Genomic DNA, 40430 nt, shown 5'->3' with positions numbered 1-40430 from the left:
ACCAGTATGAGAAAGTTGCATCTACGAGATGCCTCTCTTTTCGGTAAAAAGGTGTTCTAGACAAACCCCATTTTCCTTGAAAAGACAGGCATTCTCGGTTTAAACCGCCGACAGCCCTCCGATCAGCATCGGTGGATCGAGGCTAAGAGGGTTCCAGCGACAGGCGGTGGATGGTCGCAGGAAGTCGCGCCCCGGCCTGCAGGCCGTCCCAGACCTATCGGCAGAACTTAAGGGGCGACGGGCGAGGGACGCCGCAAGGTTCGCTGCGCGCTCGAGTTCAGGCACTAGCTAGGTAGGGGAGTTGCGCCCTCCTCCAGTCCCATAGACATCGTCCGGTGCAGGATGTCCATTTGCTTCCGGGCGATCTCCACGGCTTCGGTCCCCTTGCCGGCGCGCTGGGCCGTCACCAAGGCCACGTGGCCGCCGTTGGATTTGTGCAGCAGCTCGATGGGCTAGGGGGTGAAGTAGGCATAGAGCTCGGCGTGCGCCTCATGCTAAACCCCGACGGCGGTCCCCGACCTGACGCGGTGCCCCCAGTTGGCGGTACGGTGACCGTCTACCCTCCTATTGTTTGCCGGAAGCCTTCACACCCCTTCTTGCGCCATCGGGTAGATGGCGTACAAGAATGCCGCGGAGGTGATCCCAGTGCGACGGTCCGACCGTCATCTTCCTATTTCGCGGCGGGGGCTGGCTACGCTAATGGTCTTCTGGTATCCCCATGGGGGTTGGCGGTATCCCATGGGAGCACCGGGGGCAGCCATCCGGCACACATCAAACTCCGGTGGCGACCTGGCTTCACCGCCGGTCCGGCAAGGTTTCGTCCGTTGTCGACACTCTGTTGCTACAGGTAGTCTCCGGCTCGTTCGCGGGCGATCTCCAGCAGGGTGGAGTGGAACGCGACTTCAGCCGGGGCGTAGACCTTGTCTTGTCGCTGGGCCAGCAATACGCGCCGTAAGGGTGCGCTGGGGCCGAGGCTGATGACCCTGACGTCGGGATGTTGGAGGGCGACGGCGGTTTTCGGCACCATGGCCACGCCCATACCGACGCTCACCATGGCTTGGGCTTCCTGGTAGTCGTTGGCCAGGAAGCCAATCGTTGGTTCGAAGCCGGCCTCGTGGGCGGAGCGCTGCAGTACTTCCACCACAGGGTGGGCCTCAGCCCGCACTATCCACGATTCCTTGCGGAGCTCTTCCATCCGGATCTCATCGCGGCCGGCAAGCGGGTGCGCGCGGGATACCAAGAGGACGGTGCTTTCCTGGAAGACTTCCGTAATGCGGATTGAATCGTCCTGAAAGCGGTTCCAAGGGTAGTCCCACAACAGGCACAGGCCGGTAACTCCAGACTGCAGGTCTGAGACGAGGTCATCGAAGCGTGCGCTTCGCACGGAGAGGCCAATGGCGGGGTACCTCTTTTTGAAGGCCCGGATAACAACCGGCAGGAATGAGCCAGCGAGAGTCGGAAATGTTCCGATGGTCAGGGAACCGCGTTTGAGTCCGGCGATTTGGTCCAGGTCGGACTGTGCTGCCCGCATTTGCCCGATGATCTTCCGGGCATGGCCGGAGAGCACCTGTCCTGCCTCGGTGGGCACCACCCCGCGGGAGCGGCGGTTGAGGAGAGGCTGGCCAACTTCCTGCTCGAGCTTCCGCAATTGCTGGGAGACCGCTGAGGGCGTGTACATCATCAGCTCGGCAGCGGCGGTAATCGATCCCTGCTCGACGACTTCCACCAGCAACGCCAAGCGGCGAATATCGAATAAATCCTGGCTGTCATCCTTAAGCAATGGTTCACCCTTCTGTGCAACATGTTCATTCGGTGCAGTCAGCGCTTCCATCCCGGGAGGCCGCGGGTCTCTCCGGGCGTTCGAAGCCGGAATTTTGAAAGCACACCCCATCAGGATAGCTGAATTAAGCGTCTCTACATCCTGCATCACAAATCCGACATTGTCTTCATTTGTGATCTGCCTCAATCTCGAATCAAGCCCTCGAACATCCTGGGCAGTAGAGAAGCAAGGAAAAGACCATGAAGATCGAAGCGGAATGGATGCGCGGAGGCACCAGCAAATGCTGGGTCTTTGAAAGCGGACAGTTCGGTGAGGCTGAAACAAGTCCTGACGCGCTGCTTCCCCGGCTGTTCGGCAGTCCCGACCACAGGCAGATCGACGGTGTTGGCGGGGCGACTTCAACCACCAGCAAAGCGATGATCCTTCAACGTCCCGTAGACGACGATGTTGACGTTGAGTTCACCTTCGCCCAGGTGGGGATTGAAGAGGCCGCAGTGGATTGGGGCAGCAATTGCGGCAACTGCTCGGCTGTGGTTGGCCTGTACGCCATCGAAAAGGGCTGGGTGGTGCCCACCGGTGACGTCACCCGGATCATTACCCGCAACACCAACACCGGCCAGATCATCATCCAACGGGTGTCCACGCCGTCCGGTGCCCTGCCAATCGTCCCGCAGGCACAGATGCCCGGTGTCCCGTTTCCCGGATACCGGGTCGGGCTCGGCTTCCAGGACCCTGCCGGCAAAACCACCGGCACGTTGCTTCCCACCGGGTCAGCCTCAGACTGGATCACCGCCGGCGGAACCCGCTGGACCGTCTCGATGGTCGATGCCGGAGCGCCGGTAGTGATTCTCCGTGCCGTGGACCTTGGCCTTGACCCGGAGCGCTACGACAGCTGGCTCGGCGGGGTGGAGCTGCAACTGCAAACCCTGGAACACATCCGTCGTCAGGCCGCAGTGCGCATGGGGCTGGCAGCGACCACGAGCGAAGCGGCCCGTGCCGTCCCTAAGGTCGCCATCGTGGCTCCGCCGGCCCAGTCCGATCCGGACAGCGACGTCAGCGTCATGATGCTCTCGATGGGCAAGCCGCACCCGGCATTGGCCATCACCGGCAGCATCGCACTGACCCTCGGCGCCCGCACTCCGGGCACCATACTCAACGACATCACCGGGGACACCCTTCAACCCACCCTTCGGCTGCGCACGCCGGCCGGGGTCATCGAAACCTGGAGCGAGGAACGGGACGGATCGCTGCTCGTCGGCGTCGACCGAACAGCCCGCACCCTCGCGACCACCGTCATCCACGTCCCCGAGGCCCTCGGCAGCGCCGTCGACGCCTCCCTTGCCAGCGCCACTCAATGAGGAGACAGCATCATGACTAAGACCGTAGAACAAGAAGCACCCCTGGAAAGCGACACAAAAGCGCCCAGCCCCCAGCGTCCCAACCGTCGCCGCCGTATCCTGCTGATAACGGTAGCCGCCGCCACTATCCTGGGCCTGGTCGCCCTCCTGTTCGGGGGTGTCCTCTTGAACCCCGCGGACGCCTCGGCATCGGAGCCGACCATGACCGCCACGCAGATCATCCCGCTCGTCATCCTCGTCGTGATGTTCGTCGTCGCCACGAAATGGCCGCTGAACATCGGTGTCATGGGGCTGGTGGCATCCTTCGGCGTCGGCTACTTCATACTCGGAATGAGCGACAAGGAAATCCTCGCGGACTTCCCCGCCAGCATCGTCCTGACGATCATCGGCGTCACCTACTTCTTCAGCATGGCCCAGCGGAACGGGACCATCGACATCATCGTCCAGACCTGCGTGCGCCTGGTCCGGGGCAAGACGGCGCTCCTTCCGTGGGTGTTCTTCCTCATGGCTGCCGCGCTGACCGCTCTGGGCACCTTCTCCCCGGCCGCCGTCGCACTGCTGGCACCGGCAGCCCTCGGACTTGCCTACGAGTCACGCATCCACCCGGTCCTTATGGGCGCCTTCGTCATCAACGGGGCCCACGCTGGCGGCTTCTCCCCGCTGTCCGTTGCGGGCGTGCTGGTGCACGACATCGCACTGAAAAACGGATTCCCCATCTCCCAGGGCGCGCTTTTCGCGGCCAGCTTCGCCCTCAACCTCATCCTTTCAGCCCTGACCATCGTGCTGTTCGCCCTGTTGGGCAAGCTGCGCGATAACCAGGCCAACGAATACGCCGGCCTCGACGCAACCCGCGCCGGGCGTCCGAATGGTCAGCAGATCTTTACGCTGGCGCTGATCGCTGCGATTCTCGTGTGCACCCTTGGCTTCCACATGCCTATCGGATTTGTCGCCCTCTCGGCCGGCCTGCTTCTGGCATTCGTCAACATCAAGGAACACAAAACGTTCATCGGCGGCATTTCCTGGTCCACGGTCCTGCTGGTGGCAGGCATGATCACCTACGTCTCCCTGCTCCAGCACGTCGGCGTGATCGATACCCTCGCAGAGATGGCCCTCGCGCTCGGAGCACCGCTCCTGATCGCCCTCGTCCTCTGCTACGTCGTCGGCGTCGGATCAGCCTTCGCCTCCTCCACCGCACTGCTTACCGCATTCATCCCCCTGGCCGGCCCGCTGCTGGCGACCAGTTCACTCAGCGCCTCCGGAACCGTCGCAGCCCTCGCCATCGCCGCCACCGTCGTGGACGTCTCCCCCTTCTCCACAGACGGCGCACTCGTCGTCGCCAACGCCCGCGAGAACGACCGCCAGCGCGTATACAAGCAGCTGATGTCGTACGCCGGCGGAGTCGTCCTCGTAGCCCCCGCACTGGCCTGGGCCCTGCTCGTACCAACCGGCATCATGTGAGGCGACCAACGACCGCCGGATCCATGTCCGGCATACGAACGGGACAACCCTGCACTCCACCGCAACAGGAACCCCGATAGCCGGGCGCAGGTATGCCCCGTACGTGCAAAAGCAGGGCGGCTTTCACAGCCGCCCTGCCTTTGTCTTTGCGTCAATTCGGGACCCACAGCCTCTCAGGCTCCGCCCTGAGTCAGCCCCATAAACATCGTCCGGTGAAGCACGTCTACGTGCTTGCGAGAGACTTCCGAGGGGAAGGCCCATCTTTTCGACGCGCAGGGGTCTGGGAGTCGACATTGATAAATGTGGCGGTCCACCGCGCCGTTGCTCACATCCCGAGGGGCGCCCGCCGCATCGATTAGCATGGCTCCAATTGGCTAGCAATGGAAGGAATTCGTGTCATGCAGTATGTCGTCCTGCAGGTGATTCTGAAAGAGAAACTTTGGGGAACTGGTTCAGGCAACCTGACCTCCCTCGAGAAAGCCATCAACGATCAGGCCGCCAAGGGCTATCGGCTCCACACCATAACCACCGCCAGCAGCGGGAGCAAGGGATTGATCGGCGGCGGCGACCGCATTCAAGCGACGCTGGTGTTCGAGAGTCTCGGATGATCGCACGTCGCGAAACGAGCGGGAGACATTAGCGGCCTAGCAGCCGGTGCTTTTGGACTGAGTCCGATGCCGTTAGCCACTTCATGGGTTCGGTGCACGCGGAGGGCGCCTCCGGCTTTGGCCGGGCGCGCCCTTCGCCACGTATGTCCGGCAGCACAATTCACGACGCAATTCGATACGCCGGGCAATGGGACGAATTAAGGGTCCAGCCATTACTGAAAATCGGATTTATACCTGTAGTCGGGGAGGTAATAGCAGTCAGACATGGAGTGTATTTCCAGAGTGTTTGATGACCTCGCGTCAAAGGACAGGAAGATATTCGCGCCGTCTGCATGTGCCAATTCGAGTCGATCAACACCGTTGGTGAAGTGGTTATCGCCAGGCTTCCATCCCTCGGCTGTCATGTGCTTGAGGATGTCATCCAGAAGTTGCGTCTGGTCCACCTCGCCGCTGAGCTCAATCCACCTCATATCACTGGACTTCCACTCCCCGTCATGGCTGTTGTCCTTGGGGCGCGCACAGCTGGATAGCTCATCAGGGCTATCCGAGGTCTGGACGGATGCTTCTGGAAACATTGCCTGGATTTCATCCACGGCGGAGCTGATCATCGGCTTGACCTCCCTCAGCGTTTCGCTTTGGTCGGTACGTTGTACTGGCACGCAGGAGACCAAGACTGGTGCCAAAACCAATGCGCAGAGTGCTGCAGCCAGGCCGCTTTTCATGTGTCCCTTTCGGTGGCTTATACGGGCTTGATTGCTTCGATCGTATGGATGGCTCCGTTGCGATCCTTGCATTCCATGGGGGCTTTATTCTTGAGATCGCTCTTGCTCGGCATCGGGCACTTGAGGCGGTTCCCGTCATCATCAGTAAAGATGATGTTTTTATTCATAAGCGATCCGGTCGTCTCAGTGATCTCCACGCCGTAGGCCAGTTCCACTTCCTCGTCTGCCTGTTCCACGAATGGAAGCAGCAGAATGGTGAGCAGGCCAAGCACAACCGGAACTGACAGACCAATCATCCACTGCTGAAGGGTAGAGAAGTGGCTCTTGGCCAGTGGTGTTCTAGGGCTGTCTGACATGTCTAGAACCTTATCGTCAGTAAAGGTGAACTCTGCCAATAATGTGTCCACGGCGCCGCCGGTGCATTGCCTCTAATACATCCCAGTCCAGTCGGTCAGTCCGTGGGTATTTTCACCACTTTGCGGACCGGGAGTCTGCTAGCTGAATGAACAACCTGGTGCGTATCGACGCAGCTATTGAGTCAGCCCCATAAACATCGTCCGGTGCAGAACGTCCACGTGCTTCCGCGAGACCTCCACCGCTTCCTGGACATCGCCGGCACGCAGCGCCGCCACCAGTGCAACGTGGTCGCAGTTCGATTTGTGCAGCAGCTCGATCGGGTACGGGATGAAGTACTCATAGAGCTCGGCCAGGGCCTCGTGGTAAAGCTCGACGGCGGTGCCCATCCCTGATGCGATCCCCACCAGTTGGTGGAACTGCTCGTCCGCCTGGTGGTAGTCGGACCAGTCCGCGGACTCTGCCATCTCGCGGGTCAGCCGGTCGAGCTCATCCAGCTGTTCAGCCGTGGCGTTGAGCGTCGCGTAGTGCGTCACCGCGCATTCGAACAGCAGCCTGCGGTCCACCAGCCGGTTCACAGCCTGCGACTCTGCCGGTGACGCCGAAAGCTCGGCCAGCACGCTCTGCGGAGGCTCATCCGCCACGAAGGTTCCGCCGGCCCGGCCCCGGCGGCGGACCACCACGCCCTGCTCCGCCAGGCTCGCCAGTGCGCGTCGCGCAGTGATCGGGCTGACCGACAGGCCCAGGGCCACGTCCTCCTGGTCGGGAAGTCGCTCGCCCGGTTTCAGTAGCCCCAGGGAAATGGCCATGCCGATCCGCAGCCGTACGGCATCAATGGCGCTGCGGCGGTCGATGCCGGCCAGCCTGCCGGCGCCGATCGGCGAGGTGTCGGCGGTGTCCTCCAACTGACGGGTCATATCCGCTACTTTACGGCCCATCTGCCCCTCTTCCCATAATTAGATCATTCTGATCTAATATAGTGCAGATCACATCCCCAACATGGAGATAACCATGCAACGCACGCTTCCCCTCATCGCGGCCCAGGCCCGGCCGCGGCTCATCGGTGAACCCGTCTCGGCCTTCGCGGACGAGGTCACCGCCGCCCTCGCCGCCCAGCCACACAGCAGGCTGGTGGTCTTCCCCGAGCTGCACCTGTTCGGCGATTCGGAACCTGACCAGCAGCGCACCGAAATGCTGCAGGCTTCCGCGGAACCGCTGGACGGTCCCCGGGTCAAGGAGCTCCGGCAGCTTGCCGCGGATTTGGGCATCTGGCTGGTGCCGGGCAGCGTGTGCGAGCGCGGACCGGAAGGGCAGCTGTTCAACACCCAACTGGTCCTGTCCCCGGAGGGGGAGCTTGCCGGCTACTACCGGAAGGTCTTCCCCTGGCGCCCGTTCGAGCCCTACGACCCCGGCGACCGGTTCACCACCGTGGACCTGGCCGGCGTCGGCAGGGTGGGCCTGAACATCTGCTACGACGCGTGGTTCCCGGAAGTTTCCCGCCAGCTCACCTGGATGGGCGCCGAGGTGATCCTCAACGTCGTGAAAACCACGACGCCGGACCGCCGGCAGGAGCTGGTGCTGGCCAAGGCCAACGCCATCGTGAACCAGGTCTTCGTGGTCAGCGTCAACTGCGCGGGTCCCACAGGCAAAGGCCTGAGCATCATCGTCGACCCCGAGGGCAACACACTCGCAGAGGCCCCCGACGACGCACCGGTGCTGCTCACGGCGGAACTGGACCTTGCCGCCGTCGAGCATGTCAGAACCCACGGCACCGAAAACCTCAACCGTCCCTGGTCCCAGTTCCGCGACGGCGAAGACGCCGTCGAACTACCCGTTTACCAGGGCCGGATCAGCCCGGCCACCTGGGCTCCCCAGTCCTTCAACGCCTAAGGAACCACCCGTGACCACATCACCCACGCTCACCCGCACGCTCAAACTGCCCAGCCTGGTCCTGTTCGGTCTGGCGTACCTGACCCCGCTGATCGTCCTGGGGATCTTCGGCATCATCGCCGAAACCACCGGCGGCGCATCCCCGGCCGCCTACCTGGTGGCCATGGTCGCCATGCTGTTCACGGCGCACAGCTACGGCCGGATGGCCATCGCGTACCCCGTGGCCGGTTCCGCCTACACCTACGTCCGCCGGTCCATCGATCCCCGGGTGGGGTTCCTGGTGGGCTGGGCCATCCTGCTGGACTATCTCTTCCTGCCCATGGTCATCTGGCTCATCGGCGGCTCCTACCTGACGGCGCAGTTCCCCGGAATCCCCATCGCAGTCTGGATCGTGGGCTTCATCCTCATCACCACACTGCTGAACATCCTGGGCATCAAGGTGGCGGACAAGGCCAACTACGTGCTGATGGCGTTCCAGCTGCTGGTCATCGTGTTCTTTGTGGCGCTGTCCATCGGCAACGTGGTGTCCACCTCCGGCGCCGGCGGCCTGGCCAGCACCCAGCCGTTCTTCAACGACACCTCCAGTATCGCCACCATTTCCGCCGGCGCGGCCATCGCCGCATACTCGTTCCTCGGGTTCGACGCCGTCACCACCCTCACCGAGGAGACCATCGAACCGCGCAAAAACATGCCCCGCGCCATCATGCTCATCGCCCTGATCGGCGGCGGCATCTTCGTGGCCGTGTCCTACGTGACCCAGCTGGTCCACCCCGGCGGGGTGTTCGAGGACTCGGCCTCCGCGGCCAGCTCCATCGCCCTGCAGATCGGCGGACAGCTGTTCGGCGCGGTCTTCCTCGCCGGCCTGGTGGTGGCACAGTTCGCCTCCGGCCTCGCCGCGCAGGCCAGCGCCTCCCGCCTGCTGTACGCGATGGGCCGGGATTCGGTCCTGCCCAAGGTGGTCTTTGGCCGGCTCAGCGCGAAGTTCCATACCCCGGTGGTGAACCTGATCGTCACCGGCATCATCGGCTTGATCGCGATCTTCCTGGACGTGGCCACCTCCACCTCGTTCATCAACTTCGGCGCCTTCACCGCCTTCACCCTGGTCAACGCCTCGGTGGTTTTCCACTACGTGCGCCAGCGCCGTGCCGGGCACCAGCTGAACCCTGTGTCCTACGTGGTAGTTCCGGTGGTCGGAGCCATCATCTGCGCCTACCTGCTCTCCCAGCTGGACAGCAACGCCATTACGCTGGGAGTGTCCTGGCTGGTGCTGGGCGTGGTGGTCCTGGCCCTGATCACCAGGGGATTCAAGGCGGCCCCGCCGGAAATGACGGCAACTGAAAAGGCGACGGTTGAGGCGGCCGCCTGAGCCGGACGCTTGAGTTTGGGCCGCCGCCTGAGCCGGGCCGGCTGACTGAAGGAAAGGAACAACCGTGAGGATAGCGCTCGGGCAGCTGGAGTCGGGCACCGACATCCAGGCCAACCTCGCCGCGATCGACCGGTTCGCCGCCGAGGCCGCGCTCGACGGTGCCAGGCTGGTCGCCTTCCCGGAATACGCCACCTACGAGAAGAAGAAGGTGGACGCCTCGTTCCCGCAGGTGGCTGAGCCGCTGGACGGTCCCGTCTGTCAGCAGCTTGCCAGCATCGCCCGCCGCCACGGCATCGCGTTGGTGGCGGGCGTGGTGGAGACCTCGGACGAGCCAGGCAAGGCGTACAACACACTGGTGGCTTTCGGGCCCGACGGCGACCAGCTGGCCTTCTATCGGAAGATCCACCTATTCGATGCCCAGGGTTTCGGGGAATCGACGTTCATAAAACCGGGGCCGTCCACCGCCCCGGTGGTGTTTGAGTCCGGGGGAGCGCGCTTCGGCCTGATGACCTGCTACGACCTGCGGTTCCCGGAGCTGGCCAGGTTACTGTCCGACGTCGGCGCCCAGGTGCTGTTGGTCTGTTCGTCATGGGTGCCGGGCACGCACAAGACCGAGCAGTGGCTGGCGCTGAATGCGGCCCGCGCAATCGAGAACAGCGTGTACGTGGCAGGGGTGTGCCAGGCGCCGCCAGTCTCCGTGGGCAGGAGCATTTTGGTTGATCCCATGGGGGTCGTTGAAGTTGATCTCGGACTAGACGCGGGAGTGCGGGCGGTGGATGTCTCACTGGAGACGGTGGCACGGGCGCGGGAGGCTTTTCCGATGTTCCGGCAGCGGCGACTCCCGTAACCCTGAGAACAGCCCGCGCAGTGACATAGTGAGCCCGCCGCATATTCGCGGGTCCGTTACGGCTTGAGTTGACTCATCCGTCCCTTTTCCAGTTCCTCGATGAGAAGCGTGAGCTTGTCTTGGAGTTGCTTCAGCCGACGGCTTTCACTGATTGAAGCGGTCTGAAGATCCCGGGCGAAATCGGAAAACCACAGGGCCAGGCCTTCCTTGCGCTCTCTCATCTCATCTTCTCTGAACGTCCTTCTGAAAGAAGCAAACCCCATGAATTGTGGAGAAGCGGTCGTGTCGTGGAAATCCATCATGAGTTCCGCCACTGCGCGCTGTTCCTCGCGCCAGAAAATCAAATGCAGGCCGTCTGCCCTATCCGACGCAAGCGTGCTAGCGATGCTATCAATTATCGCTGCAACCTGCCTTGTGTCAGGATCCAATTCGAAGCGGAGTAGGTTGATGCGGCTGTAGATGAACTCTTGTATTGCCCGATACCTTGCGAATCGGTGGAGCGTTCCCAGCAGCGCCACTTCGCTGCGGTGGTTGCCTTCGCCATTCAGGTAATAGGAAAAGCCATTCTCACGAATGTTCCAGATCCGATGCAGCAGATCCCTTGCCGCATTCAGTAAGGGTTCACGTATGCGGTCTACTTCTGTCCGGGCAGTTACCTGCCGCTCCTGAAACTTACCGTCCGCATCGAGTTGGTCCTTTTGGAGGGCGAGACGTTCGTTATCTCTCGCTTGATTCCGTTGAACCTTCCAACTAGCGACTGAGGTAATGAAGGCGACGACGACTGCGACGGCGGCGGCAACGATGGCGTTAATAAGTGCAGGATCCATCCCTCATGATATTTCGGCACGACGGAGGGGCAGCAATGAGACGCATATTGTTCGTAGGCCTCTGACAACGACGCGGAAGCTTGTTGGCATAGACGCCGCTCTCCGTCCACAACGGCCAATCGCCGGACTCAGGGAATAGCGTGAATAGGGCCAGGACCAGAACTGACTAGTCCATAGCCGCTGGATTCAATCCGGGCTCGGTGAGGTCTGGCACTGGAGGGGCGGCAGCGTGGGGCCAGGGTCGAAATGGCCGTGGAAGCGACAGCAGCTGGGCTAGCGGGAAGCGTCTGCGCTCCGGCAGCGAGGGTATCGTCCGAGTTTTCGAACCGAATTCAATGTGTGGTTTAGTTCAGGTTTGACCCGTTCCTGGAATTCGCCCCTCTCGTCCTGCATAATGCGACCAAGTCACATTTGCCGCACGAGTATGTTGTAGACACCGCCCCGGTCTGCAGGAGTCAACGCGGCCAACACCGGCCACAACTGCTCAACGTACCGCCGCATCTGCTCAAACGTGAGACGTTCAAACTCAAGATGGCCGAAGAGTTCCAACTGGTCCCAAATAGATCTCCACCTCGCTGTCGTGTCGGCAATCTTGCGGGTTGGCGTTGCCGGTGGGAATCCTTGTTAGAGTCCCTGCATGAACACACTCGGAGTAATTGATCCCCACCTCCAAGCGGTTGTGCGGGCGGCGGAGGACGGCGCAGACCTTCAGCGCGTCGTTGTAGTATGCGGGTCCACTGTTTATGTAGGCACCCCCACTTCGACGTCTAATTTTGCTAACGCAAACGTAAGCGCTTACGCCGCAGAACTCGTGAAGGACGTTGGGGGGTGGAAAACGCCCCGGCAAGAGAAAGAAGCTATCGCTGCTCAACAGGCGAATGATTTGATGGAGAAGCTGTCCCCGGGCGACAACCTCCCGACATTGGACGTCCTCTCACTGTGCCCGGCCCAAGTGTTCCCCTCTGGGCTGACCAGCTACGAAGTCCCTGCCGTTCGCGTGCACCTTCACCAAGTTGATGCGTGGTGGGTGGCGCCGTTCTTCGAACATCAGGCGAAGTTCCGGGGCGGTGGCGTGGGAGTTAGCTTCTAGCTCCCTCGTGGAGCCGAAGCCTACTGTCGCGGCGGCACGCTCCGTCCTGCTCTCGCTGTCGATGCCTGAAGGAGCGCGTGATTCTTGCCGATGAGTGAGCTGCTGCTGAAGGTTGCTGCTGGACCGGAAGCGATGCCCACGTGCTGAAGTTGAATGTCGTCGTACTCGGGATGCTTGAGGCCAGCGATTCCGGGTACTGAACCTGGAATCATCCACCAGCTCTAGACACCTTTTGAGCTCGGGATGATGTTGGGAGAAGCGAGCAGCTGCTCAATTCCAAAGGTGCTGCCCCAGAAAGAGCATCAGCGATCGTATGCGGGTTTTCCCCGTCGATCATAACAATCTCCCAGATTCGCATTGAACAGCAAGGTACCAGACCATTGCCGGTGATACCGCTGGCCGGAATCGCCGTCGAGGCGTCAACGGACCTTGGTGTTGATGGCATCATCGAATACCCTGGCGCAGTGACAAACTTCATTGGGGGAGAGTCCGCGGAGAAGTTGGCCGCGGGGTTGTACGAACTGCTCAACACGAATCGGCTCTCGGGCCGCCTGAATCACCAGCACGAACTTCATCCGGTCTTCGCGGAAATAGAGGACGAAGACACCCCGGGCATCCTCTCCCGTCATGTCGCCGAGGTTGTCCGCCAGGCCCTCGCGACGGCCAAGCCAGAAGACAGGGTCGGTCTGGCCAACCGCATTCTTCAGGAACTGAACCCCTCAGACCACATCGCCCCAGGCCCAACCCAACTCCAGTCCCTCCACCGCCCAGACACCCTCAAGCGCCGACAACTCCGACGTCCCACCACGAAGCTGAGTGACTCGGCCCTGCTCACCAACAGCAAAGACGACCCGAACCTCGCAGCCGAGCTCCGAGCCGAGATTGAATCCGCCAACACCGTCGACCTGCTCTGCGCCTTCGTACGATGGACCGGCCTTCGACTCCTCCAGCCAGCACTTGAACAGCTCAAAGAGCGCGGCGCCAGACTCCGCGTCATCACCACCACGTACATGGGTGCAACCGAACGCCGCGCCATCGACGAGCTCGTCACCCGGTACGGCGCGGAAGTGAGGATCAACTACGAAACCCAGGCCACCCGCCTGCACGCCAAGGCTTGGCTATTCCGCCGGGACACCGGCTATGACACCGCCTACGTCGGCAGCTCCAACCTCAGCCAGGCAGCCCTTCTGGACGGCCTCGAATGGAACGTCAGGCTCAGTTCCGTCGGCACGCCCGCGTTGCTGCAGAAGTTCGAGGTCACCTTCGACAGCTACTGGGAGCAACGCGCCTTCCAGAGCTATGATCCGGAACGCGACGGCGAAAAGCTGGACGCTGCCCTGGAACGCAACGGAGGCCGCCGCACGGCAGTACCGGGCGCGGCCACGGGGCTCGAAGTTCAGCCGTTCCTCCACCAGGAGGAGATGCTGGAAGACCTGGAGGCCGAGCGGCTGAAGGGCTTCAACCACAACCTCCTTGTTGCGGCCACCGGCACCGGGAAGACCGTCATCGCAGCCCTGGATTACAAACGCCTGTGCGAGGCTGCCGGCCGTGAGTTGAAGCTGCTCTTTGTTGCCCACCGGCAGGAAATCCTGAAGCAAGCGATGCGCGCTTACCGGGACGTCATGCAGGACGGTGCCTTCGGCGAACTCTACGTCGGCGAGCACAAGCCCCGGCAGTGGAAGCACATCTTCGCCTCTGTCCAGTCGCTGTCATCGCTCGGCACCGAGCAGCTGGCGCCTGACTTCTTCGACATCGTCGTCATCGATGAATTCCACCACGCCATGGCGCCCACTTACCGGCGCCTGCTGGACCACCTGCAGCCGCAGCAGCTCCTGGGACTCACCGCGACGCCGGAACGGGGTGATGGCGTGGACGTCGCCAAGGAGTTCTTCGACGGCCGTACGGCTAGCGAGCTGAGGCTATGGGACGCCCTGGATGCTGACCTGCTGGTGCCATTCCATTATTTCGGCGTCTCCGACGACGTCGACCTGAGCCAGCTGGAATGGAAGCGCGGCAACTATGACGCCGCACAGCTGAACAACCTCTACACCGGCAATGATGCGCGCGCCGCGAAGGTGATCCGCGAACTCCGTGACAAAGTCACCAGCACCGACCAGATGCGGGCCATCGGTTTCTGCGTCTCTGTCCAGCACGCGCACTACATGGCCGAGGTGTTCAACCGTGCCGGCATCGCCTCCGTTGCGGTCGATGGCAGCACCGACGACGCCGACCGTGCTGCGGCGCTGGAACGCCTCCGGCGGCGGGAGATCAACTGCATCTTCGCCGTCGACCTTTTCAACGAAGGCCTGGACCTGCCGCAGGTGGACACCATCCTGCTGCTCCGGCCCACGCAGAGCGCCACGATCTTCCTGCAGCAGCTGGGGCGGGGGCTGCGCCGTGCCGAGGGCAAGGCGGTGCTGACGGTCATGGACTTCATCGGACAGCAACGGCGTGAGTTCCGCTTCGATCTGCGCTACCGGGCACTCACGGGCTACGGGCGTAAGGAACTGGAGAAGGCGGTCGAGGACGAGTTCCCGTTCCTGCCGTCGGGCTCCCAGATCGTGCTGGACCGGGTAGCGCAGAAGGTGGTGCTGGATAACATCAAGGCACAGCTGCGGTTCAACCGCGCGCAGCTCGTCCGGGACATTGCCTCATATGCGGAGACCGAGCTGGAGGCCTATCTGGAGCAGTCCGGGAACGACGTGAAGTCGATCTATCGTTCGACAAGGGATTCGTGGACCGGCTACCTTCGGCAGGCCCATCTCATCGCGGGATTCTCGCCGCTGGAGGCAGTGTTCAGCGGGAAGATCCAGGAACTCTCGGATACCGACGAGAAGAAGCTCCTCGGCCGTATGGCCGCGCTCATCCACGTGGACGACGCGGAACGCGCCGAGGCGTACTCGATGCTGGTCGGCCCCGATGCGCCCCGCTACGCGGAGCTAGGAATGCGTGAGCAAACATTCGCCCGGATGCTGTTCTACACGTTGTGGGACGACGGCGGCGGTTTCCAGACGTACGACGCCGGACTGGACTACCTGCGCGGCTATCAGTTCGTCTGCAGCGAGATTCGCCAGATCGTAAGACTCGGAGTCGCGGCGTCCAAGCACGCTTCCAAAAGTCTCGGAGCGGGGCTGCAACACATTCCCCTGCTCTCGCATGCCGCCTACCGGCGGGAGGAGGTCCTGGCGGCGCTGCAGTACGGTTCACTGGAGCTGGGAAAGAACGTGCAGCACCGGGAAGGCGTGGCGTGGTGCCTGGCGACGTCAACCGATGCTTTCTTTGTCACACTGAATAAGGACGACAAGAAGCACTCGGCGACGACGATGTACAAGGATTACGCCATCAGCCCGGAGCTGTTCCACTGGGAATCGCAGAACGCAACATCGCCCGGGAGCCCGACGGGAAAGCGGTACCTGGACCGGGCTTCACACGGTTCGAAGGTCTTGATCTTCACCAGGGATACGGCGGACGACGAGACCGGCCTGACGGTTCCTTACACGTGCCTAGGGCAGGTGGACTATGTGCAGCACGCGGGCGAGAGGCCGATTGGGATTACCTGGAAGCTGCACCGGCCGATGCCTGCCGATGTGTTCGCGACCGCGGCTGCGGTGGGGCAGTAGCGGACCGAGTAAAAAACCCGAATCCTATGGGAATGGGGTTGGCGATCCGGCCCGGGCCAGCATCTCTATGACTTCAGTCGTCGGGATTGTCTTTTAGATACGTCCTGAGGATCAGGACGGCCTCATGAAAGTGATCTAAGGCCAGCTGTTCGTGGGGTCCGTCGTAGTCTAGTGGGTCCATCAAACGCCACTTCTCAGAATCGGAAAATAGATGAAAGTAGTGGTAGGCCGACTCCCGGGCCTCGCGCATGTGGTCCCTATAGTTTTCTTCGATCGTCGACTGACGCTGAAAGATCAGGCGGTTCTCCCAGTCGGCTGAGACCTCTTCAAGTACTCGCAGGTACTCGCGCAACGTTCGGTTTCTATCATGACGCCTAACGCGTTCCTCCTTGGTGGCGCTTTCGAACCGGTCCGCTTTAGCCTTTCGGACATTAAGCCAATTGGTAAGGCCGCTCGAACCGAGTCCAACGACCAAGCTGGCGCTGATTGTCAGCCAGTCCTTGAATTCCAATACAAACCACTGCCCCTTCAAACACTTCGATAATTCGATGGACAACTTTACGTGCCATGCATTTACTGATCGGTTAACGATTGCGCCCGGCCGTCCATGACGTGTGGCGCAGTGAGATCAAACGTGACTAGGTACCTGGCTTTCCAGGGAAGTCCCCAGCGAGTCGGAGGTCCAACGGGAAGGACGTACCACCGGAATCTAATTCCGCCTGTTCCCCAGCTCCCAACCGATAATGTCCAAGGCGCGCAGGGGCGTGAGCTTCGGCCCCGGAGCAATAGCAGCGATTTCTTCCCAGTAGGGGAGCTGAGTCGCTAGATCTTCTTGGAGTGCATTCAGCCACGAGTATCGGTAGTCGGCACGGCTTCTGCCGTCCTCGTACGGCACCGGCGCACCCTCACATTCGCTATAGCAATAGCCAATGTTGTCGTCGAACAGCGGGAGTAGCTCCGGACGCTTGCGGTGGAGAACTTTAGACAGCGTGGTGAGCCGGACGTACTTTGCCGGGGTGGATTCGAGCACTCCGAAGAGCCGGACGATTGCCTTCAGCGTTTCACGCCGGCAGTTGCCAGATCACCCGTTAAGGCTGGATCCTTCAGCCGCTCGTTCATCGGCGCCATGAGGCTCTCAAGCCCGTAGTAGACGGGAATCGGATTGTTGGAGACATTGAGGAGAGCAACAGCCAGCAGGTCCTGCGGCTCGACCGAATCGCCGGGAGAGCCCGGATATCCGTCATAGGCCGGGTAAGCCGAAGTTCTGGGCCTCTCCATGAGGTATGCGCGTGCCCACGCCTTTGCCTCGTCAATGTCTACCTTTGCCCCGCCAACTTTCAGTGTTGTCATGCTTCAAATCGTAAGCCGGCGCTGGCCCACCCCAGGGGCTAAGGGAAGCGTGTCACGTACAAACGAGGTACCGTCACCGCCTTGGAGCGGCTGCCCCGCTAAGCTTCCCTGTAGATATCACAGGTCTTGCACTAGGGGGAACACGCGTGGATGCGTTCGGAATTCGTGATCAGCTGATCGCTGGCTACCGCTCTTTCACGGAGGGCTTCGTCGACATCCAGGATCAGCGGATCAAGAATGCCGTCGTCGAGCTCGGTGACAAGGGTCGGCAGTGGCCTGACCCGTGGTTATCGCTGAATCCGTCGTTCAGCTCCGGTGGGCGGATTGACGAGCTCGTCCGGCGCGGACTCTTGCACCCCGAGTGCGACGCTATCTTCAGGCCTAAGAAAGATCTCCAGGATCGTGGGTCGGCGCCAATCACTCTGCACAGGCATCAGCGTGAAGCCATTGAAATCGCGGCCAAGAAAGATTCGTACGTCCTGACAACGGGCACAGGCTCGGGCAAATCGCTCGCGTACATAGTCCCGATCGTTGACCGTGTCCTTCGCGAGGGCACTGGCAAGGGCATCAAAGCGATCATCGTGTATCCCATGAACGCTTTGGCCAACAGCCAGATGGAGGAACTGTCCAAGTTCCTCGACAACGGATTTGATGGCAAGCCACCGGTCACATTTGCGCGCTATACCGGCCAGGAACGCGGCGAGGCCCGGGAAAACATCCTGAAGAATCCGCCGGACATCCTGCTGACCAACTATGTGATGCTCGAGTATGTCCTGACACGCCCGGAAGAGCGCCAATCGCTCATCCGCGCTGCTTCCGGCCTGCAGTTCCTCGTTTTGGACGAGCTCCACACCTACCGCGGCCGCCAGGGCGCAGACGTCGCCATGCTCGTCCGCCGTTTGCGGGATGCGTGCAACGCCCAGCAAACCCTGCAGTGCATCGGAACGTCTGCCACCATGTCCAGCGGTGGGACCATGGCGCAGCAACAGCGGGACGTTGCCGAGGTCGCCTCAAGGATTTTCGGGACGCTCATCTCGCCCGAGCATGTTGTTACGGAAACTTTGGTCCAGGCGACCACCAACCAGCACCGCTCACCCGGGGACCTGAAGGCCGCCGTCCGCGAACGCGGCGACGCCGAGTACAGCAGCCCCACTCTCGCAGGTGGCTACACGCTCATGGCGTCGGACCCCTTGGCGTCCTGGATTGAAGACACATTCGGCTTGACCACCGAAGCGGAATCCGGCACGATCATTCGCCGGCAGCCCCAGACGGTAACCAACGCTGCCCAGGAACTAGCAACGCTGACAGGTGAATCAGAAGCCAGCTGCGCCACGGCCATCCGCGCCACTCTTCTGGCCGGCTCGAAAGCGAAGCACACGGAGACTAACCGGCCGTTGTTCGCCTTCCGTCTCCACCAGTTCATCTCCAAAGCCGGTTCCCTGTATGCCACCGCGGAGTCGGAGGATACGAGGCTCCTCGAGACCGACTTCCAGCTGACCGCGGGCGAGGCAGAGAAACGCCTCTACCCTCTGGCCTTCTGTCGCGAGTGCGGTCAGGAATACCTCATGGCACGCTTGACGGAGACCGGGGGCGAGGCTCGCTTCATCGCCCGTCACGAGCTGAAAATGCAGGAAAGCGGCGGTCCGGACAACGGCCAGGACGGCTACCTTTACATCTCGACCGAACAGGAATGGCCGGAACATGCCATCGAAGCTGGCCGCATGCCGGGGTCATGGCTCACCAATGCTGCCTCAGGGAACCCCATCATCGAGTCGAAGCGCAAACGCATTCCGCTGCGTTACCGGGTCCAGCCCGGCGGCGAAGCTGCACACGACAACGACTACACCAAGGACCTGGGCCAGCTCGCCGCCTGGGTTCCGGGAAGCCTCGGTTTCTGTCTCAACTGCCAGGTCACCTACGAATCTGCCCGAAGCGGTGAATTCTCCAAAGTCGTCACTCTCGATCAGGAGGGCCGCAGCAGTGCCATGACGGTGATTGCCACCCGGATGGTGCAGTTACTGAAGTCCGACGCCGGCAGCGACCTCAGCCCCCGCGCAAAGAAACTCCTGACCTTCGTCGACAACCGCCAGGACGCGTCCTTGCAGGCCGGCCACCTCAATGACTTTGTCCAGGTCGCCCAGCTTCGCTCTGCCCTGTACCGCGCCGTCGCCTCGGCCGGCGACGAGGGGGTTGAGGCCATGGAACTTGGCGACGCCATCATCAAAACGCTCAGCCTGGCATGGTCGGATTACGCGCGCACCGAGGACCCCCTGGACCCGAAGCCCACCAAGCGTGCGCTAAATGAGGTGGTCACCTACCGCGCGTTGAGGGACCTGCAGCGGGGGTGGCGGATTACCCTCCCCAACCTCGAACAGACCGGCCTCCTGGTGGTCGACTATCCACTGGCCAGGAACCTCGCGGACCAGGAACGTCGCTGGGAGAGCGCGCATTACATCCTGCGTGACGCCGACCCCGGCAAACGTGAAGAAATCATCCGGGTTCTGCTGGACGAGTTCCGCCGTGTGCTGGCCATCGATGCTGAAGAGCTCACAGGAGAGTGGCTGGACCGGGTCAAGAACCGCAGCCGGGAGTTCCTGACAGGAATCTGGGCGTTGCCTGAGCAGGAGTCTGCTGCCAGCGTGGGGCTCGTAACCACAGAGCCGAAGAAGACGGCGTTCCGTACCACCCTGCCCGTGACGTCCTATGGAACATTTGGTCGCTGGCTCGCCAAGACGGCGTCGCCCGGCAACAAGCTCAAGCGCGCCGAAGTGGACGAAGTCATCGCGTCGCTCTTCGAGATTCTGCTCGAAACCGGCTTCATTGCCGAGGTCGTCGAAGGCAAAGTCTCCGGCTACCGTCTCAAGCTGTCAAGCATGGTTTTGAAGAAGGGTGACGGCGAATACGGCGCTCCGGATCTGCTACGCCGCACTTACCATGCGGACCAGAAGCCGCGTGTCATCCAGTTCTTCAAGGACCTGTATCTCGAAACCGGCCAGGAACTGGCAGGCCTCAAAGCGGCGGAGCACACTGCCCAGGTCCGAGCCGAAGACCGCGAAGCCAGAGAGCAGGCATTCCGCGAAGCTGACCTTCCGCTGTTGTTCTGTTCCCCCACGATGGAGCTGGGCGTGGACATCGCAGACCTCAACGCCGTTGCGATGCGCAACGTCCCCCCGACCCCGGCGAACTATGCGCAGCGCAGCGGGCGCGCAGGACGGTCCGGCCAGCCCGCGCTGGTCCTGACTTACTGCGCCACGGGCAGCCCGCACGACTCCTACTACTTCCAACGCTCAAACCTGATGGTTTCCGGGCAGGTCCAGCCTCCCCGCCTGGACTTCGCCAACGAGGACCTGATCCGGTCCCATGTCCACGCCATCTGGCTGGCCGAGGCGTTGGCCGCCACCAGCTCAGGGCTGGGAAAGTCCATGAGCGGCCTGCTCAAACTCGAAGACAAGAGCTACCCGCTGCAGCCGGAAATCAGCTCGGTCCTTGCAGACCAGCAGGCGGCGGATCGGGCCAAGACATCGGCCAGAGCCCTCATGCGCAGTATCGAGGCCGAGCTGGAGGACACGCCGTGGTGGACCGAATCGTGGTCCGACACCGTCATCGACAACGCCCTGGCCGGCTTCGACCAGGCCTGCGAGCGATGGCGCCAGCTGTACCGGAGCGCCATCACCGAGCAGGACGCCGCGCACCGTGCGAGTCAGGACCATTCCACCGACTCGAAGCAACGGGAGGCAGCGACCAACCGGCACCGGGAGGCCGGACAGCGACTCGAAATCCTCCTCAATGACAGCGACTCCAAAGGCCAGTCAGACTTCTACACCCTTCGCTATCTGGCATCGGAAGGCTTCCTTCCCGGATACTCCTTCCCACGACTGCCGCTGGCAGCCTTCATCCCCGGCATACGCAGGGGCAAGGACAACAACAGCACCTGGCTGCAGCGCTCGCGGTTCCTTGCCATCAGCGAGTTCGGCCCGGACTCTTTGATTTATCACGAAGGTGCCCGCTACCAGGTCAAGCGAGTCAGCCTTCCTCGAGATTCCGACGGCGGCGGAGTGGGCGACGTCGTACTGGGCGAGTCCCGCGTCTGCGAGGCCTGCGGGTACCTGCACGAGCGCAAGGCGGGTCTGGACATCTGCGAATCCTGCCGAGAGCCGCTCGCCGGGAGCTGGTCCAACCTCATGCAGCTCCAGTCCGTCATCACCCGCCGCCGCGAGCGGATCAGCGCCGACGAAGAAGAGCGCAACCGGCAGGGCTTCGAGCTGGTGACCAACTACCGCTTTGCCCCGCACGGCAAAAAGCCGGGCCGGTCCGACGCCCAGATACTTAGCGGGCAAGCAGTCCTGGGCGAGGTCGTCTATGGCGACGGCGCCACAGTCCGGGTAACCAACCTGGGCCGGCGGAATCGTGCAAATCCGGACCGCCACGGCTTCTGGCTGGACCTCATCACCGGCGAGTGGCTCTCGGAGAAGAAAGCCACCGCGGACACAGGGGATGCTCCGGAAGCTACGGACACTGACGACATGAGCGTGGAACAGTCCAAAAAGAAGCAGATGGTCACGCCTTTCGTTGAGGACCGTCGAAATATCGCCATTGTTCGCTGGATGGGAACCCTGACCCCTGCCGAGGCCACCACCATGCAGTTCGCCACGGAGCGAGGTATCGAGGCCGTCTTCCAGCTTGAAGATTCAGAGCTCTCTAGCGAACTGCTTGCAGATAACGATGACCGCGGGCGGTTGCTGTTCATCGAGGCCGCGGAGGGCGGGGCGGGTGTTCTGCGCCGCCTTCAGAGCGAGCCGGATGCCATGGCCCGGGTCGCCGCCAAGGCGTTGGAGATCCTGCATGTTGACTCTGCAACGGGGCAAGAGACCCAGAACACCTGTGTCCGGGGTTGCTACCGGTGCCTGCTGTCCTATGGGAATCAGCGTAATCACGAAATCATCGACAGGCGCCTGGTCATCGCCAGGCTGCTGCAGCTGGCCGGGTCCCTCACGGTGGCGGCGGCAGCAGCGCCGCAAGCACCCAGACATGCCATGCCGCCCGGGACTGTGGTGAGCACGCGGGCCCAGGGCCTCTTGGACTACCTGCTGGCCAACGGCCGCACCCTCCCTGACGAAATCGGTCCAATTGTCGAGGGCAACCTGGTGGATTTCATCTACACGTCTACAGTGTCGGTGGGTACTGCTGTGATTGTGGAGGACGAGTCGAGGCAGCCCGTCAACGAGCTGGAACTGATCTACGGTAACTGGAACGTCATCAGGTGCGGCAAAGACGCTGATGTTGAAGCTTTCGTCAATGAACACGTGAATATATTTGGAGTGGTGGAGTGACTAGTACGACGGCGGAGCACAGTTTTGCGGTTGGCTCGCTGGTGGCGGCCCGCGGCAGGGAATGGGTGGTTTTGCCGGAAAGCAAACCAGATTTCCTTGTACTGCAGCCGCTCGGCGGCACCTCTGATGACATCGCAGGTGTGATCCCTGCTATAGAGGAGGTGACCTCGGCGTCGTTTGGCCTGCCACTGGCCACGGACCTGGGCGATGACCGGAGCGCCCGGTTGCTGCGCGATGCCTTGCGTATCGGTTTCCGCTCCAGCGGCGGCCCGTTTCGGTCCCTGGCCGGGCTGAACGTCAGCCCGCGCCCCTACCAGTTGGTTCCGCTGCTGTTGGCTTTGCGCCAGGACGTCGTGCGCCTTTTGGTGGCGGACGACGTCGGCATCGGTAAGACCGTGGAGGCCGGACTGATCGCCTCCGAGCTGCTGGCCCAGGGGGACGCCAGCGGTCTGGCTGTTCTGTGCCCGCCCAGCCTGGCCCAACAGTGGCGGCAAGAACTGTCCCAAAAATTCGGCATCGAAGCGGAGCTGGTTCTGCCCGGCACCGTCAAGCGACTCCAAGGGGAAGCCGGCTACGACAAATCCATTTTCGAGTATTTCAAACACACAATTGTGTCCACCGACTTCATCAAGTCAGAGTCCAAACGGCACGACTTCATGCGGACCGCTCCGGACCTCGTGATCGTGGACGAGGCCCACGGCGTTACAGCCGATGACTCTGGCAAGGGCGGCGTCGGCCGCACCCAGCGCTACGAATTGGTTCGAGGCCTGGCGGACGACCCGAAGCGTCACCTTGTACTCGTCACGGCAACGCCGCACAGCGGAAACGATGGCGCCTTCCGCAACCTGATCGGGCTGCTGGATAGCAGCCTCAAGACTGTCGACCTCTCTACTGAGGCGGGGCGCCGCAAGCTCGCGGACCACATGGTCCAGCGCCGCCGCGTGGACATCCGGAGCTACCTGAAGTCGGACACCAAGTTCCCCAGCGACCGGGAGACCATCGAGGTTTCCTACAAATTGTCGTCAGAGCACCGCTCGTTCTTCGACGCTGTCCTGAACTACGTCCGCGGCCAGGTGCAGGACACCTCCGGCACCAAGCGGGACCAACGGATCCGCTGGTGGTCCGCCCTTTCGCTGCTGCGCGCCATGGCATCATCGCCCGCGTCAGCCGCTGCGACGCTGAACACCCGGGCCGTGGCCGAGGATTCGGTGTCCGACGCCGCCGCGGAGAAGCGCGGCATGGCCGTGGTCATGGATCAGGTGGAGGACGACGGCGGTGAAGGCATCGACGTCGTGCCCGGCTCCAGGCCGGACGCCCTGGACGAAACGTCCTGGGAGAAGCGTCAGCTCAATGCGTTCCTGAAAACAGCACGGGAGCTGCAGGCCAATCCCGGTCAGGATGCCAAACTCCAGCTCCTGGCCAAACGCATCCGGGCACTCATCGCCGAGGGCTTCCAGCCCATTGTTTTCTGCCGCTTCATCCCCACGGCGCACTATGTCGCCGACTACTTGCGGGAAGAAGGCAAAAAGAAGTTCGACGTCGAAGTCGTCACGGGTGAGCTGCCCTCCGAGGAACGCGCCGCCCGCATCGCCGCCCAAGCCGAACGCGCCGGCGACATGCCGAAGGTCCTGGTGGCCACTGACTGCCTCTCCGAGGGCGTGAACCTGCAGGACGGTTTCCAGGCGGTAGTCCACTACGACCTCGCCTGGAACCCTACCCGCCACGAACAGCGCGAGGGACGTGTGGACCGCTTCGGACAGCTCTCCGACACCGTACGCGCCCTCACCATCTACGGTGACGACAACGGCATTGACGGCATCGTGCTGGATGTCCTGCTGCGCAAGCACGAGAGCATCCGCCGGGACCTGGGCATCAGCGTGCCCGTCCCGCCGCGCAGTGACCAGATCCTGTCCGCGCTGCTGGAAGGCATCATGATGCGCGGCAAGAACGGGGACCAGCTGGAACTTTTCAGCCTCACCCCGGAAGCCGAGCAACTGGACACCGAATGGCGCAGCAGCGCAGAACAGGAGAAGCTCAGCCGCTCCCGCTTCGCCCAGAACGCCATCCGCCCTGAAGAAGTGCAAAAGGTGGTGGACTCGGCCCGGCATAGCCTGGGCGACCCCGGCGACGTCGCGGCCTTTGTCAAGGCCGCTCTTGAAGAAACGGGCGCCCACGTTGACGCCACGCCGGATGGGCTCGTTGCTGAGCTGACCGCGGCCGTTCCGGGCATCCGGAACGCTTTGGGCTCGGATTCGAAGATCCGCTTTGTCAACGACTACCCGGTCCCGCACAACGCTTCGGTGCTGGTCCGGACGGACCCTGTGGTCGCTGCGGCGGCCAACTACGTCCTGAACTCCGCCCTCGACGGGCACCTCACCGGCAAGGCAAGGCCGGCCCGCCGCTGCGGCTTCATCAGGACCAACGCGGTGGACAAACTCACGGTGGCACTGCTGGTCCGCTTCCGGACCAAACTGGTACTCCCCGCCCGCCTTGGAGACAAGACGGACATGGCGGAAGAGGCCCGGGTACTCGCCTTCACCGGCAGCCCGCAGAACCCTGCGTGGCTCACGGACGACGCGGTGGAAACGCTCCTGACCGCCACACCGGACGCGAACGCTGGTGAAGTCACCAACATGATGGCCGCCATCCTGGGTTCCCTGGACCAGCTCAAGGACCAGCTGGACCAGAAAGCCCGCGACGTCGCTGACCAGATCCGCGATGCCCACCGTGAAGTCAGGATCGCCGCCCGTGGCGACCGCGCTGGCCAGCTCGGTATCCGCGGCCTCACGGTTGAACCGAATCTCCCCGCAGACATCCTGGGCGTCTATGTCTACAGCCCGGTCGGAGGCACCAAATGAGCACGGCATTCCAAGCCATCACCGTCGTCGGGGGAGTCGTTCCCCCGTCCCTGCTGGGCCGCATTCAGGCCGGCGAAGCCAACGACGCCAAGAGCCTGGCGCCGGCCAGCTTCCACCTCGCCGGCACCGAGACACTGCGCGACGCCGCCTCCCGGACCTGGATGTACCTCCAGGGCGCCTGGAGCGCGTGGCGCGAATCCGACGCCGCCAAACGTCCGGACGGGCAAGGCGCCGGCACGGGTGACGCCCGGCAGAAATGGTTGCTGCTGCTCCTGCGCGAGCTGGGCTACGGACAGGTCCCCGCCACGCCCGGCGGACTCATGACCGGTGGCGAGGCCTACCCCATCTCGCACCGCTGGGAATCGGTGCCCATCCATCTGCTCGGCCCCGGCGTGGACCTGGACAAGCGAACCCCCAAGGTTGAAGGCGCCGCCCGGCGGGCACCCCAGGCCATGGTGCAGGAGTTCCTGAACCGCGAAGATAACTACCTTTGGGCCATTCTCAGCAACGGCCTCAAACTCCGCCTTCTCCGCGACTCCACCGCCCTGGCCGGCGCCGCCTACATCGAATTCGATCTCGAGATCATCTTCGACTCGGATCTCTACTCGGAGTTCCAGCTGTTCTGGCAGCTCTGCCACCAGTCCCGGCTGGACAAACGCGGTGGCACCGAGGCGCCGCCGTCGGACTGCTGGCTCGAAGTCTGGCGGAGCGAATCCGTCGAAGCAGGTGCCCGTGCCCTGGACAAGCTGGGATCCGGCGTCGAGAAGGCGCTCGGGTTCCTGGGGTCGGGCTTCCTGCGCCACCCGGATAACCGCTGGCTCGTGGGCGCCCTGCACTCGGGGGACCTCAGCCACCGTGACTTCCACAAGGCCCTGCTGCGCACCGCCTACCGGCTGCTGTTCCTGTTCGTGGTGGAGGACCGCGGCGCCCTCCTGGACCCGGCCGTGGCGTCCGAAGCACGCCACCGCTATGAGACGTATTTCTCCACCCAACGGCTGCGGAAGATGGCCCGCACCCGCGACGGCGGCCCGCACCCCGATCTGTGGCGCACCCAGAAGCTCGTACTCGGTGCCCTGGGCGGCGACGGCCTCACTGCCGTGGGGCTGCCGGCGTTGGGCGGGCTTTTCGATCCGGACCCCCGCGCCGCCCGACTGGACGGGCAGCCGCACTCTGACCTGTTGCTGGGTGCCGAGCTGGCCAACCAGGATTTCCTGAAGGCCATCCGCGGCCTGGGCTGGGTGGCCGGCAAGACCGGCCGGTTACAGCCAGTTGACTACTGCCACCTGGGCGCCGAAGAGCTGGGCTCCGTCTACGAATCCCTCCTGGAACTGGTGCCGCGCGTCGACACCGAGACACGGTCCTTTGAACTTGCGCATCTGGCCGGGAACGAACGCAAGACTACCGGCTCCTACTACACCCCGCCCAGCCTGGTCTCCGCCCTGCTGGACACCGCCCTGGACCCGCTGCTGGACCAAGCCGTCAACGGCGCCTCAGCACCGGACGACGCCGAAGGCCGCCTGCTGGCGCTGACCGTCTGCGACCCCGCCTCAGGCTCCGGCGGCTTCCTCGTGGCCGCCGCCCGCCGGATCGCCCGTCGCCTGGCCGAGGTGCGTGCAGCCGAGAACGAGCCCACGCCCGCCGAGGTGCAAAGTGCATTACACGATGTCGTGGAACGCTGCATCTACGGCGTGGATATGAACGATCTCGCCGCCGAACTGGCCAAAGTCTCCTTATGGTTGGAAGCCATGCAGCCCGGCAAACCGCTCGGCTTCCTGGACGCCCGGATCAAAATCGGCAACAGCCTGCTGGGGACCACACCGGCGCTGCTCGCCGGCGGCGTCCCGGACGGGGCCTTCACAGTCTTGGAGGGCGACGATAAAAAATTCGCCGCGGAGGCGAAGAAGCGCAACAAGGCGGAGAACACCCGCAAGGCGGACAGGCTCTTCGGCTCCCTTGGCCAGGACGCGTTCAGCTTCGGCGGTACGCAGTCAGCGGTGACGCAGCTGATCAACCAACGTCGCGAACTCGTCAAACCCGTGGACAGCGCCGAGGAAGCCAGGAGCCGGGCTAAGGCCTACGACGCGTTCGACCACTCCGCGGCTATGGAACAGAAGCGCCTCCACGCTGATTCCTGGTGCGCCGCCTTCGTCTGGCCGCTCAAAGCCGGCGAGGCCGAACCGCCGACGTCCTCACTCGTCCGGCAACTCGGCGACTCCGGCACCGCTGCAGGGTACGGCCCGACAGTGGCCAAGGTACGGGAACTCGCCGACGTATACCGCTTCTTCCACTGGCATCTGGAGTTCCCCGAGGTCTTCGGCGACCCGGACTCCGGTGAAGACGTCGGCGCTGAGGGATGGCCGGGCGGCTTCTCCTGCATGCTGGGCAACCCGCCGTGGGAGCGCGTCAAGCTGCAGGAACAGGAGTTCTTCGCGGCCCGGAATGAGGACATCGCCAAGGCGCCGAATGCGGCGGCCCGGACACGCCTCATCAAGAGGCTCGTCGACGAGGACCCGATTCTCCATGAGGAATTCCTGGCCGCCAAACGCAACGCCGAGGGCCAAAGCGCCAGCCTCCGCACGTCAGGCCGGTATCCGCTCAACGGACGCGGCGATGTCAACACGTACGCCGTCTTCGCCGAGTTGTTCCGCAGCCTGACCGGACCGCACGGGCGATCCGGCGTTATTGTTCCCACCGGCATTGCCACGGACGCCACCACCCAGTTCTTCTTCAAGGATCTTGTGGAGACGAGCACCATTGCGGCGCTGTACGATTTTGAGAACCGCGCGCCCCTGTTCGAAGATGTGGATTCGCGTTTCAAGTTCTGTCTGCTCACCATGGCGGGGCGGCTGGCCAAAGAAGAAACAGCGTCCTTCGCGTTCTTCTTGCACGACCCGGCCGACATCGCCACGACAGAATTCGCCCTTTCACCGGACGAAATCAAGCTCATCAACCCAAACACCGGGACACTGCCCATCTTCCGCACCCGCCGCGACGCGGAAATCACGCTGGGCATCTACCGCCGCGTCCCTGTGCTCATCAACGAGAACGACCCCATCAACGGAAATCCGTGGGGCGTCTCGTTCATGCGTATGTTCGATATGGCCAACGACTCGAACTTGTTCCACACGCGCGAGCAACTGGAAAGCGACGACTGGACCCTCAAAGGAAACGTCTTTGTGCGGGGGCTCAACACCAAACCCGCGAAAATGCTGCCGTTGTATGAGGCCAAGATGATTCACCAGTTCGACCACCGCTGGGCTACCTACAGAAGTACGGAAGTTCGTGACTTTTCGGAAGCTGAGAAGATTGATGCAACGACCCTTGCCGTCCCGAAATATTGGCTAGAGGCCTCCGAAGTCAACGACAAGCTGCAGGGAAAATGGGACCGAAAGTGGCTCATGGGTTGGAGAGACATCGCCAGAGCGACCGATGTACGGACGGTTATTTCGGCAGTTTTTCCCATTTCAGCTGCACCTGACGGTAACCTCCTGATGCTTCCAAGCGGTGGCGCCCCAGTTGCGCAGTTGCTATCTTCTGCACTTTCGTCCTTTGTGGTTGACTTTGTTGCCCGTCAAAAGGTCGGCGGAACTCATGTCAAGTACTTCACGATGAGACAGCTTCCGATACTTCCTGAGGGCTTGGCGGATCCGACGCCTTGGGACGCATCAATGACCACTTCTGATTGGCTATCTCTAAGGTCAACGGAGCTTCAATTCACAGCGGTAGACGTGGACGATTTCGCCCTTGACCTCGGTATAGAAGGTCCGCCCTTCGTTTGGAAAGCCGAACGTCGTGAGGTGCTGAGAACTGAAATTGATGCTGCCTATTTCATACTCTTTGGGCGATCCAGGGACGATGTGGACTACATCATGGATACATTTCCAATTGTTCGCCGCAAAGATGAAGCTACCCATGGTGAGTACCGAACAAAGCGCCTGATCCTCGAGGCCTACGACGCCATGCAGGAGGCCATGACCACCGGGGTCCCCTTCCAATCGACTCTCAACCCGCCGCCCGGCCGAGGCCCTCGACACCCAGCTAAGGAACTCTCAGCATGAGCATGGAAAAGTGGAATGAGTTCATGTCCTTCGCGGCAATCTTCGCTGAGACTGTGGACCTGGATGCCGAGGAATACGACTATAAGCTGGCCTTGGCCCAGCGCCTGAAGAACACCCGCGACGCATACATGGCGGGCGATTCTGGCTGGTTCGAGATGCTTCGCAAAGACATCTCATCGTCGAATTTGATGAACCAGTACTTCATGATGCGCCTAGTGGATCTCGGCCGCACTCGACCGGAGGATTTGCGGAAGGTCATTGATGTCCTCTGGGTCGGTGAGCCAGACGTGGAGAAGATCGATGTTTTCACAGAGCAGCTGAGACCCTTCAACCCGGAACAATTCTCGGTTGGTGGCATCGTCGGATTCGCTTCGATTCTTCTCCTCGGCAGGGACCCCCACATATTCCCGCCCTATCGCGCCCGCGCTGTCAAGAAATTCCTCAAAATCGTAGACTGGGAAGACCGCGGCGCCAATGGAACCCCTGCCGAGCGCTATCAGCTCCTGCTTGATGCCCTGGACGAAATGGTCCGGCTGGCCCCCGCGCACGACATCACGCTGCGAGACAGACTTGATGCCCAAGGCCTTTTATGGACCGTCATAAACGTCGACCCCACCGACGAATGGAGCCCCGAGCAAACAGCGGGCCTCCGGCAATGGCGCGGCGACAAGGAACTGACTCCCGAAGTCGATCTGAGCGTGCCAGCTGCGACATGTGCGCCAGCGCTTGAAGCGGTGGCGCGACGAATCATCGAGGCCGGATTCCGCAGCGGCCTGTCACCCATCGACGGTGCAACCTCTACATGGACCGCCGAAAATGCCCAAGACCTGGAAACCCGGGGCGATCTCGACGTCGGAACAGGGACTTTTATGGCGAAGTTCGAACGCCAGCTGAAGGGTGCAAGCCGGGGCACGATCCTGTTGGCGGCCGAACTGGCATACCTGCAGGTCCTGCCACTGAGCAACGTAGGTCCCGTCACCAAGGTGGCGCGGATCAACAAGATCCTGTCTTGGATTGAGGACGGGCAGGTGAGTTTGCCGCCAGAGCTGCGAGAGGGATTGGAAACGCCCGGGGCTTTTAACGGCGGAGTTGGTTTCAACATCCAGGTGGCGGAGCACATGAAGTGGCTGTGCAGACTGGTTACGTACGTTGCCACCCAGCCCATGAGCCGAATTGACGCCGGGCTCAGCGACCCGTGGACTTTCCGGGCCATCACGCAGTCCGTGCCGGATGACAGGCAAACGATCCGATACAGCGTCGACTATTTGGCCTGGCCCGGTCATCTCCCCCCGGTGGTCAAGAATGATCACCGGATCGAGATCTGGAAGGCATTCGCTGGCATCATTGGCGGAACGACTGGCCGAAACGTCAACGACGGGCCCGCCATCGCCAAAGACCTGCACGGCATCCGGCTGGTCCAGCAGGGCAACACAAACCAATTCGTGGAGTGGTATCGGGAACCCTACCTGAGCCAGTGGCGCACGGAGTCCGAGGATTCCGGGCAGCGGGCGTGGCTAGTCAGGCAAAGCCAGGCAGGGACGGCAATGCTGCACCCCTGGCTGGAGGACGGCTTCGTGTCCACACCCGCACAGCACCTGGGGTCACCCGCTGCGGGCTCAAAACTCAACCAAGTCCAGGCTGCCGTTAACAAGGGCTACCAGCACATCGAATACTCGGAGCGAAAGCTCCGAGCGACGGAGTACCACCGCTTTCTCAGCGTCATGAAAGTGGACGACTTCGTGCTGACGGCCTTCGAGGACGGTCTGTATCTTGGCGTGGTGACCGGGGAAGCGCACTACGTCGAGGATGCGTCATCGCGTTTGCGGCGGGCTGTCGCGTGGCAGAAGGCGCCCATCAGCAACGAAGACGTGCCGGCCCCCTTGCCGAGGCTCCTCGCCGAGCAGGGTTCAGTAGTTGACCTGACCGAAGCGCTGTCCATCATTACGGCCTGGTATGGCTCAGAAGCTGATCCTGACGAAGAGACGGAAGATGCGGCACCCACGCCGCAGATCGCCGTCGTACCTCAACTGCGGAAAGCCACGCCGGAACTGGCGCGAAAGCTCAACGTCGGCCAAGAGCACTTGCAGGAGGTGATCCGGCTTCTGCAGACGCGGCAGCAGATCGTCTTTTATGGTCCTCCGGGGACGGGCAAGACCTATCTGGGAACGGCAATCGCCAAGTTCCTTGCCGGGGAGGAGCACGCAGACCACGTCAAGACGGTCCAGTTCCATCCCTCCTACGCCTACGAGGACTTTTTTGAGGGCTACCGGCCTGCGAAAAGCCAGGACGGAAATGTCGGCTTCAGTCTTGAAGCGGGGCCGTTGCGGCGCATTGCGGACGAGGCCGCGTCGGAAGGCAACCGTGACAAGCCGTACTTCCTGATCATCGACGAGATGAACCGCGGCAACCTCGCCAAAATCTTTGGCGAGCTGTACTACCTGCTGGAGTATCGGAACGAGGGCATTAATCTGCAGTACAACCCGGAGAAGATCTTCGCCCTGCCGCCCAACCTGTTTATCATCGGCACGATGAATACCTCGGACAGGTCCATCGCCATGGTGGACGCTGCCATCCGGCGCCGATTCGCCTTTGTCGAATTGCATCCGCAGGAAGGCATGATCTCGGGACTGCTGGAACGTTTTCTCACGGCAAACGGCAAGCCGTCGCTGAGGGCCGACCTCCTGAATGCTTTGAACAACGAGATCGAGGACACGAACCGCGACCTAATGATCGGGCCGTCCTATTTCATGAAGCCGCACGCCGGGACGGACCAGGGCCTCGAGGAGATCTGGAAATACGAATTGCTGCCGCTGCTGGAGGAGCAGTATTTTGGGCGCCTGAAGCGGAACCAGGTTCGAGAGAAGTTCGGGCTGGCGGCGATGAGGCGGAAGGCTGCGAGTGCGGTTGGGCCGGTGGATCCTTCCCCGGAGTCCGCTGAGCAGGTGCTGGATGCTGACGGCGCCGAGCTACTCGAGCAGCTGTTGACGGATTCGGAAGATACTTCCACCTAATGTTCAGGTCGATCGTCCTCGACGAACTGCAAAGTTCGGCTGATCCAGTTTTGCTGGATCCGGAAGTTGCCGCGATGCTCCGGGACACCGGGCTGGTGACGGTGCTGCCGGCTCACGGCGGAATGTGGACGGTGCTGCCCGCGGGAACTGTGGGGGCCGTCCAAATCGGCGATTTGTTGGTCGAGGTCAAACCGAAGCAGAAGGTCGGTCTCGGCCGGCTGCTGTTCCTGCTCGGTTACGCCGGAAACCCGGGCTTCCGTCCGGAAGACGTTGCGGGCATCGAAGACACCGACCTGTTTGCGGCACTGGGCGAGTCGCTGGCCCGCCAGGGACTGCGGGCGCTGGAATGCGGTGCGCTCAATGGATACGTCCATGTTGAGGAGGCGTTGCGGACAGTCCGAGGGCGGATCCGGGTGGGGGATCAGATGACCCGCCGCCCCGGCATGCTCCTGCCGTTGGAAGTCGCCTACGACGACTTCACCGTGGACATCCCGGAGAACCGCATCCTGCGGGCTGCCATCCGATTGATGATGCAGGTCCCGAGGCTTTCCGATGACGTGCGTTGGAAGCTGGCCCACTTGGATTCCAAGCTGGATGGAGTCTCCGAGCTCAGGTTTGGTGCCTCCCTGCCGGCCTGGTCTGAATCCCGGTTGAACGAGAGGTACCTTCCGGCGCTCCGATTGGCCGAGATCATTCTCCGGAACATGTCGGCCGAAGCGGGGCTCGGCACTCATTCCGTTGCCTCATTTGTGGTGAATATGGCCACTGTGTTCGAGGACTTCCTCACGACCGCGTTGATAGAGGCACTGGACACATATCGGGGGGAGACCGTCGGGCAATACCCGGCGTTCCTCGACGAGGCGGAGCCTAATGGGCGCTCGGGCGCTCGCGTCCGGATGTTGGTCGACATCGTCCACACCATCGATCGCGAGCCGGCCATGGTGTTCGATGCCAAGTACAAGGCAGCATCGCCGGGGGGCTCGTACCCAAATGCCGACCACTATCAAATGCTGGCCTATTGCACGGCGCTGGACGTTTCGAGAGCCTGGCTCGTCTACGCTGGACCTGGAAACCCGCGTGTGCGGAAAATTAGGAACACAGAGATTTCCGTCGTGGAGTTTCCGATTGATCTTTCGCAAACGCCTGAATGCCTCCTGGCTCGCGTGGAGAGTCTCGCGGTGGCTTCCTTCCTGGAATGGCGGATCCGGCAGGAAATCGAGGTGCATAGCGCCTCGTAGGTTTATGTCTGAGGCCGCGTTGCGCCCGCGTTCAGCCAGGAGAACAGCCGGCTACACCTCCAGCCGGAACACCCAGAGAAGCCCTCCTCGCCGGGCACGTACCAGTCACGGGACGGAACTCTCTGGAAGCCCAGGGATTCGGGGCCCTTCGCAGATGAGCGTCTTTAGAGCGGGCTGATCGAACCGCCGAGGCGCGGTCTTCGGTTGCGGCGTGGTGCGGCGGGAAAGGGTCAGAGCTTCTTTGAATTGGTAGCGACCAAGCAACCAAAACCCAAAAGAGACCCTGACATGTCCACCCTCGACAGCGTCGGGCCTTCAGTTGTGGTGAAATGCCGGCGACGGCACAGTATGGCGTTGGCGTGTGGCCCAGCAACCGGTCCTGGGCACCTTCATAGGCATTCGGGAGCGAGTGAAGAAATGAACTTTCCGAGTAGCGATACTCGCAGATTCCATAGGGCATTCCTTGCTAAATTGTGGAAATACTAAACCCGCAATAACCTAAAGTTGCGATCCCTTGGGAGTTCAAAGTGTCTAATGGGCCATCGATTGAACAGTGTTATCTACAAATAGTTTCCAGGGTTGAAGAGCGCGACAAATCTGGTGAAGTGTGGCTGCTCAGCGACGTGAATCAAGTTTTACGTGACGTAGATAATCTACATTCGAGGCTGCTCAGTGATTCTTCAGTTTCGCCGGTGGTTCGGTCGGGGGTCTATGAGCTCATGCATCGGTTTCGGCTAGCAGGGGAGAAAATTTGCGAGGACCATAGAAAGGTCCTTGAGGAGGCTTTGTCTCCTTGTATAAAAACTCCTGTCAGGGTCACTCAGAGGCAAGAGTGGGCGTTGACTTTTTTGGAACGTATAGCCGTACTGGAGGTTGATTCATTGAATTACCTCGAACGCTATCGCGCTGCTCAAGCGCTTCAGAAAGATCTGGCGGAGGTTCGTCCTGAGATTCGTGATATGGGATGGGCGCGAGATCTGGAGCTCCTCGACAGCATCAGCCGCAGGGCGCGAGTTCTCCAGGAGCGGATCATGGCAGGTTCCCGACCGCGAATTTACGGGAGGATCTCCAGAGCGTGGTATCGAGTTTTCCTCGGTGGGGCTCCAGGCTTGGGGAAAAGATGATCTAGTGTGTGCTGGCGTGTTGGAGCTTTGCGGCACTAGAATCCCGATGTTTTATCCGTCCGTGCCCAGCCTCCGGCTACAGGTGGAACCCTTTGAAAGACAATGCTTGACTGACAACCGTGCTCAACTTTTCGCCGCTACCAGACTCGCGGTTCGCTCAACGTACTCCTCCAGTGGAGCCAACGCTGGCTGGGACGAAGGATCACCCACAGCGTCAGCCCCCACAGCATTGGCCACCGCCAGTGCATGCTCGTAAGAGAGCCGCGCCCGAAGCGCCAGCACCAAGGCGGCACAGAACGCATCGCCGGCCCCGATCGTGTTCGCCACCGTGACGGCAGAGGCCGGCGCCTCAGCCACTTTCCGGCCATGCTCAAACATCGCCGAGCCGTCCTTCCCGTATGTCACCGCGACAAGCTTGGCCTCGGCCAAGGCCGGAATCAGCTCGTACTCGGTCTCGTTGACGATCACCAAGTCGCACCGCTCCAGCAGCTCGACCGGCAGGTCCATCGCCGGTGCGGCGTTCAGCACGAAGAAGCCCTGCGCCTTCCGGGAGGCTTCCATCACCGCAGGCAGGCCGACCTCCAGCTGGCATAGCACTGTCTCGTCCGGCCCGACCTCCACACCCTGCAAAGAAAACTCAGCGTTCGCGCCCGGGCACACCACGATCTGATTTTCGCCGTCGCGGTCCACCACGATTAGCGCGGTGCCTGTCGCGTCGCCGTCGAGCACTGCCACGTCAGCGGTCTCCACGCCGGCGCCGGAAAGAGCCTCCAGCATCAGGCGGCCCTGGGCGTCGTCGCCCACCGCGCCGATCATCCGGGCACTTCCGCCGAGGCGCGCGGCGGCCACGGCCTGGTTGGCTCCCTTGCCGCCGGGCTGCTGGTGCAGGACGCCGCCGCCGATGGTCTCCCCGGCGGTGGGGAGCCTGTCCGTGGTGGCGATGATGTCGAGGTTGATGCTGCCGACGACGGTGGCGGCAGGAAGTCGAGTGCTCATGAGAAGTCCTATCGGGAGAAGCCAGGGCGGCTGGATTAGGAAATAGTGTACGGCATGGTTGTACTTGCTCGTTATACGTGGTTGTATAACAACTCACATCCCAATGGCACCCAGCCTGCAGACAAAGGAGTTTGATGTGAACACCCCAGCCCCGGTCACCGGACCAGCCACCACCGCGCCGCCCACTGAAACCCAGGACGAAACAAAGTTCGCCGGTCGCCGCGCCGCCCTCCTCATCTCCACGCTGCTGCTCGGCGTGCTGTCCTTCCAGCTCAACGCCAGCATGGTCACCCCGGCACTGCCCCAGATTGCCGCCTCCTTCGGCATGAGCGCCGACAGCGCCGCGCCCGTCCAGTCCATGTTCTTCCTCGCCGGCGCCATCGCCGGCCCGGTGATCGGCAGGTGGAGCGACTTCATCGGCCGCCGCGCCGCACTCCTGCTGGTGCTCGGCATCATGGGCGCCGGAACCCTGCTCTGCATTGCCGCCCCGACGGTGCCGCTGCTCATCGCCGGCCGGTTCCTGCAGGGTGTGTCCAGCGCCGTCTTCGCCCTTGCCTACATCGTTCTCAGCGAGAACCTGCACGCTAGAGTCTTCGGCACCTCCGTGGGCATCATCGCCGCCATTAACGGCGGCGTCGGGGGAGTGGACGGCTACGTCGGCGGCTTGATGGCCGAGACCCTCGGCTTCCGGTCCATCTTCGTCGTCGTGCTGGTGCTGACCGCCATCGCGGCCGGCTGCATCCTCAAGATCGTCCCGAACGGCCGACCGCGGGGCGTCCGCGGCGCCATGGACTGGTGGGGAGCGGGCTCGCTCTCGGTGTTCCTGGTGTTCGTGGCCTACTTCGTGTCCGGCGGCTCGGCGGCCGGCTGGACCGCGCCAGGCACCCTGGCCCTGCTGGCCGGCACCGTCGCGTCCTTCACCGCGTTCTGGATGATCGAGAAAAAGCGCAGCCACCCCCTCATCGCCACCCACCACCTGCGCTCCCGCCAGGTCTGGCCCGTCATCGCCACCACCGTCCTGGGCCTTGCCGGCATCTTCGCCGTCATCAACTTCACCGTGGTGCTGCTCAGCCAGGACACACTCCACGGCTTCGGGCTGAGCGCCTCCCTCTCCGCCCTGCTGTTCCTCACCCCGGCCGCGCTCATCGGCGTCTTCGCCGCACCCCTCGCCGGCTGGCTCGCCGACCGCCGCGGCTGGATCAAGACCCTCCGCGCCGGCACCGCACTCAGCCTGGCCAGCGCCATCGCCGCCGCGGCGTTCTCCGACAACCAGGTGGCAGTGATGATCGCCGTCGCATCCCTGGGTATCTTCTACAACGGCTTCTTCCTGACCGCCATCAACGGACTCTCCGTCCTGCTCTCGCCCGAGGAAGCCCCCGCCGCCCTGCCCGGCATCAACGGAGCCTCCTTCGGCATCGGGGCGAGCCTCGGCGTCGTGATCGTTGCGCCGGTCGCCGCCCAGGCCACTTCCGCCGGGTACGCCACAGCCCTCTGGATTTCGGTGGCCATCACCGCCGCCGCGTTCATCGTCAGCCTGTTTGTCGCCGCCCCCAAGGGCGAAAAGCTCTGAAACCCCACGTCACACCAGCACGAACGAAACGAGAAACACCGCCATGACCACCACCAGCCACCCTTTCTACCTCGACTGCGACACCGGCATCGACGACGCCCTCGCCCTGGCCTACCTGCTCGCCTCACCGCGGGCGGACCTGCGGGGGATCGGCACCGTCAGCGGCAACGTCAGTGCCGCCGTCGGCGCCCGCAACACCCTGGACCTGCTCCAGCTCGCCGGGCACGCGCACATCCCCGTTGCCCTCGGAGCCCACGACCCGCAGGCGGGCGCATTCCACGGCGGGGCGCCATGGGTCCACGGCGACAACGGCATCGGCGGCGTCGAACTGGATGCGGCCACCGCGGACCTGGTCCCCGGAACCGCGGCCGAGATGCTGGTGCGGCTGGCCCATGAACAGCCAGGCACGCTGCGCGTCCTCGCCATCGGTCCGCTCACCAACATCGCCGAAGCCCTGCAGCTGGAGCCGGAACTGCCCCGGCTGGTGGAGGGGATCACCATCATGGGCGGCGCCGCGTTTGCCCCCGGGAACATCACGCCCGTGGCCGAGGCCAACATCGCCAACGACCCCGAGGCCGCCGCCGAAGTCCTGGCCGCCGGCTGGAACGTGACCCTGGTGCCGCTGGACGTCACCATGTCCAACGTCCTCGAGGAAAGCCACCGCCAGGAGCTGCTCGACGCCGGCCATCCGGTCCCGCAGGCCCTGGGGGAGATGCTCGGCTACTACTTCCGCTTCTACGAGAGCCAGTTCGGGCGGGCCTGCTCCGCGATGCACGACCCCCTGGCGGCGGCGCTCGCGGTGGGCGGCGTCAAAGCCGCCGTCGCCCCGGTGGTGCGTGCCGCCGTCGACACCACCCACGGTCCCGGACGCGGCCAGACGGTCTGCGACCTGCGCGGACGGTACCTGGGCTACCCGGAGCAGCCGGGCGCGCGGTGCCGTGTGGTGCTGGAGCTCGACGGGGACTTTGCGCCGCACCTGGTGGAAACACTTCTTACCTTGACGGAAAGCACGACGGCGGCGCTTGCCTCCTCGGTCACGTCACCGGCCTGACCCGGCCTTGGGCCGCCGATGGTTGCCGGCATGTGCTGTCAACCACCGGCGGCCCTGTGCTGTTCAAGTCCTGAAGGCCACGGCCTCGTGGGGCCCTCAGTCAGGACTCGCCTCTACTCGGGGGTTACGTAGGCTCCGGCGATGCCGCCATCAACCAAGAAGGTGGAGGCGGTGATGAATGACGCATCATCGCTGGCGAGGAATGCAACGGCAGCGGCCAACTCCTCAGGTTCGGCGAACCTGCCGAGGGGAACATGGACCAGCCGGCGGGCGGCCTTCTCCGGGTCCTTGGCAAAGAGCTCTTTCAACAGGGGCGTGTTGACCGGGCCGGGGCACAGGGCGTTGACCCGGATGCCCTCGCGGGCGAACTGGACACCCAGCTCACGGCTCATGGACAGGACGCCGCCCTTGGAGGCGCTGTATGAGATCTGGGACGTGGCAGCGCCCATCAAGGCGACAAAGGATGCCGTGTTGATAATGGATCCCTTGCCCTGCGCCTGCATGTACGGCAGGGCGTATTTGCAGCAGTAGAACACGGACGTGAGGTTCACTTCCTGGACCCTTCGCCATGCGTCGATCCCCGTATCGATTATCGAGGCATCGTCTGCCGGGGAGATGCCGGCATTGTTGAACGAGATGTCGACGCTTCCGTAGGTTTCGTTGGTCACGGCGTAGAGGTTCTTGACCTCTTCTTCGCTGGTGACATCGACTTTGACGAAGAGTCCGTCGACTTCGTCGGCGGCACGCTGCCCGGCGGTCGGATCGAGATCGGCGATAACAACGTGTGCTCCTTCGGAGGCGAACCGGCGTGCGGTTGCCAGTCCGATTCCGCTGGCGCCCCCGGTGATGACTGCGCTGCGGCCTTTGAGTCGGTTGGAGATAACTTCCATCATTGTGCTTTTCCTTAAGTTGTTTTCAGTCGGTGGTTGAGATGAAGACGTTCTTGGTTTCGGTGAAGGCGTTCAGGGCGTCAGGTCCCAGCTCACGGCCCAGGCCTGACTGCTTGAATCCGCCAAAGGGTGTGGAGTACCTGACGGATGAGTGGGAGTTGACGGAGAGGTTTCCGGACTCCAGTCCGCGGGCAACGCGCAGGGCCCGTCCTATGTCCCTGGTCCAGATGGAGCCGGACAGGCCGTAGATGGTGTCGTTGGCGAGTCGGAGCGCGTCAGCTTCGTCCTTGAAGGGGACCACTGCCACCACCGGGCCGAAGATCTCCTCATGCATCACCCGGTCCTCGCGGGACGGAGTCAGGACGGTGGGCGGAAACCAGAATCCCTTGCCCTCCGGCGCTGATCCTTGGAACGCGATGGGCGCTCCCTCCGGCACGAAGCCTGCGACCGTGCGGTGCTGCGCGGCGGAAATCAGCGGCCCCATGAACGAGTCCTCGTTCCGGGGGTCCCCGACCTTCAGCGCCGTGACGGCAGGTTCAAGCAGTTCGAGGAACCGTTCGAAGACGTCGTGCTGAACCAGGATGCGGGATCGGGAGCAGCAGTCCTGGCCGGCGTTGTCGAACGCCCCACCCGGGGCCGCTGCGGCGGCCGCCTCCAGGTCGGCGTCGGCGAAGATGATGTTGGCGCTTTTGCCGCCCAGCTCCAAGGTCACCGGCTTCACCTGCTCCGCACAGCCGGCCATGATCCGCTTGCCGACGCCGGTTGATCCAGTGAAAACCACTTTCCTCACAGCCGGGTGCGTGACGAAGCGTTCTCCCACGACGGATCCCTTTCCGGGAATGATCTGGAGCACACCGTCAGGCAGCCCGGCTTCCTGCGCAAGCTGCCCGAGGCGCAGGGCCGTCAACGGCGTCAGCTCGGCAGGCTTGAGGACCACCGTGTTGCCTGCTGCCAGCGCCGGAGCGAATCCCCACGCGGCGATGGGCATCGGGAAATTCCACGGGACGATGACCCCCACAACACCCAGGGGCTCG

The 40430-nt window shown here is 62.7% G+C and carries 25 protein-coding genes (1 of these 25 running past the window's edge); 14 read left to right on the top strand and 11 right to left on the bottom strand.

The features are described 5' to 3' along the window. Positions 1-841: 841 nt before the first annotated feature. Entirely contained in the window at positions 842-1780 is a 939-nt protein-coding gene (locus J7I79_RS00380) for a LysR family transcriptional regulator (RefSeq protein WP_214948877.1), read from the bottom strand. A gap of 239 nt (positions 1781-2019) precedes the next feature. Here J7I79_RS00380 and J7I79_RS00375 point away from each other — a divergent pair, with 239 nt between their 5' ends. From J7I79_RS00375 to J7I79_RS00365, 3 genes are all read left to right on the top strand, one after another. Continuing rightward, the gene (locus tag J7I79_RS00375; protein WP_214948875.1) at positions 2020-3138 is read left to right on the top strand and encodes a PrpF domain-containing protein; all 1119 of its coding nucleotides are present in this window, start codon (positions 2020-2022) and stop codon (positions 3136-3138) included. A gap of 12 nt (positions 3139-3150) precedes the next feature. Beyond that, positions 3151-4596 (top strand): SLC13 family permease, encoded by a 1446-nt coding sequence (locus J7I79_RS00370; RefSeq protein WP_214948866.1) that lies wholly within the window; start codon positions 3151-3153, stop codon positions 4594-4596. Positions 4597-4994: 398 nt separating this feature from the next. Beyond that, a complete protein-coding gene (locus J7I79_RS00365) occupies positions 4995-5204 on the top strand; it encodes a DUF4177 domain-containing protein (RefSeq protein WP_137321459.1) in 210 nt (69 codons plus the stop codon). A 212-nt stretch (positions 5205-5416) separates the two neighbouring features. On the opposite strand, the gene J7I79_RS00360 is transcribed toward J7I79_RS00365, so the two are convergent. The 3 genes from J7I79_RS00360 to J7I79_RS00350 form a co-directional block, all read right to left on the bottom strand. Next, entirely contained in the window at positions 5417-5926 is a 510-nt protein-coding gene (locus tag J7I79_RS00360; RefSeq protein WP_214948865.1) for a hypothetical protein, read from the bottom strand. Between the two features lie 17 nt (positions 5927-5943). Beyond that, entirely contained in the window at positions 5944-6282 is a 339-nt protein-coding gene (locus J7I79_RS00355; RefSeq protein ID WP_214948863.1) for a hypothetical protein, read from the bottom strand. Between the two features lie 174 nt (positions 6283-6456). Continuing rightward, positions 6457-7197 carry a FadR/GntR family transcriptional regulator gene (locus J7I79_RS00350; RefSeq protein WP_214948860.1) on the bottom strand — a complete coding sequence of 247 codons (741 nt, stop codon included), beginning with the start codon at positions 7195-7197 and terminating at the stop codon, positions 6457-6459. A gap of 94 nt (positions 7198-7291) precedes the next feature. Between J7I79_RS00350 and J7I79_RS00345 the strand changes: the two genes are divergently transcribed. From J7I79_RS00345 to J7I79_RS00335, 3 genes are all read left to right on the top strand, one after another. Beyond that, positions 7292-8170: a carbon-nitrogen hydrolase family protein gene (locus J7I79_RS00345; protein ID WP_214948858.1), complete on the top strand. Its 879-nt coding sequence runs from the start codon at positions 7292-7294 to the stop codon at positions 8168-8170. Between the two features lie 10 nt (positions 8171-8180). Continuing rightward, positions 8181-9536, top strand: a complete 1356-nt coding sequence (locus J7I79_RS00340) for an APC family permease (RefSeq protein WP_214948856.1) — start codon at positions 8181-8183, stop codon at positions 9534-9536. 64 nt (positions 9537-9600) lie between these two features. Then, positions 9601-10383 carry a carbon-nitrogen hydrolase family protein gene (locus tag J7I79_RS00335; RefSeq protein WP_214948854.1) on the top strand — a complete coding sequence of 261 codons (783 nt, stop codon included), beginning with the start codon at positions 9601-9603 and terminating at the stop codon, positions 10381-10383. 56 nt (positions 10384-10439) lie between these two features. Here J7I79_RS00335 and J7I79_RS00330 read toward each other — a convergent pair whose 3' ends face one another. Beyond that, on the bottom strand, positions 10440-11210 hold the full coding sequence (locus tag J7I79_RS00330; RefSeq protein WP_214948853.1) for a hypothetical protein: 771 nt from the start codon (positions 11208-11210) through the stop codon (positions 10440-10442). Positions 11211-12800: 1590 nt separating this feature from the next. Between J7I79_RS00330 and J7I79_RS00325 the strand changes: the two genes are divergently transcribed. Next, positions 12801-15920, top strand: a complete 3120-nt coding sequence (locus J7I79_RS00325; RefSeq protein WP_251042220.1) for a DUF3427 domain-containing protein — start codon at positions 12801-12803, stop codon at positions 15918-15920. 73 nt (positions 15921-15993) lie between these two features. Here J7I79_RS00325 and J7I79_RS00320 read toward each other — a convergent pair whose 3' ends face one another. From J7I79_RS00320 to J7I79_RS00315, 3 genes are all read right to left on the bottom strand, one after another. Beyond that, entirely contained in the window at positions 15994-16431 is a 438-nt protein-coding gene (locus J7I79_RS00320) for a hypothetical protein (protein ID WP_214948851.1), read from the bottom strand. 198 nt (positions 16432-16629) lie between these two features. Next, entirely contained in the window at positions 16630-16950 is a 321-nt protein-coding gene (locus J7I79_RS24860) for a DUF6308 family protein (protein ID WP_396020135.1), read from the bottom strand. A gap of 23 nt (positions 16951-16973) precedes the next feature. Next, positions 16974-17270, bottom strand: coding sequence for a DUF6308 family protein (locus tag J7I79_RS00315; RefSeq protein WP_214948849.1), 297 nt, complete (start codon positions 17268-17270; stop codon positions 16974-16976). A 146-nt stretch (positions 17271-17416) separates the two neighbouring features. Between J7I79_RS00315 and J7I79_RS00310 the strand changes: the two genes are divergently transcribed. Genes J7I79_RS00310 through J7I79_RS00290 form a run of 5 tightly spaced genes read left to right on the top strand, consistent with a single transcriptional unit; the run spans position 17417 to position 33765 of the window. Beyond that, complete coding sequence (locus J7I79_RS00310; RefSeq protein ID WP_214948847.1) at positions 17417-22600, top strand: DEAD/DEAH box helicase; 5184 nt, start codon at positions 17417-17419, stop codon at positions 22598-22600. Next, the gene (locus tag J7I79_RS00305; protein ID WP_214948839.1) at positions 22597-25458 is read left to right on the top strand and encodes a helicase-related protein; all 2862 of its coding nucleotides are present in this window, start codon (positions 22597-22599) and stop codon (positions 25456-25458) included. Before J7I79_RS00310 ends, J7I79_RS00305 begins: the two co-directional genes overlap by 4 nt. After that, positions 25455-29516: a DNA methyltransferase gene (locus J7I79_RS00300; protein ID WP_214948837.1), complete on the top strand. Its 4062-nt coding sequence runs from the start codon at positions 25455-25457 to the stop codon at positions 29514-29516. The genes J7I79_RS00305 and J7I79_RS00300 overlap by 4 nt, the downstream gene beginning before the upstream one ends. Before the next feature lie 53 nt (positions 29517-29569). Then, positions 29570-32527, top strand: a complete 2958-nt coding sequence (locus tag J7I79_RS00295) for an AAA family ATPase (protein WP_214948836.1) — start codon at positions 29570-29572, stop codon at positions 32525-32527. Then, positions 32527-33765, top strand: a complete 1239-nt coding sequence (locus J7I79_RS00290) for an McrC family protein (RefSeq protein WP_214948835.1) — start codon at positions 32527-32529, stop codon at positions 33763-33765. The genes J7I79_RS00295 and J7I79_RS00290 overlap by 1 nt, the downstream gene beginning before the upstream one ends. A 1247-nt stretch (positions 33766-35012) precedes the next feature. On the opposite strand, the gene J7I79_RS00285 is transcribed toward J7I79_RS00290, so the two are convergent. Then, entirely contained in the window at positions 35013-35885 is an 873-nt protein-coding gene (locus tag J7I79_RS00285) for a ribokinase (RefSeq protein ID WP_214948833.1), read from the bottom strand. 136 nt (positions 35886-36021) lie between these two features. Between J7I79_RS00285 and J7I79_RS00280 the strand changes: the two genes are divergently transcribed. Continuing rightward, positions 36022-37455 carry an MFS transporter gene (locus J7I79_RS00280; protein ID WP_214948832.1) on the top strand — a complete coding sequence of 478 codons (1434 nt, stop codon included), beginning with the start codon at positions 36022-36024 and terminating at the stop codon, positions 37453-37455. Between the two features lie 43 nt (positions 37456-37498). After that, a complete protein-coding gene (locus J7I79_RS00275; RefSeq protein ID WP_214948831.1) occupies positions 37499-38506 on the top strand; it encodes a nucleoside hydrolase in 1008 nt (335 codons plus the stop codon). Between the two features lie 113 nt (positions 38507-38619). Here the strand turns inward: J7I79_RS00275 and J7I79_RS00270 are convergent, their stop codons facing one another. Together J7I79_RS00270 and J7I79_RS00265 are read right to left on the bottom strand one after the other, a co-directional pair. Continuing rightward, complete coding sequence (locus tag J7I79_RS00270; RefSeq protein WP_214948912.1) at positions 38620-39396, bottom strand: 3-oxoacyl-ACP reductase; 777 nt, start codon at positions 39394-39396, stop codon at positions 38620-38622. Positions 39397-39421: 25 nt separating this feature from the next. After that, on the bottom strand, positions 39422-40430 hold the 3' portion of the coding sequence (locus J7I79_RS00265) for an aldehyde dehydrogenase (protein WP_214948830.1). Its footprint extends 359 nt past the window's final position; the window shows 1009 of its 1368 coding nt (coding positions 360-1368); its start codon lies beyond the right edge, outside the window; it ends in the stop codon at positions 39422-39424.

Source organism: Arthrobacter sp. ISL-69 (assembly GCF_018613775.1).
Taxonomy (GTDB): domain Bacteria; phylum Actinomycetota; class Actinomycetes; order Actinomycetales; family Micrococcaceae; genus Arthrobacter.
Note: the sequence above shows the minus strand (reverse complement) of the source record. Positions and strands in the feature narration are given on the sequence as shown.

What these genes read in the sequence shown, in the direction of transcription:
- J7I79_RS00270 (WP_214948912.1), bottom strand. Translation starts at nt 39,396, where the DNA reads ATGGAAGTTATCTCCAACCGACTCAAAGGCCGCAGCGCAGTCATCACC.
- J7I79_RS00290 (WP_214948835.1), top strand. Translation starts at nt 32,527, where the DNA reads ATGTTCAGGTCGATCGTCCTCGACGAACTGCAAAGTTCGGCTGATCCA.
- J7I79_RS00365 (WP_137321459.1), top strand. Translation starts at nt 4,995, where the DNA reads ATGCAGTATGTCGTCCTGCAGGTGATTCTGAAAGAGAAACTTTGGGGA.
- J7I79_RS00275 (WP_214948831.1), top strand. Translation starts at nt 37,499, where the DNA reads ATGACCACCACCAGCCACCCTTTCTACCTCGACTGCGACACCGGCATC.
- J7I79_RS00285 (WP_214948833.1), bottom strand. Translation starts at nt 35,885, where the DNA reads ATGAGCACTCGACTTCCTGCCGCCACCGTCGTCGGCAGCATCAACCTC.
- J7I79_RS00360 (WP_214948865.1), bottom strand. Translation starts at nt 5,926, where the DNA reads ATGAAAAGCGGCCTGGCTGCAGCACTCTGCGCATTGGTTTTGGCACCA.
- J7I79_RS00345 (WP_214948858.1), top strand. Translation starts at nt 7,292, where the DNA reads ATGCAACGCACGCTTCCCCTCATCGCGGCCCAGGCCCGGCCGCGGCTC.
- J7I79_RS00350 (WP_214948860.1), bottom strand. Translation starts at nt 7,197, where the DNA reads ATGACCCGTCAGTTGGAGGACACCGCCGACACCTCGCCGATCGGCGCC.
- J7I79_RS00315 (WP_214948849.1), bottom strand. Translation starts at nt 17,270, where the DNA reads ATGACAACACTGAAAGTTGGCGGGGCAAAGGTAGACATTGACGAGGCA.
- J7I79_RS00300 (WP_214948837.1), top strand. Translation starts at nt 25,455, where the DNA reads ATGAGCACGGCATTCCAAGCCATCACCGTCGTCGGGGGAGTCGTTCCC.
- J7I79_RS00330 (WP_214948853.1), bottom strand. Translation starts at nt 11,210, where the DNA reads ATGGATCCTGCACTTATTAACGCCATCGTTGCCGCCGCCGTCGCAGTC.
- J7I79_RS00355 (WP_214948863.1), bottom strand. Translation starts at nt 6,282, where the DNA reads ATGTCAGACAGCCCTAGAACACCACTGGCCAAGAGCCACTTCTCTACC.
- J7I79_RS00375 (WP_214948875.1), top strand. Translation starts at nt 2,020, where the DNA reads ATGAAGATCGAAGCGGAATGGATGCGCGGAGGCACCAGCAAATGCTGG.
- J7I79_RS00370 (WP_214948866.1), top strand. Translation starts at nt 3,151, where the DNA reads ATGACTAAGACCGTAGAACAAGAAGCACCCCTGGAAAGCGACACAAAA.